This is a genomic window from Gordonia sp. NPDC003425, assembly GCF_053588635.1.
The window spans coordinates 1-57,671 of the sequence record NZ_JBSFQI010000001.1; the positions used below are offsets into that span (position 1 = coordinate 1).

General features: G+C 67.1%; 53 protein-coding genes, 1 tRNA gene and 1 pseudogene (1 of these 55 running past the window's edge). 20 read left to right on the plus strand and 35 right to left on the minus strand.

Going from position 1 to position 57,671, the window contains the following annotated elements; genetic code table 11:
* Positions 1-92: 92 nt before the first annotated feature.
* From ACWDTD_RS00005 to ACWDTD_RS00020, 4 genes are all read right to left on the minus strand, one after another.
* Positions 93-1,493, minus strand: coding sequence for a regulator (locus ACWDTD_RS00005; protein WP_449745009.1), 1,401 nt, complete (start codon positions 1,491-1,493; stop codon positions 93-95).
* A 44-nt stretch (positions 1,494-1,537) separates the two neighbouring features.
* Positions 1,538-2,248, minus strand: a complete 711-nt coding sequence (locus ACWDTD_RS00010; protein ID WP_449745010.1) for a cysteine hydrolase family protein — start codon at positions 2,246-2,248, stop codon at positions 1,538-1,540.
* A 35-nt stretch (positions 2,249-2,283) separates the two neighbouring features.
* On the minus strand, positions 2,284-3,705 hold the full coding sequence (locus tag ACWDTD_RS00015) for an allophanate hydrolase (protein WP_449745011.1): 1,422 nt from the start codon (positions 3,703-3,705) through the stop codon (positions 2,284-2,286).
* A 124-nt stretch (positions 3,706-3,829) separates the two neighbouring features.
* The gene (locus ACWDTD_RS00020) at positions 3,830-4,543 is read right to left on the minus strand and encodes a GntR family transcriptional regulator (RefSeq protein WP_449745012.1); all 714 of its coding nucleotides are present in this window, start codon (positions 4,541-4,543) and stop codon (positions 3,830-3,832) included.
* A gap of 183 nt (positions 4,544-4,726) precedes the next feature.
* Here ACWDTD_RS00020 and ACWDTD_RS00025 point away from each other — a divergent pair.
* Both ACWDTD_RS00025 and ACWDTD_RS00030 read left to right on the plus strand, forming a co-directional pair.
* Positions 4,727-4,803 (plus strand) — tRNA-Ile (locus ACWDTD_RS00025).
* A 352-nt stretch (positions 4,804-5,155) separates the two neighbouring features.
* Entirely contained in the window at positions 5,156-6,964 is a 1,809-nt protein-coding gene (locus ACWDTD_RS00030) for a PGRS repeat-containing protein (protein WP_449745013.1), read from the plus strand.
* A gap of 196 nt (positions 6,965-7,160) precedes the next feature.
* Here ACWDTD_RS00030 and ACWDTD_RS00035 read toward each other — a convergent pair.
* A pseudogene (locus ACWDTD_RS00035) lies at positions 7,161-7,226 on the minus strand (hypothetical protein); the annotation flags it as partial.
* A gap of 252 nt (positions 7,227-7,478) precedes the next feature.
* Here ACWDTD_RS00035 and ACWDTD_RS00040 point away from each other — a divergent pair.
* The 4 genes from ACWDTD_RS00040 to ppsA all read left to right on the plus strand — a co-directional run bounded on the left by ACWDTD_RS00040 (position 7,479) and on the right by ppsA (position 11,193).
* On the plus strand, positions 7,479-7,862 hold the full coding sequence (locus tag ACWDTD_RS00040; RefSeq protein WP_449745014.1) for a TA system antitoxin ParD family protein: 384 nt from the start codon (positions 7,479-7,481) through the stop codon (positions 7,860-7,862).
* Positions 7,859-8,440 (plus strand): zeta toxin family protein, encoded by a 582-nt coding sequence (locus tag ACWDTD_RS00045; RefSeq protein WP_449745015.1) that lies wholly within the window; start codon positions 7,859-7,861, stop codon positions 8,438-8,440. Before ACWDTD_RS00040 ends, ACWDTD_RS00045 begins: the two co-directional genes overlap by 4 nt.
* A gap of 155 nt (positions 8,441-8,595) precedes the next feature.
* A complete protein-coding gene (locus ACWDTD_RS00050) occupies positions 8,596-8,763 on the plus strand; it encodes a hypothetical protein (protein ID WP_449745016.1) in 168 nt (55 codons plus the stop codon).
* A gap of 123 nt (positions 8,764-8,886) precedes the next feature.
* Positions 8,887-11,193 (plus strand): phosphoenolpyruvate synthase, encoded by a 2,307-nt coding sequence (ppsA, locus tag ACWDTD_RS00055; RefSeq protein ID WP_449745017.1) that lies wholly within the window; start codon positions 8,887-8,889, stop codon positions 11,191-11,193.
* Positions 11,194-11,197: 4 nt separating this feature from the next.
* Here the strand turns inward: ppsA and dnaG are convergent, their stop codons facing one another.
* Positions 11,198-13,120 (minus strand): DNA primase, encoded by a 1,923-nt coding sequence (gene dnaG / locus ACWDTD_RS00060; RefSeq protein WP_449745018.1) that lies wholly within the window; start codon positions 13,118-13,120, stop codon positions 11,198-11,200.
* 140 nt (positions 13,121-13,260) lie between these two features.
* Here dnaG and ACWDTD_RS00065 point away from each other — a divergent pair, with 140 nt between their 5' ends.
* On the plus strand, positions 13,261-15,480 hold the full coding sequence (locus ACWDTD_RS00065) for a glycoside hydrolase family 3 C-terminal domain-containing protein (protein WP_449745019.1): 2,220 nt from the start codon (positions 13,261-13,263) through the stop codon (positions 15,478-15,480).
* A gap of 15 nt (positions 15,481-15,495) precedes the next feature.
* Here ACWDTD_RS00065 and ACWDTD_RS00070 read toward each other — a convergent pair whose 3' ends face one another.
* From ACWDTD_RS00070 to ACWDTD_RS00080, 3 genes are all read right to left on the minus strand, one after another.
* Positions 15,496-16,803, minus strand: coding sequence for a deoxyguanosinetriphosphate triphosphohydrolase (locus ACWDTD_RS00070; RefSeq protein WP_449745020.1), 1,308 nt, complete (start codon positions 16,801-16,803; stop codon positions 15,496-15,498).
* Positions 16,796-17,254 (minus strand): cold-shock protein, encoded by a 459-nt coding sequence (locus ACWDTD_RS00075; RefSeq protein WP_449745021.1) that lies wholly within the window; start codon positions 17,252-17,254, stop codon positions 16,796-16,798. The genes ACWDTD_RS00070 and ACWDTD_RS00075 overlap by 8 nt, the downstream gene beginning before the upstream one ends.
* 123 nt (positions 17,255-17,377) lie before the next feature.
* Positions 17,378-18,766: a glycine--tRNA ligase gene (locus tag ACWDTD_RS00080; RefSeq protein ID WP_449745022.1), complete on the minus strand. Its 1,389-nt coding sequence runs from the start codon at positions 18,764-18,766 to the stop codon at positions 17,378-17,380.
* 142 nt (positions 18,767-18,908) lie between these two features.
* On the opposite strand from ACWDTD_RS00080, the gene ACWDTD_RS00085 reads away from it, so the two are divergent.
* On the plus strand, positions 18,909-19,292 hold the full coding sequence (locus tag ACWDTD_RS00085; RefSeq protein WP_449745023.1) for an ArsR/SmtB family transcription factor: 384 nt from the start codon (positions 18,909-18,911) through the stop codon (positions 19,290-19,292).
* Positions 19,289-19,735: a Fur family transcriptional regulator gene (locus tag ACWDTD_RS00090; protein WP_449745024.1), complete on the plus strand. Its 447-nt coding sequence runs from the start codon at positions 19,289-19,291 to the stop codon at positions 19,733-19,735. The genes ACWDTD_RS00085 and ACWDTD_RS00090 overlap by 4 nt, the downstream gene beginning before the upstream one ends.
* Before the next feature lie 14 nt (positions 19,736-19,749).
* Here the strand turns inward: ACWDTD_RS00090 and ACWDTD_RS00095 are convergent, their stop codons facing one another.
* The 13 genes from ACWDTD_RS00095 to hrcA form a co-directional block, all read right to left on the minus strand.
* On the minus strand, positions 19,750-20,169 hold the full coding sequence (locus tag ACWDTD_RS00095) for a hypothetical protein (protein WP_449745025.1): 420 nt from the start codon (positions 20,167-20,169) through the stop codon (positions 19,750-19,752).
* 7 nt (positions 20,170-20,176) lie between these two features.
* Positions 20,177-21,016 (minus strand): isoprenyl transferase, encoded by an 840-nt coding sequence (locus ACWDTD_RS00100; RefSeq protein WP_449745026.1) that lies wholly within the window; start codon positions 21,014-21,016, stop codon positions 20,177-20,179.
* A 13-nt stretch (positions 21,017-21,029) separates the two neighbouring features.
* The gene (recO, locus tag ACWDTD_RS00105) at positions 21,030-21,788 is read right to left on the minus strand and encodes a DNA repair protein RecO (RefSeq protein ID WP_449745027.1); all 759 of its coding nucleotides are present in this window, start codon (positions 21,786-21,788) and stop codon (positions 21,030-21,032) included.
* A gap of 67 nt (positions 21,789-21,855) precedes the next feature.
* Positions 21,856-23,361: a YhgE/Pip domain-containing protein gene (locus ACWDTD_RS00110; protein ID WP_449745028.1), complete on the minus strand. Its 1,506-nt coding sequence runs from the start codon at positions 23,359-23,361 to the stop codon at positions 21,856-21,858.
* A 17-nt stretch (positions 23,362-23,378) separates the two neighbouring features.
* Complete coding sequence (era, locus tag ACWDTD_RS00115) at positions 23,379-24,293, minus strand: GTPase Era (protein WP_449745029.1); 915 nt, start codon at positions 24,291-24,293, stop codon at positions 23,379-23,381.
* Positions 24,293-24,628, minus strand: coding sequence for a cytidine deaminase (locus ACWDTD_RS00120; protein ID WP_449745030.1), 336 nt, complete (start codon positions 24,626-24,628; stop codon positions 24,293-24,295). Before ACWDTD_RS00120 ends, era begins: the two co-directional genes overlap by 1 nt.
* Positions 24,629-24,661: 33 nt before the next feature.
* A complete protein-coding gene (locus ACWDTD_RS00125) occupies positions 24,662-26,083 on the minus strand; it encodes a hemolysin family protein (RefSeq protein ID WP_449745461.1) in 1,422 nt (473 codons plus the stop codon).
* The gene (ybeY, locus tag ACWDTD_RS00130) at positions 26,080-26,658 is read right to left on the minus strand and encodes an rRNA maturation RNase YbeY (RefSeq protein ID WP_449745031.1); all 579 of its coding nucleotides are present in this window, start codon (positions 26,656-26,658) and stop codon (positions 26,080-26,082) included. Before ybeY ends, ACWDTD_RS00125 begins: the two co-directional genes overlap by 4 nt.
* Entirely contained in the window at positions 26,655-27,749 is a 1,095-nt protein-coding gene (locus ACWDTD_RS00135) for a PhoH family protein (RefSeq protein ID WP_449745032.1), read from the minus strand. The genes ybeY and ACWDTD_RS00135 overlap by 4 nt, the downstream gene beginning before the upstream one ends.
* A gap of 139 nt (positions 27,750-27,888) precedes the next feature.
* Positions 27,889-28,677 (minus strand): alpha/beta hydrolase family protein, encoded by a 789-nt coding sequence (locus ACWDTD_RS00140; protein ID WP_449745033.1) that lies wholly within the window; start codon positions 28,675-28,677, stop codon positions 27,889-27,891.
* Positions 28,678-28,684: 7 nt separating this feature from the next.
* Complete coding sequence (locus ACWDTD_RS00145; protein ID WP_449745034.1) at positions 28,685-29,434, minus strand: 16S rRNA (uracil(1498)-N(3))-methyltransferase; 750 nt, start codon at positions 29,432-29,434, stop codon at positions 28,685-28,687.
* A 30-nt stretch (positions 29,435-29,464) separates the two neighbouring features.
* Positions 29,465-30,622, minus strand: a complete 1,158-nt coding sequence (dnaJ, locus tag ACWDTD_RS00150; protein WP_449745035.1) for a molecular chaperone DnaJ — start codon at positions 30,620-30,622, stop codon at positions 29,465-29,467.
* Positions 30,623-30,688: 66 nt separating this feature from the next.
* A complete protein-coding gene (gene hrcA / locus ACWDTD_RS00155; protein ID WP_449745036.1) occupies positions 30,689-31,723 on the minus strand; it encodes a heat-inducible transcriptional repressor HrcA in 1,035 nt (344 codons plus the stop codon).
* Between the two features lie 153 nt (positions 31,724-31,876).
* Here hrcA and ACWDTD_RS00160 point away from each other — a divergent pair, with 153 nt between their 5' ends.
* Positions 31,877-32,323 (plus strand): type II toxin-antitoxin system VapB family antitoxin, encoded by a 447-nt coding sequence (locus tag ACWDTD_RS00160; RefSeq protein WP_449745037.1) that lies wholly within the window; start codon positions 31,877-31,879, stop codon positions 32,321-32,323.
* A gap of 19 nt (positions 32,324-32,342) precedes the next feature.
* Here the strand turns inward: ACWDTD_RS00160 and ACWDTD_RS00165 are convergent, their stop codons facing one another.
* Positions 32,343-33,380, minus strand: a complete 1,038-nt coding sequence (locus ACWDTD_RS00165) for an aliphatic amidase (RefSeq protein ID WP_449745038.1) — start codon at positions 33,378-33,380, stop codon at positions 32,343-32,345.
* A gap of 251 nt (positions 33,381-33,631) precedes the next feature.
* Here ACWDTD_RS00165 and ACWDTD_RS00170 point away from each other — a divergent pair, with 251 nt between their 5' ends.
* Entirely contained in the window at positions 33,632-34,720 is a 1,089-nt protein-coding gene (locus tag ACWDTD_RS00170) for an AAA family ATPase (protein WP_449745039.1), read from the plus strand.
* Here the strand turns inward: ACWDTD_RS00170 and ACWDTD_RS00175 are convergent.
* Positions 34,708-35,775, minus strand: a complete 1,068-nt coding sequence (locus ACWDTD_RS00175; RefSeq protein ID WP_449745040.1) for a substrate-binding domain-containing protein — start codon at positions 35,773-35,775, stop codon at positions 34,708-34,710. The genes ACWDTD_RS00170 and ACWDTD_RS00175 overlap by 13 nt on opposite strands.
* Before the next feature lie 80 nt (positions 35,776-35,855).
* Between ACWDTD_RS00175 and ACWDTD_RS00180 the strand changes: the two genes are divergently transcribed.
* Positions 35,856-36,326: a MarR family winged helix-turn-helix transcriptional regulator gene (locus ACWDTD_RS00180; RefSeq protein WP_449745041.1), complete on the plus strand. Its 471-nt coding sequence runs from the start codon at positions 35,856-35,858 to the stop codon at positions 36,324-36,326.
* A 7-nt stretch (positions 36,327-36,333) separates the two neighbouring features.
* Here ACWDTD_RS00180 and hemW read toward each other — a convergent pair whose 3' ends face one another.
* Entirely contained in the window at positions 36,334-37,557 is a 1,224-nt protein-coding gene (hemW, locus tag ACWDTD_RS00185; protein ID WP_449745042.1) for a radical SAM family heme chaperone HemW, read from the minus strand.
* Positions 37,558-37,888: 331 nt separating this feature from the next.
* On the opposite strand from hemW, the gene ACWDTD_RS00190 reads away from it, so the two are divergent.
* Genes ACWDTD_RS00190 through ACWDTD_RS00210 form a run of 5 tightly spaced genes read left to right on the plus strand, consistent with a single transcriptional unit; the run spans position 37,889 to position 43,404 of the window.
* Entirely contained in the window at positions 37,889-39,646 is a 1,758-nt protein-coding gene (locus ACWDTD_RS00190) for a nitrite/sulfite reductase (RefSeq protein ID WP_449745043.1), read from the plus strand.
* Complete coding sequence (locus ACWDTD_RS00195) at positions 39,643-40,419, plus strand: phosphoadenylyl-sulfate reductase (protein ID WP_449745044.1); 777 nt, start codon at positions 39,643-39,645, stop codon at positions 40,417-40,419. The genes ACWDTD_RS00190 and ACWDTD_RS00195 overlap by 4 nt, the downstream gene beginning before the upstream one ends.
* Positions 40,416-41,369: a sulfate adenylyltransferase subunit CysD gene (gene cysD / locus ACWDTD_RS00200; protein WP_449745045.1), complete on the plus strand. Its 954-nt coding sequence runs from the start codon at positions 40,416-40,418 to the stop codon at positions 41,367-41,369. The genes ACWDTD_RS00195 and cysD overlap by 4 nt, the downstream gene beginning before the upstream one ends.
* Positions 41,369-42,679: a sulfate adenylyltransferase subunit 1 gene (locus ACWDTD_RS00205; RefSeq protein ID WP_449745046.1), complete on the plus strand. Its 1,311-nt coding sequence runs from the start codon at positions 41,369-41,371 to the stop codon at positions 42,677-42,679. The genes cysD and ACWDTD_RS00205 overlap by 1 nt, the downstream gene beginning before the upstream one ends.
* On the plus strand, positions 42,676-43,404 hold the full coding sequence (locus ACWDTD_RS00210) for a sirohydrochlorin chelatase (protein WP_449745047.1): 729 nt from the start codon (positions 42,676-42,678) through the stop codon (positions 43,402-43,404). The genes ACWDTD_RS00205 and ACWDTD_RS00210 overlap by 4 nt, the downstream gene beginning before the upstream one ends.
* Here ACWDTD_RS00210 and ACWDTD_RS00215 read toward each other — a convergent pair.
* The 6 genes from ACWDTD_RS00215 to ACWDTD_RS00240 all read right to left on the minus strand — a co-directional run bounded on the left by ACWDTD_RS00215 (position 43,367) and on the right by ACWDTD_RS00240 (position 49,266).
* A complete protein-coding gene (locus ACWDTD_RS00215) occupies positions 43,367-44,827 on the minus strand; it encodes an alanine/glycine:cation symporter family protein (protein WP_449745048.1) in 1,461 nt (486 codons plus the stop codon). The genes ACWDTD_RS00210 and ACWDTD_RS00215 overlap by 38 nt on opposite strands.
* A gap of 119 nt (positions 44,828-44,946) precedes the next feature.
* A complete protein-coding gene (locus ACWDTD_RS00220) occupies positions 44,947-45,942 on the minus strand; it encodes a sulfate/molybdate ABC transporter ATP-binding protein (protein ID WP_449745049.1) in 996 nt (331 codons plus the stop codon).
* A gap of 2 nt (positions 45,943-45,944) precedes the next feature.
* Entirely contained in the window at positions 45,945-46,874 is a 930-nt protein-coding gene (cysW, locus tag ACWDTD_RS00225) for a sulfate ABC transporter permease subunit CysW (protein ID WP_449745050.1), read from the minus strand.
* Positions 46,871-47,761 (minus strand): sulfate ABC transporter permease subunit CysT, encoded by an 891-nt coding sequence (cysT, locus tag ACWDTD_RS00230; protein ID WP_449745051.1) that lies wholly within the window; start codon positions 47,759-47,761, stop codon positions 46,871-46,873. The genes cysW and cysT overlap by 4 nt, the downstream gene beginning before the upstream one ends.
* Positions 47,758-48,810, minus strand: coding sequence for a sulfate ABC transporter substrate-binding protein (locus ACWDTD_RS00235; protein ID WP_449745462.1), 1,053 nt, complete (start codon positions 48,808-48,810; stop codon positions 47,758-47,760). Before ACWDTD_RS00235 ends, cysT begins: the two co-directional genes overlap by 4 nt.
* A 255-nt stretch (positions 48,811-49,065) precedes the next feature.
* Positions 49,066-49,266, minus strand: coding sequence for a hypothetical protein (locus ACWDTD_RS00240; protein WP_449745052.1), 201 nt, complete (start codon positions 49,264-49,266; stop codon positions 49,066-49,068).
* A 138-nt stretch (positions 49,267-49,404) separates the two neighbouring features.
* On the opposite strand from ACWDTD_RS00240, the gene ACWDTD_RS00245 reads away from it, so the two are divergent.
* Both ACWDTD_RS00245 and ACWDTD_RS00250 read left to right on the plus strand, forming a co-directional pair.
* A complete protein-coding gene (locus tag ACWDTD_RS00245) occupies positions 49,405-51,384 on the plus strand; it encodes a glycoside hydrolase family 15 protein (protein ID WP_449745053.1) in 1,980 nt (659 codons plus the stop codon).
* Positions 51,385-51,409: 25 nt separating this feature from the next.
* Entirely contained in the window at positions 51,410-52,300 is an 891-nt protein-coding gene (locus tag ACWDTD_RS00250) for a polyphosphate kinase 2 family protein (RefSeq protein WP_449745054.1), read from the plus strand.
* 24 nt (positions 52,301-52,324) lie between these two features.
* On the opposite strand, the gene ACWDTD_RS00255 is transcribed toward ACWDTD_RS00250, so the two are convergent.
* The 3 genes from ACWDTD_RS00255 to ACWDTD_RS00265 all read right to left on the minus strand — a co-directional run bounded on the left by ACWDTD_RS00255 (position 52,325) and on the right by ACWDTD_RS00265 (position 56,069).
* Positions 52,325-53,233 (minus strand): cation diffusion facilitator family transporter, encoded by a 909-nt coding sequence (locus ACWDTD_RS00255; RefSeq protein ID WP_449745055.1) that lies wholly within the window; start codon positions 53,231-53,233, stop codon positions 52,325-52,327.
* Positions 53,234-53,333: 100 nt separating this feature from the next.
* Positions 53,334-55,385 (minus strand): M3 family metallopeptidase, encoded by a 2,052-nt coding sequence (locus ACWDTD_RS00260; protein ID WP_449745056.1) that lies wholly within the window; start codon positions 55,383-55,385, stop codon positions 53,334-53,336.
* A gap of 63 nt (positions 55,386-55,448) precedes the next feature.
* Complete coding sequence (locus tag ACWDTD_RS00265) at positions 55,449-56,069, minus strand: TetR/AcrR family transcriptional regulator (protein WP_449745057.1); 621 nt, start codon at positions 56,067-56,069, stop codon at positions 55,449-55,451.
* Positions 56,070-56,254: 185 nt separating this feature from the next.
* Between ACWDTD_RS00265 and ACWDTD_RS00270 the strand changes: the two genes are divergently transcribed.
* Positions 56,255-56,998, plus strand: coding sequence for an alpha/beta fold hydrolase (locus ACWDTD_RS00270; RefSeq protein ID WP_449745058.1), 744 nt, complete (start codon positions 56,255-56,257; stop codon positions 56,996-56,998).
* Here ACWDTD_RS00270 and lepA read toward each other — a convergent pair whose 3' ends face one another.
* Positions 56,999-57,671: the end of a translation elongation factor 4 gene (gene lepA / locus ACWDTD_RS00275; protein ID WP_449745463.1), read on the minus strand. Its footprint extends 1,187 nt past the window's final position; only the last 673 of its 1,860 coding nucleotides appear in the window; its start codon lies off the right edge, out of view; its stop codon occupies positions 56,999-57,001.

Below are 57,671 nucleotides of genomic sequence, written 5' to 3' on the forward strand. Positions count from 1 at the left end.
GCGACCACACCGACCCGACGAACGCTAGAGTAGAAGCCGCCTCCGGGTAGGGAATTTCAGTGAGCACACCTGGGGAAGATCGATGAGCCTCGTCAGAAGTGGAACTTCTTCTCCAGGATGAACGTCACGATGGCACCCAGCACCAGTCCCACCAGCACCGCACCTTCACCGAACGTCCGCAGACCGCTGTAGACCAGGCCCGCCGACGTCAGCGCATCGCCCCCCACCTTGTCCGCTGTGGTCCCCGCCGCGGCCAACGCGTTGTCGATCAAGCCCGAGCCCCACTGCGCCAGGTTCGGCAGGATCGCGGCGACAACGGCCACCGCGTGCAACCGTGGCACCGCCTGGAAGGCCTGCGCGCCGATCAGCAGGCCGATGTAGAGCAGGATCGGCACGATCGCGGGCACCGGCAGCAGCGCCTCGAGCACGCCGAAGAGCCCGGCGAAGCACAGGATGCCCACGGCCACGCCGCTGGCGAGCGAGTAGCTGGTGCGTCCGCCGGCGTCCTTCCAACCCGGGTGACCGATGTACACCGCGGGCGGGAACGGCGAACCGAAGGCCGCACCGATGCAGGCGCCGGCACCGTCGGCAAGCAACACACTCCGCAGGTTGTAACTGTCGCCGGCGGCCGCCGCGCTCTCCACGTTGCTCATCGCCTCGGTGAAGTTGTACACGCCCAGCGGGATGGCGGTGCCCAGCAGCGGCGCCAGATGGCCGAGCCCGGAGAACAGCATGTCGAAACGCTGGTCCGGGATACCCACGGCGATGTCGGAGACGGCGTGACTCAGATCCGGCACCGACATGTAGCCGCCGATCCAGCCGATCGCGGTGCCGACGAGCAGGGCGGCGAGGCCGACCGGTATGCCTCCGGGCAACCGCACATCGGTGAAGAACCCGATCAGGATGATCGCCAGCACGGGCAGGCCGATCCAGGCGGCATCCCAGATCTGTCCGGCCGGACGCATCGAGATGAAGGTGATCGAGATGCCTGCCAGCGTGCCGAGCATCGCCGCGCGCGGCGTCAGCTTGCGCACATACGGACCCACGAAGGCTCCGATCATCACGATCACACCGATCATGAACGCCCAGGCCAGACCCGCCTCCCAGGCCTGCATCGCATCCTTGGTGTTCAGGTACACCGGCAGCATCACGACGAACACGACGATGAACATGTGCGGCACGCTGGGCCCATATGGCAGCGCCGTCACATCGGTGCGGCCTTCCTTCCGTGCAAGACGCCGCGCAAGGATCGTGTAGTACACGTTGCCCAATACCAGCGCGACGCCGAGCGCGGGCAACACCGTGCCGAGGACATCGGCGGCGGGAATGTTGACCACCGCGATCATCAACCCGGTGAGCGTCAAGACATTGACCAGAATGTTGAAGCCGAGACCGAAGAAGGCGTTGGTGTCGCCGCGCGTCCACCACGGGATGCGCAACGGCGACGACTCGGGTGAGGGCGCGGAGGACTGGGTTTCGGTGGTAGCGCTCATCGTCGGAAATCCTTTACAGGAGAATGCTTGCGAGGGTGGACGGGTCAGGACGCGGCAGCAGTGGCGGTCGAGGCGGACGGGGAATGCGTGCGCAGCGCGGCGATCACATCCGCGCTCTGGGCCGTCCAGCCGAAGATGCCGCCCTGCGCGGCGATCATCTCCAACCCGACGCGTTGGAACTCAGGGAAGTAGGAGCCGACGCAGTCGGCGATCACCACGCATTCGTAGCCGCGGTCGTTGGCCTCGCGTGTGGTGGTGTGGACGCACACCTCGGTGGTGACGCCGGTTACCAGCAGCTGAGTGATTCCGTTGTCGGAGAGCACCTTTGCAAAGTCGGTGGCGTAGAACGCACCCTTACCCGGCTTGTCGATCACGATCTCACCGTCTCGAGGAGCGAGTTCGTCGATGATGTCGTGGCCGTACTCACCACGGATCAGGATGCGGCCGAACGCGCCGGGATCTCCGATCCGCTTGCTTGGTGCGCCGCGGTTCAGTTTTGCCGGCGGACAGTCGGAGAGGTCGGGGAGATGACCCTCCCGGGTGTGGACCACGAGCATTCCGGCGGCGCGTGCGGCCTCGAGTAGCGTCGCCAACGGTGGCACCACCCGCTGCAATCGGCTCACGTCGTTGCCCAGGGTCTCGCCGAAGCCACCCGGCAGCAGAAAATCGCGTTGCATGTCGATGATGACGAGTGCGGTGTGGTCGATGTCGAGGTGGAAGGGTGCGGGTTCTGCCGCAATGATGCTGTCAGACATGGATTCCTCTCGATGGTGGGGAGTGAACAGCGCGATCAGGACGAGATCGGTTGTGTTGCGGTGTTATCGGCCGGGTGTCCGCGAACACTGCGGGGTTCGTCGAGCAGATGGGCCGCCAACTGCAGCACCGTGTCGTCGGACAGTGCGTTGCCCAGCAGCATCGCGCTGTGGGGACGGCCATCGGAGGTGATGCCCTGCGGCACCGCGACACCGAGCAGGTCCAGCAGATTGCCGAAATGGGTGTAGTGCCCGAGCATCGTGTTCGCGCCGACGGGGTTCGACAGCACTTCCTCCACGGTGAATGTGCGTCCGATCGTCGGAACGACGAGCACATCCATGCGCTGCCACAGGCGCGACACCTCGGCCTTGAGTTCCTGTAGTCGCTGCATCGCCGCGAAAGCGTCAACCGCCGAGTACTTTTCACCGCTGCGGAGGATGTCGCGGACCACGGGGTGGATCGAGTCGGGGTGCTCGGCGAGGAAGTCGGCGAACACGACGAGACGTTCGGCCACCCACGGCCCGGAGTAGAGGAGTTCACCGGCCGCGAGGAACGACTCGAGTGAGACGTCCACGATGTCGACAGTGACCGGGAATCGCGCCTGCGTCAGGCTCTTTCGGAAAGCCAGGTGCGACTCCCGCATGGCCTCGTCGCCGAAGAACTCCAACTCCTCGACCGGGGGCAGCCCCACCCTGATCGATCCGGCGGCGAACGCCGGGCCGGCATCCCGCGACCACGGGTCGGCGTCGTCGCGCCCGGCCATCACCGCCATCACCCGGTCCACGTCGTCGATACCGCCGGCCATCATCGTGATGCAGTCCAGGGACTTGCAGGCGGGCACCAACCCGACGGTGCTGATCAGTCCGCGGGACGGCTTGTAGCCGACGATCCCGTTGAGCGCCGCGGGTACCCGCCCCGATCCGGCGGTGTCGGTGGCCACCGCGAACGGAACCTGTCCGAGGGCGACGGCGAGCGCTGATCCGGAACTCGATCCGCCGGAAATCATCTCGTTGCCGTACACACTGCGTGGAACCGTGTAGGGGGTCCGGGTGCCGTTGAGTCCTGTCGCGAACTGATCGAGGTTGGTCTTGCCGACGTACAGCGCCCCGGCATCGAGTAGTCGCCGCACCGCGGGGGCCGTCGTGTCGGCGACGTAGGCATAGTCCGGACACGAGAGGGTGGTCGGCACTCCGGCGACGTCGATGCTGTCCTTGACCCCGAAGGGCACACCGTAGAGCGGCAGCGCCCGTGCCCCCGGACGGTTTTCGAGTTCGGCAGCGGCGAGCATCAGTTCCTCACGCGGCACCGTCGACAACCACGTGCCGTCATCGCCACGCGCGGCGATCGCGTCGGCCACCCGGCCGGCCGTCCGGCTCGGTGAGCCGCCCCCGCTGAGGTGGTCTTCGAGAATCTCGGCGACCGTCGGACCGGTGGTGGGACCCGTTGGTGAATGACTCATACCGTCGATTGTCGACAGAATCGTGGCATCTGCGGTACGCGTGTGTGTCATTTGTGTTAGCGGATGTCACACCGCTCACAGTGTGGACAGCACGCGACCGTGATCTCGACCGCGAGCCGCGCCACTACGCGGTGGTGATGTCCCCGGCTGTCGCCTCCGCGTCGTCGGTGGCGGCGATGAGATCAAGGTAGCGGAGATGACCGTGGTCGTGGAGTGCGGCAAGCGCCGCGTCGACGTCGTTGTTCTCCAGCGCATCGAGGATGGCCAGATGCCGTCGATAGCCGTCGTCGGGTCCGTGATGGTCGGCAGTCTCGGTCCGCAGATTCACCGCCATCGGCAACTGCAGTTTCAGCAGAATCGGCGCCAGCGCGATGTCGAGCTGCCGATTGCCGGCCAGACCCACCACCGCGGCATGGAATCGGCGATGCGCGTCGTCCTTGGCGAGGTCGTCGCCCGCACGTCGCATGGCATCGATCGCCGCGCGCAGCGGCTCGAGCTGAGTCTTCGGGTCTGAGAGCGGCAACGCGGACTCGACGGCGTACCGCTCGAAGAGCTGACGGAGCTCGAAGAGCTGGAGAATGTCGCGGGGTGACCATTCGGCCACACGCGTGCCGCGGCGGGGTTGATGCTCGACGAGACCCTGCTGGGCGAGCAGTCGCAGTGCCTCGCGCACCGGTGCGCGGCTGATACCGAGGTCGGCGCAGAGGTTTTCCTCCACGATCTTCTCCCCCGGCCGCAACGCCCCGGCCAGGATGGCATCGCGGATTCGACGACCGGCCACATCCACGAGGCTCTCCGGGAGATCGCGGGTCACGCCCATCCCATCGACCTCGGTCATCGTGCGTTCACTCCCGTCCGCGGCTCATATTCGACACGCCTCTCGTTCGGCACGATGCGGCGTCGGTTGTTGGCGAGTCTAGTCATCCGCGCCCATTGCGCCCCGATCGGCGACACCGCACCGCGACAGGTCAGCACGCATTTCGGTGCGGTAATGTGCGAGCGCGGGTCACACGGCCCGAACGGGGCGGTAGCTCAGTCGGTTAGAGCCGCGGACTCATAATCCGTAGGTCGCGGGTTCGAGCCCCGCCCGCCCCACCAGGTCAGGGCCGGTTTCCGGTTGTGAGGTACCTCAGAACCTCACAGGTCGGTCGGAACCGACTGGCCGGTCATCGCGTAACCGGCCGCCCGGAGCGCGTCGGGCTGCGCGTGCGCGTAGGTGGCCATCGTGAAGCTGACGCTGGCGTGCCCTCGTACTCGACGGGCGGGACGTGCCCGATCTCTCCGTGCGACCGCCAGTGGTTGCACATTCAATGCACTCGGCGACGTCTTCACTTTCGATAACCCGGTGTGGCGTGATCGGCCAGACAGTACGTGTCGGCAAATGCTGAAATGTGCGGTAGTAAACTTTGGTTAAGAACTAAACACAACTACTGAGCGGGAGGTGGGGTCGATGACGACCACACACGGCACACGCATTCTCACTGGTACCGGAGTCGCGGCCGCGGCTGCGGCCATGGTCGGGATCGGGGCGGTGGTGCTGCCCGCCGCGTTGGGTGGGCTCCCCGCGATCAACGCCTCCCGCAGTAGTCAGGCCATCCTGTCCGGACCGGCCACCCTGGTACGGCTGGCACGCACCACCCAGCCGGAGGGCCTGCCCACACAAACCAGCACCGGACAGGTCGCGGTGGTCAGCTCCCGGGCATTCATCGGTCAACTGGTCTCCGACGCCGCCGAGCCCGGCGCCGATCCGGCGCTGGGTGCCCTGGTGGAGCAACTGAGCGCAACGGTGTACCAGGTGACCGGACGCAGCCTGTCCGAGGCGATGCCCCCGGCCACCACGCACTCCACCGACCCGGCGAGTGCCACGGCCGACCCGGCGACCTACACCATCACCACCCTCGACGCCGACGACACCACCGGCAGCAACGCCAGCAAGGTGTCACTGTCCACCACCGCGACCCCGGTGGCGCTGCTGAGCACCACGTCCAGCGACGGCACCACCATGCACTTCCTGCCGACAATCACCACCGACCCCAAAACGGGACTGGCGGTGATCGGACCCGACGGCGTGTTGTGGATCGGCACCGGCGCCGACGGCACCGCCGATCATCCCGACGGCGGTAACGGTGGCCGGCTCATCGGTGACGGCGGCAACGGCTACACCACCACCGTCGCCGGACAGAACGGCGGCAACGGCGGCAACGGCGGCTGGCTGATCGGTGACGGCGGCAACGGCGGCAACGGCGCCAACGGCTCGGCCACCACCAGCGCCGACGGCACCATCATCACCATCGAGGCCGGCAACGGCGGCAACGGCGGCAACGCCGGCGGGTTCGGCAACGGCGGCGGCGGCGGCACCGGCGGCACCGGATACAACGGCGCCACCGTACTCGCCGTCATCCCCAACCCCAGCAACAACGGCACCACCGGCACCAAGGGCGATGACAGCAACCCCGACAACAACTGGAACAACCAGAAGGGCCCGACCAACGGCGGTCCCGGCGGAGACGGTGGCTACGGAGGCAACGGCGGTACCGGCGGCGTCGGCGGCAGCGATGCCTGGGACAATGCGATCGCTGGCACCGGCGGGGCCGGCGGGGCCGGCGGGATCGGCGGCATCGGCGGCGTCGGCGGTGCGGGCGGTATTAGCTGGGCGACCACGGGTTCACCCAGCGATCCGAACACCCCGGAGTGGCGCGGCAGTAGCGGCACCGGCGGGGCCGGCGGGATCGGGGGGGCCGGGGTCAACGGCAACAACGGCGGAAACGGCGGAAACGGCGGCGCCGGCGGCAGCGGGGGCGTGCTGATCGGCGTCGGCGGAACCGGCGGAACCGCAGGTGCCGGTGGAAACGGCAGCACCGGCGGCAGCGGCGCGGCCGGCGGTGCCGGCGGTGCCGGCGGCGCCTCGGACGATGCCGCGTGGATCGGCGGTGGTGGCGCCGGTGGCACCGGTGGCCAGGGCGGAACCGGTGGTGACGGCGGCACTGCCGGCACACCCGGCAGCGGCGGAAGCGCCGGACTCATCGGAGCCGCCGGCTCCACCGGCCAGTCAGCCGGCGATGGTGCCGGCGGTGCCGGCGGCCAGGGCGGCACCGGTGGCCAGGGCGGCACCAGTGGCACGAAGGGCAGCGCCGGCGGTGTCGCCGGCGGTGCGGGTGCGGCCGGGAATGACGGTGCACCCGCCACCGGCAGCACCGGAGGCGAAGGCGGGAGTGGCGGCGCCGGAGGAGCCGGAGGACCAGCCAGCAACAACTACTGAGAGCAGAATCGGGCAACCCACCATCGGCGGCGGAACCCCCTTCAGGGGTTCCGCCGCTCCGCGTGAGGACCTTGGTGCCTCACTGTTTCCGCGTCACAGGTCGTCGGACAGAAAGTGTCCCCGGCAGCGTCCCGGGCGCGGACCGCGAAACCAGCGTTCATCGCACCCGCCGGGGGCGTCAACCCCAGGTGATGCCACGCCGCAGCAGCCGGTTGGCGATGCGCGGGGTGCCCCGAGACCGGCGCGCGATCGCGGTGGCGGCCGGTCGCGCGCGGTCTCGGGTGGTCTCGGTTGTGTGTAATGCCTGGTCGGGCTGTCTGAGACTGTCGCGGTTGTATGTGGCCGGTGGTGCGGACTCATAATCCGTAGGTCGCGGGTTCGAGCCCCGCCCGCCCCACTCCCCGCGTTCGGCGATGCCGCTCGTGTTCTTCTGCGGAACGCATCTCGTGCATTGCGTTGCAGACTGCTACAGTTGATCGTGTAGCAGAATGTAACAGCTGATCAGGAGGCGATCATGTCGGAACCCGCCGCCGACAAGGTGACCCGTTTCTCCGCCGCACTCGTGGACGAGGCCGGCGCCGAGGGCGCGCGTGAGCACCGTTCCGCCCGTCAGCAACTCGAGCACTGGGCCCGGGTGGGTCGTGGTGTCTCCATCCGCACCAGCGCCGCGCGCCGCCGGGTGGAGGCCGCACTCGCCGGAAGTCTGCCGATCGGCGACCTCACAGCCGAGGAGAGCGTGGTCTTCGACGCCGAGGTCGACGCACTCATCGAGTCCCGCCTCGACGGCACCGACCATGTGGATCGTCGTGCCGCACAGGGCTTTTCGTCGGTGGCCGTCGACGACGAAGGACGAGTGGTCGAGTACCGTCCGGACGGGACCAGCGTCGTCCTGACGTGAGCGCCCGCCTCGACCTGGTGGTCGGATGCAATGGCGCCGGCAAGACCACCCTCGTGGACACCACACTGAGTCCGCTCCTCGGCACGCCGTTCGTCAACGCCGACGAGATAGCCCGGCGGCGTTGGCCGCAGAACCCCGAGCATCATTCCTACGACGCCGCGCGGGTGGCGGCACGCACCCGCACCACCCTGCTCGGCTTGCAGCGATCGTTCATCGCCGAGACCGTGTTCTCCCACGAATCCAAACTCGACCTGATCGACGACGCCCACGACCACGGATTCCGCGTGATCCTGCACGTCGTGATGATCCCCGAAGAACTCGCCGTCGAACGGGTCCGGTTACGTGTGGACAGCGGCGGTCACGCGGTTCCGGTCGAGAAGATCCGGCAACGCTACGCCCGCCTCTGGCCGCTGGTGGCGCAGGCCGTCTCCCGCTGCGAGCAGGCGACCGTGTATGACAACAGCGGGCGACGAACCGCGATCGTGGCCCGCTTCGTCGATGGCCTATCGATCGCCGCACCGCTCTGGCCGGAATGGACCCCGCGCGCCCTGGCCGGCGCGTGGCCCGCCGTCGAGTGACTCATGACACAAGCCTCTGTCTGAGCGAAACGCGCGTCCCAACTAGCCGATCGGACAGGTATCCCCCCATACTTCTGTGCATACTCCGGCAGCTTCACCGACGCAGCGCGCCACCGGCCGATCGCGGGAATCGTTCTGACCACGGGGAGGCGTCAATGAGCAGCAGCGCGGGACATATCTGGGGTCGCCCCCAACCGACGCCCGATCGATGCGCCGGCCCGCACACCTACGCCGGCGGCTGTCGCTACAACGCCGACGACCCCCACCGTCCCCTCTTCCCGCCGGAACTGCGGCCCGGAAACAAGTACACCGCCGCCGCGTAGCCGGGTCGTACAGCCGGCCCGTCGGCCCCCTTGGCCACGTTGCGAGATCAGGTCCTCCAACCCTGGTGCACCGCCTGCCCCTCGGGTGCACGATAGAAGGGGGTCTCGACGAGGAGGCGTGTCATGACGACAACCGAGTCGGCGCGGAGTGGATCTGTGCCCGCCGCCGACGAACTCATCCGCGATTTCGAGCATCTCGGGCTGTCCGACGCCGACGACGCCGGCGGCAAGGGCGCCAACCTGGGCGAGATGGTGAGCGCCGGACTACCGGTGCCGCCCGGATTCGTGCTCCTTCGCGGCTGCTACCAGTTGTCGATGGAGGCGGGCGGTGTCGCCGATCGTCTGGCCGACGTCCACAGCACGGCACTGCGCGCCGAGGGCCATGAACTCACCGACCTGTGCCGCACCATGCAGGAGGAGGTGGCCCGCGCGGGAATCGATCCCGCCGTCCGCACCGGCCTGCTCGACGCATATCACCGTCTCGGTTCCGACGTTCCCGTTGCGGTGCGCTCGTCGGCGGCCGGCGAGGATGGTCGCGACGCCTCCTTCGCCGGAATGAACCGCACCCTCACCGACATCGTCGGCGACGACGCCCTCGTCGACGCGGTCATGCAGTGCTGGATGTCGTTGTTCGGGCCACGTGTGGTGGCCTACCGCGCGTCGCGCGGCTTCACCGACACCCCGGCCATGGCGGTCGTCGTGCAGCAGATGGTGCGATCCGAGCGAGCCGGCGTCGCGTTCACCGCCGACCCGAGCACTGGAGACCGTGATCGCATCGTCGTCGAAGGCGCGCTCGGGCTCGGTGAGGTGGTGGTCTCCGGCCTCGTCGAACCAGACACGTATGTGCTCGACAAGGCGACCCTCGAACCCCTCGAGGTTCGTATCGGCCACCAGGACTTCCGCATCGTGCGCGCCGCCGACGGCACCGATCGCCGCGAACAACTCTCCGACGACCGCGCCGACGTCCGGGTTCTCGACGACACCGAACTGCGGCGGGTGGCCGAACTCGCCGTGCAGGTCGAGGCCCACTACGGCATTCCGCAGGATCTGGAATGGGCGGTCGATCCCGCCGGTCGGGTGTGGCTGGTGCAGGCGCGACCGGTCACCACCCTCGGTGCCGCACCGGGATCCGAAGCACGTCCGGCCGGTGCGACGCTGCTGCGTGGGCTGTCGGCGGCGCCGGGAATGGCCAGCGGTGCGGTGCGCGTGCTGCACAGCCCCGACGAGGGCCGCCGGCTGATCGACGGCGAAGTACTCGTCGCCCCGATGACCAACCCCGACTGGCTCCCCACGCTGCGTCGCGCAGCGGCGATCGTCACCGAAGCGGGCGGCATGACCTGCCACGCCGCGATCGTGGCCCGCGAACTCGGGGTTCCCTGCATCGTCGGCGCCCACCACGCCACCACCGCGTTGGTCGACGGCACCACCGTCACCGTCGACGGCACGCACGGTCAGGTGCTGGCCGGTGCGACGGCTCCGTCCCCGGTAACGACGCGGGAGCCGGAGGGACCCGCGCCCGTCGCCGCGGAGGTCACCGCCACCCGCATCTACGTCAACCTCGCAATGCCCGACAGCGCCGAGGCGGTGGCGGCGCGCGATGTGGACGGCGTCGGATTGCTGCGCGCCGAATTCATCCTGACCGAGGCACTCGGTGGCCGGCACCCGCACGACCTCATCGCCCGCGGCGAGAGCGACCAACTCGTCGATTCGCTGGTGAACTCGGTGGGCCGCATCGCAGCCGCCTTCGACCCGCGCCCGGTGATCTACCGCGCCACCGACTTCCGCAGCAACGAGTTCCGTACCCTGCGCGGCGGCGAGTCCTACGAACCCACCGAACACAATCCGATGATCGGCTATCGCGGGTGCTTCCGGTACATCAAGGAGCCCGAGCTGTTCCGGCTGGAGTTGCAGGCGCTGGCCCGAATCCGCGAGGCGCATCCCAATCTCGGTCTGATGATCCCGTTTGTCCGGACGAAATGGGAACTGGAGGAATGCCTTTCCCTGGTGGACGCGAGTCCACTGGGACGGCAGCGCGGTCTGCACCGGTGGGTGATGGCCGAGGTGCCGTCGGTGGTGCACTGGTTGCCCGAGTATGTCGGGCTGGGTATCGACGGGGTCTCCATCGGCAGCAACGACCTCACCCAGCTGATGCTGGGAGTGGACCGCGATTCCGACATCTGCGCGGAGTTGTTCGACGAATCGGATCCGGCGGTGCTGGATGCGATCTCGCAGATCATCACCACCGGGCGGCGACTGGGAATCACCACCTCGCTGTGCGGTCAGGCACCGTCGACGCGGCCGGCGTTCGCCGAGCACCTCGTGGCGCTGGGCATCACATCGATCTCGGTCAATCCCGACGCCGCCGACGCTGCCCGTCGCGTGGTGGCACGCGCCGAGCGTCGCATCCTGCTCGACGCCGCGCGCGGATGACGGGTCAGCCGACGTCGACGCTCGGGTCGACGGCCTGCTCGAGGAGGCTGCGCCGATACGCTTCGAGCGCCACCAGATCGCCGAACACGGCGTTGTAGGCATCGGGATCGTCACCCGGCGCCATCCGGCGTAACCGCGACTTGATGTCGGCGATCTGCGCACCCACCCACACCTCCTGCAGACGCGCCTGCACACTGCCGATGTAGCGGGCGATGTTGTTCTCGCTCACCGGCATCGGTTCCACGGCCAGTTCGGTGACCAGGGGGCCCATCACCGGGTTGTCCACCTCGTGGTGCACCGCGTCGACCCACTGCGCGCCACCCATTCCCGACGACGTGCCACCCAGCGCCGACATCGCGTTTCGGACCGCGGCGTAGGCCGGGTCGGTGAAGCACTCCTCGGGCAGTGAGTCGAAGACGGTGCCCGCGATCGCCGGATACTGCAGCGCCGCCTTGAGCGCCTCGCGCTGCGGCCACAACCGCGGGTCGTCGGGCTGTGGTCGGCCCGGGCCCGGCGCCTTCGCCGCTTCGGGTCGATCGCGGCGCATGGGCCGCCCACGCTGTGCGGAGGCCGGTGCAGTTCCGTTGATGCGGGCGACGCGCGCCCCCTCTTCGCGCACACGGGCCAAGACCTGACCCACTTCTTCCCAGCCCACCCAGCCGGCGAGTTGTCGTGCGTATTCGTCGCGCAGAGCCACATCCTTGATGCGCGCGACCACCGGAACCGCCTGTCGCAGTGCGTGTACTCGCCCCTCGGCGGTGTCGAGGTCGTAATCGGTGAGCAGCGCCTTGATCGCAAACTCGAACATCGGCACCCGCCGGGCGATGAGGTCACGGACCGCCGCGTCGCCGCGGTGCTGGCGGAGTTCGCACGGGTCCATGCCGTCGGGCGCGATGGCCACGAAGGTCTGGCCGGCGATCGACTGCTCGCCCTCGAATGCCTTGAGCGCGGCCGCCTTTCCCGCATCGTCGCCGTCGAAGGTGTAGATCACCTCGCCGCGGAAGTAGGCGTCGTCCATCATCAGGCGGCGAAGCAGCGCGAGGTGATCCTCACCGAAGGCGGTGCCGCACGAGGCCACCGCGGTGGTGACACCGGCCAGGTGCATCGCCATCACGTCGGTGTAGCCCTCCACCACCACCACCTGATGTCCCCTGGCGATGTTCTTCTTCGCGTGGTCGAGACCGAAAAGCACCTGAGACTTCTTGTACAGCATGGTTTCCGGCGTGTTCATGTACTTGCCGAGGTTGTCGTCATCGAAGAGTTTGCGCGCACCGAAACCGATGATGTCGCCGCCGAGGTTGCGGATCGGCCACAGCAACCGTCGATGAAAGCGGTCGATCGGCCCTTTGCGGCCTTGCTTGGACAATCCCGCCGCTTCGAGTTCGGCGAACTCGAAACCCTGTGCCAGCAGCGTCTTGGTCATCGTGTCCCAGCCGGCCGGTGCGTAACCGCAGCCGAAGGTCGCCGCGGCGGCCGCATCGAAGTCGCGTTCGGTCAGATAGTCGCGCGCCTTCTGCGCTTCGGGGGTCTGCAGTTGCGCCGCGTAGTACTTCTGTGCGGCCGCATTGGCCGCGACCAGCCGCGCCCTCGTCCCCCGGTCGCGATTGACCGCGGTGCCGCCACCCTCGTAGTGGATCTGATAACCGATCCGGTCGGCGAGTTGCTCGACGGCCTCGACAAAGCTGACATGTTCCTGCTTCTGCAGAAAGCTGTAGACGTCGCCGCCCTCGCCACACCCGAAACAGTGGAAATGGCCGTGATTGGGGCGGACGTGAAACGACGGGGTCTTCTCGTCGTGGAACGGACACAGACCCTTCAACCTGTCCGGGCCCGCCTGACGCAGCGCGACGTAGTCGCCGATGATCTCCTCGATCCGTGTCTGCTCACGGATCGCCGTGATGTCACGATCGGGAATTCGGCCTGCCACGCGACCAGTGTAGTGATCTGCTGGTCGCACACGGACCATCCATCCCCGTCGGCCCCTCCCTTCGACCCATCCTCGTCCAGGCGGAGCGCGGCACGGATAGGTTCGTGGTGTAGGTCCCACCGCCGGCACAGGGAGCACCGATGGACGTTGCAGCGCTGACCACCGCCGAACAAGCACGCCTGACCAGTGGCCGCGACTTCTGGACCACCAAACCCGAGGGTGGTCTGGCGTCGATCATGATGACCGATGGACCGCACGGGCTACGCAAACAGGAGGGCGCCGCCGATGCACTCGGCATCGGGGCCAGTGTGCCGGCCACCTGCTTCCCACCCGCCGTCGGCCTGGCACAGACGTGGGACCCCGACCTCGCCCGCCGCATCGGCGCCGCGATCGCAGCGGAGGCGATCGCCGCGGAGGTGTCGGTGGTCCTCGGCCCGGGGATCAATCTGAAACGCTCACCCCTCGGTGGCCGCAACTTCGAGTACTTCTCCGAGGACCCGATCCTCACCGCGCAGCTGGCCGCCGCATGGATCGACGGACTCCAGAAACTCGGCGTGGGTTCCTCGCTCAAGCACTTCGCCGCCAACAATCAGGAAACCGACCGGATGCGGGTGAGCGCCGACATCGACGAACGCACCCTGCACGAGCTCTACCTGCGAGCTTTCCGGCGCGTCGTCAAAGACAGTCAACCGTGGACGGTGATGTGCTCCTACAACCGCATCAACGGCGTACACACCTCCGAGGACCGGGAACTGCTCACCTCGATCCTGCGCGACGATTGGGGATTCGACGGCGTGGTGATCAGCGACTGGGGCGCGGTGGTGGATCGGACGCGGTCGGTGGCCGCGGGCCTCGACCTGATGATGCCGTTCGGCGGTGACGGCGTCGACGCCGCGGTGGCCGACGCCGTGGAATCCGGCGATCTCGACCCCGACGCCCTGCGCATCAGCGCCGAGCGCGTGGCACTGCTGGTGGCGCGGGCCACCGAGCCGGGACCGTCGCCCATCACCGTGGACGCGCAGGCCCATCACGACCTGGCCCGGGAGGCCGCGTCGGCGGCGATCGTGCTGCTACGCAACGACGCCGACCTGCTCCCGCTCGACACGACGAGTCGGCTCGCGGTCATCGGGCAACTCGCGGCCACACCGCGCTACCAGGGCGGCGGATCGTCCCACGTCAATGCCACCCGGGTGGACATCCCGCTCAACGAGATCAGCTCCCGCGCCGACTCGGTGACCTTCAGTGCCGGATACACGATTCCCGGATCCGACGCCGCGCCTGCCGGGGACCTGCACGCGCAGGCCGTGGCGGCTGCCGCCGACGCCGACACCGCGGTCCTGTTCCTGGGGCTGGCCGACGGGCAGGAGTCCGAGGGTTTCGATCGCGCCGACATGGAGCTTCCCGCCGACCAACTCGCACTCGCCGAGGCCGTGGTGGCGGCCAACCCGCGAACGGTGATCGTGCTGTCCCACGGCGGTGCGGTACGGGTGGCGCCGCTGACCGCACCCGCCCTGCTCGACGCGGCACTGCTCGGACAGGCCGGCGGATCGGCCCTGGCCGATGTCCTGTTCGGAGTGGTCAACCCGTCCGGCAGGCTCGCCGAGACGCTGCCACTACGAATCGAGGACACACCGGCGTACCTGTCGTTTCCCGGCGAGCAGCGGCACGTGCGCTACGGCGAGGGTCTGTTCATCGGCTACCGCTGGTTTGATGCCCGCGACATGGAGGTGTCCTACCCCTTCGGACATGGGCTCTCGTACACCACGTTCGACTACCGCGACTTGTCGGTGCGGGTGACCGACGAGGGACTCGCGGTGGAGGTGACCGTGGCCAATACCGGTGACCGCGACGGGCGCGAGGTGGTGCAGGTCTATGTGGGACACGACGATTCGTCGATGGTGCGCGTGCCGCGCGAACTCAAAGGGTTTTCCGCTGTGACGGTGGCCGCCGGCGCACAGCAGCGAGTGCGCATCGACATCCGCCGGGATGACCTGTGCTACTGGGATATTCGCGCGCATCGCTTCGTGGTGGAGGGCGGCTCCTACCTGATCGGGGTCGGCGCATCGAGCCGCGACATCCGTCTGACGGCGACCGTTGCGGTGCCCGGTGACGAGGTACGGGCGCCACTGACCCTGGAGTCGACGGTTGCCGAGGTGATGGCCGATCCCGCGGGTAGTGCGGCGTTGTCGTCGATCGTGGAGGGCATGTTCGGCGGCCCCGACAGCGGTGATGCGCTCGGCATGGACATGGCCAAGGTCGTCGGGTCGGTTCCGTTGAGCCGCATCGTGACCTTCTCCGGCGGGCAACTCACCGCCGACATGCTCAAAGCTGCTCTGGACAGCGCGAACTCGACGGAATGATCGCATCGGAAGCGCTCAACCCAGGTGCGCCTGGGCTCCCGAGTTCTGCTTGTCCATCCGTTCCAGCCGCCCCTCGGTCATCGACGCGATCTGGTCGACCACCACCCGCAACCGCGCGGCGTCGTCTTGCGCGGCAAGCCAACTCGGCACGAACACCGGGTCCAGACCGCCGGGGGCAGCCGCCATCAGCCAGTCCGCGACCCGTTGGATGCGTTCACGCTGCCGGGCCTGATGCGCCTTGTGCCGGGCATTGGAGAAGATGAATCTCAATGCCAGCGTCTTGAGGATCGCCACCTCGGCGGCGACCAGCGGCGACACCGTCAGGTCGGCGTCGTAGCGCGAGATGGATCGTCCGCCCACCACCTCGCGGGTGCCCGTGATCGCCGCCGACGCGAAGCGTCCGATGAGTTCGCTGGTGAGGCGTTTGAGTTTCACCGACGCGTCGAGGCTGCCGTCGAACACGCCGACGGCACGCACGATGTCCATCTGCGACAGTCGCTGGGCGGCGTCGATCAACGGTTCGGGTTCGAGTTCGGGGAATTCGGTCACCCCGATCTGCGCGAGCGTGCGCTGGTCGTCGGGGTCGGCGAGCGAGCGCAGATCGATGCGGTTGGCGATCACCCCGTCCTCGAGATCGTGCACGGAGTACGCGACGTCGTCGGACCAGTCCATCACCTGCGCCTCGATACACTGACGGTCGCCCGGCGCGTCACGCCGAACCCAGCGCAGCGCAGCGGCGTCGTCGTCGTAGGCGCCGAACTTCTTCGCCGGTGGCCGTGCCAGCCACGGATACTTCAGGGTCGCGTCCAGCGACGCCCTGGTCAGGTTCAATCCGGCCGACCGGCCCTGCTCGTCGAGGAGCTTGGGTTCCAGCCGGGTGAGGATGCGCAGGTTCTGCGCGTTGCCCTCGAAGCCGCCGATATCGGCGGCCACCTCGTCGAGGGCCCGTTCGCCGTTGTGTCCGTAGGGCGGATGGCCGATGTCATGGGCGAGGCCCGCGAGCTCCACCAGATCGGGTTCGCAGCCCAGACCGATGGCGATACCCCGCCCGATCTGACCCACTTCCAGCGAATGGGTGAGCCGGGTCCGTGGGGTGTCACCCTCACGCGGACCGACCACCTGGGTTTTGTCGGCGAGCCGACGCAACGCAGCCGAATGCAGCACGCGCGCACGGTCGCGGGCGTACTCGCTGCGGTGGTCGGTGCGGGTGCCGGGCAGGCTGGCGATCTTGGGGCCCTCGGCCACGATCCGCTCGACGGCCTCGGACCCGTAATCCGCGGTCGGCGGAATCCCGGAACGCCCAGTGAGCGGGGTACTAGTCAAGCACCCATCCCCGGGACACCGCGAGGTCGATGATGCGCTGCCGGATGGCGAGAATCTGCGCGGCGGTGAGATCGTCGGACGAGTCGAGGAGAAGTTCGGTGATCTCCTCGGCGAACGCCGACGATTCCTGCGATCCGCCATGCCCCCGCGACCGGCGACCACGGTCGGGGCTGTGCGAACGGCCGTGATGATCGTGGCTGTCGCGCCGATGCGGCCGCGCCGGCGCAGCCTCGTCGGCCGGGGCCTCCTCGGTGACCGCCACGTTGACCGCCTTGGCGCCGCGATCGGTCTCCTCGATGTCAAAGGACACCTTCGCGCCGGGCTTCAGCGACTGCTCGTCGATGTCGATGTCGTTGATGTGCAAGAAGACATCGGCACCCCCGGATTCGGGTGCCAGAAATCCGAATCCCCTATTCGCGTCGTAATGCACGACTTTCCCGCTGACAGCCACGACTCCAACTCGCTCTCCTCGCCGCGGACGCTGCAACCCCGTGTCACAAGCGCGCGGCAAACTCACCCAATTGTGACAGACCTTCGCAGGTCAGGCCCAATCGAGACGACGGGGCACCCGGCGTCAGGCACCGAGCAGCCGCGCTCCCAGATACTCGGCGACCTTGTCGAGCGCCACCCGCTCCTGACCCATCGTGTCGCGCTCACGCACGGTGACCGCCTGGTCGTCGAGGGTGTCGAAGTCGACGGTGACACAGAATGGCGTACCCACCTCGTCCTGGCGGCGATACCGCTTGCCGATTCCCTGCGCGTCGTCGAAATCGACGTTCCAGTACTTGCGCAACTCGGCGGCCAGATCCCGCGCCTTGGGCGAGAGCTTCTCGTTGCGTGACAGCGGCAACACCGCGACCTTCACCGGCGCCAGCCGGCGATCGAGACGGAGCACCGTACGAGTGTCGATGCCGCCCTTGGCGTTCGGTACCTCCTCGTCGGTGAGCGCGTCACATAGGAACGCCATCACCGACCGGGTGAGGCCTGCTGCGGGCTCGATCACGTACGGGGTGTACCGCTCGCCGGAGGCCTGGTCGAAGAACGACAGATCCTCACCGGAGGCCTTCGAATGCGTCGACAGGTCGAAGTCGGTGCGATTGGCCACGCCCTCGAGTTCACCCCACGGGTTGCCGGCGAAACCAAACTTGTACTCCACGTCGACGGTTCGCTTGGAGTAATGCGACAGCTTCTCTTTGGGATGCTCGTAGAGGCGCAGGTTCTCCGGGTCGATGCCGAGGTCGACATACCAGTTGAAGCGCTGATCGATCCAGTACTGATGCCACTGTTCGTCGTCGCCGGGCTTGACGAAGAACTCCATCTCCATCTGCTCGAACTCGCGGGTGCGGAAGATGAAGTTGCCCGGGGTGATCTCGTTGCGGAAGCTCTTACCGATCTGGGCGATGCCGAACGGCGGCTTCTTGCGTGACGTCGTCATCACGTTCTTGAAGTTCACGAAGATGCCCTGGGCGGTCTCCGGGCGCAGGTAGTGCATGCCCTCCTCGTCGTCGACCGGACCGAGGAAGGTCTTCATCAGACCGCTGAACGCCTTGGGTTCGGTCCATTTTCCGGGCTGACCGGTCTCGGGATCGTTGATGTCGGCCATCCCGTTCTCCGGTGGATGGCCGTGCTTGATCTCGTAGGCCTCGAGGAGGTGATCGGCCCGGTAGCGCTTGTGGGTGTAGAGCGATTCCACGAGCGGGTCGGTGAACACCTCCACGTGACCGGAGGCCTCCCAGACCTGGCGCGGCAGGATCACCGACGAGTCGAGACCCACCACGTCGTCGCGCGAGGTGACCATGGTCCGCCACCACTGGCGTTTGATGTTCTCCTTGAGTTCCACGCCCAGCGGACCGTAATCCCACGCCGAGCGCGTCCCGCCGTAGATCTCGCCACTGGGGTAGACCAGACCCCGCCGCTTGGCGAGGTTGACGACGGCTTCGACTTTGGACGGGGCGGCTGCCACGATGAATCGCTCTCCACAACGTTGGGACTTCGGTCAGGTACGTCGGCTGAGGTGCGAACCGACAACCCTTACAGGGTAGCCGCCGCGGCGGGAGCCCCCGCAGTCCACTCCAAATGACAACGAATTCCCATAAGATGGGTTCGTGGAACCCGACCGACCGTGCACCTACCAAGGCGGGCGCGACGACGCCGCGGCCCGTGCCGCAGCCGGTGATCTGCTGCGCGCGCTGGCCTCCCCCACCCGCATCGCCATCGTGCTGCACCTACAGGACGGCGCGAAGTGCGTGCATGAGCTCGTCGGCCTGCTTGAGCTCAGCCAACCGCTGGTCAGCCAGCACCTGCGGGTCCTCAAGGACGCCGGTGTGGTTCGTGGTCACCGCAGCGGACGCGAGATCGTGTACGAACTCGCAGACGATCACCTCGCACACATCGTGACCGACGCACTCACGCACGCCACGGAAGCTCACACCGAGACGCGGGCTCCTGCGGACACGGGGGCCGACTCGAGGACGGCGAGACACGCATGAAAACCGGGACCGGCCCAACGGCCACCGGCGAGCGGGCCGGGCCGACGACAGGGGTGCGCTCCACCCGCCAGCGCGCCGCCATCGCCGACGCGCTCGCCGCCAGCGACGATTTCCTGTCGGCGCAGGAACTCCACGACCGGCTCAAGGCGCGCGGCGAGTCGATCGGGCTGACCACCGTCTACCGGAATCTGCAGGCGCTGAGCCGGTCCGGGCAGATCGACGTGCTCTGGGACGGCTCCGGGGAGATGCGCTACCGAAACTGTTCGTCGGGACACCATCACCATCTGGTGTGCCGGGTGTGCGGCACCACCGTCGAGGTGCAGGCCCAACCGGTGGAGCGCTGGGCGGCGCGGATTGCCGCCGACCACGGATTCACCGAGATCAACCACACCGTCGAGGTCTTCGGCGTCTGTGCCGACTGCCGAACGGCTGCCGGCGACTGATCGGCGCTCGCCGTTCAGCGCCCCACCAATCGGTGGGCGATGTCGGCCCCGGCCATCAGCACGATGTGCAGCACCGTGAGCAGCGCAACATCGTCGAGGACGCCGAGCGGAAACGTGTAGTACTGCAGCACATCGGTGGTCACACCCACCGGGTCGGACCGGCGCAGGCTGCCGAAACTCAACCCGGCGTCGAGTTGCTCGACATCGTCGCGCAGTGCGTCGGTGTTCGGCAGGTCGAGTGCGACGAGCTGGGTGACCGACACGACGACGAGCCCCTCACCGAGCTCGACGAGCCGCACCGATGCCCGGGTGGCATCGACCTGGACCACCACCGAGTCCGTATCGGGTTCGGACACCTCGCCGACCTCGGTGAGCAAGGACGCCACCCGACGCAGATCGTCCTGCGCCCCATCCGAATTCGTCCCTGGAATCATCGGCACGTCACTTCGGGTCGATGACGCCGCCGAAACGTCGGTCGCGGGAAGCGTATTCGACGCACGCGTCCCACAGGTCGCGGCGGTCGAAATCGGGAAAGAGTTTCGACTGATACACCATCTCGGCGTAGGCCGATTGCCACAGCAGAAAATTCGAGATCCGCTGCTCACCCGAGGGACGCAGGAACAGATCGACGTCGGGCATGTCGGGTTCGTCGAGGTACCTGGCGAAGGTGGATTCGGTAACCCGCTCGGGGTCGATCTCCCCGGCCGCGGCGCGACGCGCGATCTCTCGTGCGGCGTCGGCGATTTCGGCGCGGCCACCGTAGTTCACGCACATGGTGAGCGTCATCACCGTGTTGTCCTTGGTCATCTCCTCGGCGATCTCGAGTTCCTTGATGACGCTGCGCCACAGTCGGGGCCTGCGCCCCGCCCAGCGCACCCGAACGCCCATCTCGTTCATCTCGTCGCGGCGGCGCCGGATGACGTCCCTGTTGAATCCCATCAGGAAGCGGACCTCGTCGGGGCTTCGCGACCAGTTCTCGGTGGAGAACGCATACGCCGACAACCAGCCCACGCCGAGTTCGATGCAGCCGCACACGGTGTCCATGAGCACCGCCTCGCCGCGCTTGTGTCCCTCCGTGCGCGGAAGTCCACGGTCGGTGGCCCATCGACCGTTGCCGTCCATCACCAGGGCGACGTGCCGGGGAACGAGTTCGGGCGGCAACTGCGGCGGGGTTGCTCCGCTGGGATGCGGATCGGGTGACCGAACCGCGCGGGGACGTCCCTGCTGTGCGGCATCCGCGCCTCGGGCGCCCCGTGCCGCGGCACGCGACCGTAGCGCCATCACCGCACTCCTCTCACGCCGTCTCGACCAGCCTATGGGGGCTGGTGCGTTCGATGAGCGGCAGGGTCCGTAACTGTCGTTCGAGATGCCACTGCAGGTGGGCGGCGACGAGTCCGGTGGCCTGACGACGCTGCGACTGCGTCGAGGCCGCCGTGTGATCCCACTGACCGCGGAACAGCGCGTCCATCAGATCGAGCACGCCCGGCGAGGGGGTGGCCGCTCCCGGCGGGCGGCAGTGCAGGCACACCGCTCCACCTGCGGCGACGTGGAAGGCGCGGTGCGGACCCGGCTGAGCACACCGGGCGCATTCCTCCAGTGCAGGCATCCAGCCCGCACAGTGCATCGCCCGCAGCAGGAACGCGTCGAGGATCAGTTCACCGGGCCGTCGGTCGTCGGCCAGTGCCTCCAGCGCCCCCACGGTGAGGCGGTGCAATTGCCGTGCGGGTGCGCGTTCTTCACCGGCGAGACGTTCGGCCGTCTCCAGCACCGCGCATGCGGTGGTGTAACGGCCGTAGTCGGCGACGATGGCGTCGGCGAAGGCGTGCAAGGTGTGCACCTGGGTGACCACGTCGAGATTGCGCCCCGGATAGAGGTGCACGTCGATGTGGGCAAACGGCTCAAGCCGCGCACCGAACTTCGACCTGGTGCGGCGCACCCCTTTGGCGACCGCACGCACCAACCCGTGATCGGCGGTGAGCAGCGTGATGATGCGGTCGGCCTCACCCAGCTTGTGCTGCCGCAGCACCACCGCCTCGTCCCGGTAAAACCTCACCGCAACATTCTTCCACCGCACCCCGACAGCACCCGGCTACGACATGCGTCCCCGTCGGGCATGCGGTCTACTCGGGCCGGTCCGCGAAGCGATCGGCGCGTGCGGCCTCGACCCCTGCCACATGCTCGGGCGCCGGAGTGGTGATCGTCGGCAGCGAGCCCTCCCCGCCCTCGACGAGTTTCGACAGCCGGGGTGGCAGCGTCATACCGCCGGGAAAACGATGCCATCCCTTGTGGTCGTAGATCTTGGTGCCACCCCAACCGAGCAGGAGGCCCACCACCAGCCCGATGACGGTCTGGATCACCGACTGCCCCAGCCCCGAATACCAGTCGGCATCGAAGTACAGGATGGCCCGAGACCCCAGATAGACGAGGTGCATCGGTTCGAAGGCGGCGATCCACGCGAACAGGCGCGGGCTGGCCTCCAACGGGACGGTGCCGCCCGAGGACGGCAGTCCGAGGATCACGAAGAACACCAGATTCAGGATCAGGCCCGGGTTGCCGAACACCGCCATCATCGACGCCGCCGACACACCGACCGCGAAGATGACCAGCGTCGAGAACATCCACAGCGTGAATGCGTTGGGCAACGATGTGCCCACGGCCGTGCACACCGCGATGTAAAGCGCCGACTGCACGAACGCGACCAGCGCCATGATCACCCACTTCGCGGCCAGGGTGCCCCACCGTGAGATGGCCAACCGCATCCGCAACTGGTAGAACGGGCCGAACTCGATGGGGGTCTGCCCGAGCGCGGCGTCGACCACGATGCTCACCATCATGGCTCCGGTGAAGCCGGCCAGCACCAACAGCAGCGTGTAGTAGAACGCCGACAACCCGTTGGCCGACCCCTTCGGCAGCGGGGTGGGTTCGATGGTCCGCACACTGACCGGCTCCGACAACGCCAGTTGCGCGGCCCCGGAGAACGGGACGTTCGCGGCAGCCAACTGGTCTCGTACCGAGTCGGTGAGCTGCTTGCCGACCTGCTCGTTGACCTGCGTGGTCACTTCACTGGCGAAGGTGGTGGTGACCGCGGACGCGAAGGTGCCCGAGCCGCGGTTGATGTAGACATCGATGGGCATGCGACCGGGTTTTGCCTGCAAGACCGTCGACTTGCCCAGGGCGATGGCACGATTGGTGAAGCTTGGGTCGATGAGCACCACTCCGTAGACCTTGCCCGAGTTGAGGTCGTCCAAGGCGGTGGTGCGGTCGGTGGGCCGGACCGAGATACCACTCTTGGCGGCGGTGGCCACGATGCCGTCGGCCACCTGCTGTCCGTAGTTCTGCTTGGTGGTGGTGCCGTCTGCGTTGGGCACCTCACCGCCGACGTCCTGATTGACGATGGCGACGGGAAAGTCGTGCAGATTTCCCTCCGGATCGGCGATCGCCCCCATGTACAGCGCCGCCATGAACGACATGATGGCGGTGACGAGAAGCAGCGGCAGCAACCAGAACTTCGGTGTGCCGAGCACCTCGGAGATCGTCGCGACCGCCTGTTGTTCTGGTTCGTCCCGCTCCGTTTCGGCCGACGGTGCGACGTCGGGGACGGGCGCGCCGCTCTCGTGTTTTCCCACCCGATTCGATCCTCTCGTCAGAATCCCATGCGGCCCAACTGTTTCGGATCACGCTGCCAGTCTTTGGCCACCTTCACGTGCAGATCCAGGTAGACCTTGACCCCCAGCAGCCGTTCGATCTGGGCGCGTGCGACGGTGCCCACCTCTTTGAGGCGGGCACCCTTGTGCCCGATGATGATGCCCTTCTGGCTGTCGCGCTCGACGTAGAGGATCGCGTGCACGTCGACCATCGGTGGCGAGTCGGGGGGACGGTCCTCGCGGGGGATCACCTCCTCGATCACCACGGCCAGTGAGTGCGGCAGTTCGTCGTGCACTCCCTCGAGAGCGGCCTCGCGGATGTATTCGGCCATGAGGACCTGTTCGGGTTCGTCGGTGAGTTCCCCGTCGGGATAGAACGCGGGGCCCGGTTCCATCAGCGACACCAGCACGTCGGTGAGCACGTCGAGTTGTTTGCCGGACTTCGCCGACACGGGTACCACCTCACACCCGTCGCCGAGCAGCGCGCTCAGCGCCAGCAGCTGTGCGGCCACCCGATCGGGGGTCACCCGGTCGATCTTGGTGACCACTCCGAGAACCGTTGTGCGCGGGGCCATCTCCTTGACCTGGGAAACGATCCAGCGGTCACCGGGGCCGATGGTCTCGTCGGCGGGCACGCAGATCCCCACCACGTCCACCTCGGAGTACGTGTCCCGCACCAGGTCGTTGAGGCGCTGCCCCAGCAGGGTGCGCGGCCGGTGCAGGCCGGGAGTGTCGACGATCACCAACTGCGCGTCGGGACGATTGACGATGCCGCGGATCGTGTGCCGGGTGGTCTGCGGCCGATTCGACGTGATCGCGATCTTCTCGCCTACCAGCGCGTTGGTCAGCGTCGACTTGCCGGTGTTGGGGCGCCCGACGAAACAGACGAATCCTGAACGGAACTCCGCCGTCATCACGAGCTCACACGGTTCACGACGGCGCCTGCCACATCGGTGATCACCAGGTAGGCATCCGAGCTGATCTCGGTGAGCGTGGCCACACCGGGATCGGTGGCGTCGCCGCCGACGATCACCGCGGCCTCGAAGCCCGACGCCCCGCTCGAGAGCGCAGCGGCCACCGCGACCTGCAGCGCCGAGAGCACCAGGGTTGCCGTGTCCACGTCGGCGCCGGCGTAGGTGCGGCCGTCCGAGTCGCGCACCGCCGCGCCCGAACGTGATTCGGCGCGCGCCCGCGCACCCTTGGCGAGGACGACCAGCTTGCGATCCTCGTCGTCGAGCGTCTGTGTCATCCCTGTTTCCTGGTCATCCCTGATTCGCGACCGTCATCGCCGATCCTTGCCACCGCTGCGGGCCGGGACCGACCTGTGGTGTCCCGAACCATCAGGCCCCGAGTATTCCGCATCCGAGTCGCGATCCGCGCCCGCCCCTCGCTCGCGGCGGGTCGGCCGGTCGTCGTCATCGTGCGAATCGTCGGAGTCGAGCCTGCTGACCAGCACCGTGCTGATCCGCTGGCGGCCCTGCCGGTTCGGTCCGCCCTCGGCGATCAGTTGCAGACCGTGCGAGGTGACCGACGCGCCGGGCAACGGCACACGGCCCAGTTCCAGGCCCACGAGTCCGCCGACGGTCTCCACTTCGTCGTCGTCGATGTCGATGTCGAAGAGTTCACCGAGATCCTCCACCGGCAGCCGCGCCGACACCCGATAGCGGCCGTCGCCGAGTTCCTCGACCGGCGCCACCTCGTCGGTGTCGTATTCGTCGGTGATCTCGCCGACGATCTCCTCCAGCACATCCTCGATGGTGACCAGACCGGCGATACCGCCGTATTCGTCGACGAGCAGCGCCATGTGGTTGCGGGTGCGCTGCATGTCCGCGAGTACGCGGTCGAGGGGTTTGGAGTCCGGGATGAACTCGGCGGGACGAATCAGCTCACTCAGCCGGATCGAGGCGAGACCGTCGGCCGTGGCCGCCCGTTCCGCGAGATCCTTCAGATAGACCACGCCCAAGATGTCGTCGGGGTTCTCCCCGATCACCGGGATACGTGAATGCCCGGACCGCAATGCCAGATTCATCGCCTGCGAGGCGTTCTTGTCCGATTCGATCCACACCATCTCGGTGCGCGGCACCATCACCTCCCGCGCGTTGGTGTCGCCGAGATCGAAGACCGACTGGATCATTCGGCGTTCGTCGGCGGCGACCACACCGCTGGCCTCGGCCAGGTCGACCACCTCGCGTAGCTCGACCTCCGTGGCGAAGGGCCCGTTGCGATACCCCTTGCCCGGGGTGAGCGCGTTACCGATGAGGATCAGCAGGCGCGTGACCGGTGTGAGCAACACACCCACCGCCTGAAGTACCGCCGCCGCGGCGAGCGCGATGCTGTAGGCGTGCTGGCGGCCGAGGGTGCGTGGCCCGACGCCCGCAGCAACATAGGAGAGCCCGGTCATCCCGAGGATGGCGGCAGCCAGCCCCCAGCCGACTCCCCACTCGTCGACGGCGACGACCGACACCAACGCAACCGCCGCGGTCTCACAACCGACACGCAGGAACACTGCGAGACCCACATAGGTGGCCCGGGAGTCGAGAACCGACATCAGGCGCCGGGCCCCGGCACGCTGTTCCTTCGCCATCTCCTCGACCCTGGCGATCGATACCGTCGACACGGCGGTGTCGACGGCGGCGAACACGCCTGCGGCGGCGAGCAGCAGTGCGGCCAGGATGAGGAACCACACGTCGGTGGGCACGGTCAGGTGCCTCCGGAGGTGCCGGGGTCCCCGCCACCGGGCGGGGTGTTCAACTCGGTGAATCCGATGTTGCTCAGCAGGCGCGAGTCACGCTGGGACTGTCGACGATCCTGCGCATCGCGATGACGTTGCGCGTAGAAATCCTCCAGGATGCGATTCTGCAGGCCGAACATCTCCTTCTCCTCGTCGGGTTCGGCGTGGTCGTAACCGAGCAGATGCAGCACCCCGTGGATGGTGAGCATCGCGAGTTCGTGGTCGAAGGACCGCCGCGCGTCCTTCGCCTGGCGGGCCGCGAACTCCGGGCACAGCACGATGTCGCCGAGAATGGCCGGACCGGGATCGGCGGCGTCGGGACGGCCCCCGGGCACCAGTTCGTCCATCGGGAAGCTCATCACGTCGGTGGGGCCGGGCAGATCCATCCACTGCATGTGCATGTCGGCCATGGTCTGTTCGTCGACGAGTAGCAACGACAGTTCGGCGGCCGGGTTGACGTCCATGGCGATCACCGCGAACCGCGCCGCGTCGATGATCAGCTCCGCAGGTGCGTCGACGCCGGATTCATTGGCCAGTTCGATGCTCATGAGCGCCTGGCCTGAGTCGCGGCGCGGCGTGCCGCGCGATTCCCCGAGATCTGGTCGGCGTCACGCAACCGGCCCGGCCCGCGATTGGCCTCCTCGGCGCGGCCGTAGGCGTCGACGATGTCGGCGACCAGCCGGTGCCGTACCACGTCGGCGCTGGTGAGATGGGCGAAGTGGATGTCGTCGACACCCTCGAGAATCTTTGTGGCCGAACGCAAACCACTCTGCGCACCGCCGGGCAGATCCACCTGGGTGACGTCGCCGGTGACCACGATCTGCGAGCCGAAACCCAGGCGCGTGAGGAACATCTTCATCTGCTCACCCGTCGTGTTCTGGGCTTCGTCGAGGATGATGAAAGCGTCATTCAACGTACGTCCGCGCATGTATGCCAGCGGTGCCACCTCGATGACGCCCGCGGCCATCAGCTTGGGGATCGACTCCGGATCGATCATGTCGTGCAGCGCGTCGTACAGCGGCCGCAGGTAGGGGTCGATCTTCTCGCTCAGCGTGCCGGGCAGGAATCCGAGCCGCTCGCCCGCCTCCACCGCCGGGCGGGTCAGGATGATGCGGTTGACCGCTTTGGCCTGCAACGCCTGCACGGCCTTGGCCATCGCCAGGTAGGTCTTTCCGGTGCCGGCCGGACCGAGCCCGAACACGATGGTGTGGTTGTCGATCGCCTCGACGTATCGTTTCTGGTTCAGCGTTTTGGGCCGGATGGTCTTGCCGCGTCGCGAGATGATGTCCAGCGACAACACCTCTGCCGGGGATTCGCCGGAATCCTGCGACAGCATCGACACGCTGTGGCGCACCAGGTCGGGGGTGAGCGGGGTGCCCCGTCCCACCAGGTCGACGAGCTCGGCGATCACCCGCTCCGAGGCCGCGACGTCGGCCGACGCGCCGGTGAGGGTGACCTGATTGCCGCGGACGTGAATCGACGCGGGCAGAAGCTGCTCGAGCGTGCGCAGGTTGACGTCGCTGGCGCCGAGCAGACCGAATACCACCTCGGGAGAGATTTCCACGTTGGCGGTGACCACAGGTCTGCCCCCGGAGGTTCCGCTGGTCTGCGCGTTCACGTCGGGGGTGGGATCACTCACGTATGCAATCACTCCTGCAGGTCTGGGGTCTCGGACGGTGCCCGCTGAAAACGGGTGCCCGCTGAAGACGAGTGTATCGCTCCCCAACGGCCGATCAGCAGGCAATATTCCGTCGCGAATGGTCGCGGACCCGCGGATGTCACAGACCGAGCACGCGTAGGGTCTGCCTGTTGCAGACGCTGCGGGGGTCGACGAAGGCGTCGTGCCCCTCGTCGGGGACGACGATCAGTTCCGCGGACTGACCGCGGGCCGCCACCGTCTGCACGTAGCGCCGGCTCACGTCCACCGGGATCGCGGTGTCGAGACCACCGTGGATCGCCACGACATGGGCGTCGAACCGCGGCTGCTCGATCGGCGAGGCATCCCGGTAGCGCTGGGGCATATCGGGGTATGCGCCGCCCATCAGCGCGTACACCGACTCCCTGCCGGTGCGCCCCGCGGCGACGAGGTCGAGAGCGGCGGACTGGGCTACCACCGTGGAGATCCGGGTGGTGGCAGTGCGCGCCCCGAGCCGAGCGGTGGCCCACACCGCGAGCTGCCCACCCGCGGAATGCCCGACCACGGCCACCGACGACCAGTCGACCGCGGCGGCGGCATGTGGGTCGAGCGCCTCGCGCACCGGGCCGTCGAGTGCCTCGATGGCGGCGACGACGTCGCGCCCCGTGGCGGGCCATCCCCCACCGGGTTCGCCCACGCGGCGGTACTCGACGTTCCAGACCAATGCACCTCGTTCGGCGTACTGGCGGGCGATCGCCGACTCGATGGTGAGGCCGAATTCGGTGGTCCAGTACCCGCCGTGGACGAGCACCACCGGACGGATGCGTTCGGGCCGGTCGGCGACGTCGGCGGCGAGGTAGAGATGGCCGAACTGAGATGGCTCGGAGCCGTAGACGAGCTTGCTGCGGTGAACGGCGCAGCGCTTCACCACGAGATTCTCACCGCGCCCACCGCTGCGTCAGCACCCCGATCGCGCCGAGCGCGACCGCGCCGGCCGCCGACGTCCGCAACACCTCGGGCCCCAGCACCACCGAGTGCGCGCCCAGCGCGGTGAGGTCGGCGATCTCGCTGTCGTCGAGTCCACCCTCCGGTCCGACGACGAGGACGATGGCGGTGGCGTCGGCCAGCGGCAGGGTCCGCAGCGACACCGCACCGTGCTCGTGCAGGACGGCAACGACACCACCGGTCGCCGACACCTCGGCGCACCGCGTCCTCACCTCGGTGGTGCCTGCCAGATCGGCGATCTCGGGTATCCAGGGCCGACGGCTCTGTTTGGCTGCGGCCGACGCGGCGGCACGCCACTTGGCCACACCCTTGTCGGCTTTGCCGGTCCACCGCGCGACGCAGCGCGCAGCCTGCCACGGCACGATGGCATCGACCCCCGCCTCGGTGGCCAGATCCACCGCGAGTTCGGACCGCTCCGCCTTGGGCAGCGCCTGCACCAGCGTCACCGTCGGACGCGGCCGATCGACGAAGCGATATTCATGGGCTCGCGCGACGAGGGTGTCCTTGGCGGTGATCGATACCACCTCACACACCGCGATCGATCCCCTGCCGTCTCCGACGGCGAGGTTTTCCCCCACCGACAGTCGGGTCACGGTGACCGCGTGGCGGCCTTCCGCCCCGCGCAAGACGATGTCGGCACCGACAGCCGGTACCTCGTCGACCCAGAACAGCGGCGGGCTCACAAACGGTCGATTCTCTCGTCGGCGCCCGGTTCAGCGCCCGGCGAAAGCGTTGCGTAGACGCGAGAACAGCCCTCCGGGTGCGGCGGCCGCGCTGGCGGTCACCAGATCGATCTGCTCACCGGAACCGGCACGATAGTTGCGCAGCGCCTCGGACTGCGCGGCGTCGAGTTTCGTCGGCACGTGCACGTCGAGGTGGACGTGCAGTGTGCCGCGGACCCCGCTGTTGACGTGGGGCATGCCCTGACCGCGCACCTTGACCACCTGACCCGGCTGCGTCCCGGGAGCGATCGCCACCGTGGTGGAGTCACCCAGGATGGTCGGCACGTCGAACTCGGCTCCCAGAGCGGCGTCGGCCATCGGGACCCGCAACGTGCAGTGCAGATCGTCCTTGTCGCGGATGAAGACATCGTGGGGACGCTCGGTGACCTCGACATACAGGTCACCGGCCGGGCCGCCACCCATGCCCACCTCGCCCTGACCGGCCAGGCGGACACGCATTCCGCTCTCGATTCCGGCCGGAATGCGCACGGTCATGGTGCGGCGTGACCGAACCCGGCCGTCGCCGCCACACTTGCGGCACGGATCGGGGATCACCTCGCCGGTGCCGTGACAGGTGGGGCACTCGCGCACCGTCATCACCTGTCCGAGAATCGATCGCTGCACCGCCTGGATCTCGCCCGCACCCTTGCAGATGTCGCAGGTCACCGGCTTGGAGTCACCATTGGTGCCCGATCCGTGGCAGACGTCGCAGAGGATCGCCGTGTCGACGGTGATCTCCTTGTTGACACCGGCGGCGCATTCCTCGAGGTCGAGTTCGACCGCGACCAGAGCGGGCTCACCGGGCTGGACCCGACCCCGGGGACCGCGGCCGCCGCCGAAGCCACCGCCGCCGAACCCGCTGCCCGAGCCGAAGAACGCCTCGAACACGTCGCCGAGCCCGCCGCCGGCGAAGCCGCCGAAACCGCCGGCACCGGGACCGGCGAGCGGGTCGCCGCCCGCATCGACGATGCGCCGCTTCTCCGGGTCGCTGAGCACCTCGTAGGCGGTGGTGACCTCTTTGAAGCGGTCCTCTTCGCTCGGATTCACATCGGGATGCAGTTCACGCGCCTTCTTGCGGTACGCACGCTTGATCTCCTGGTCGCTGGCACCTTTTGCCACACCGAGGATTCCGTAGTAGTCAGTTGCCACGCTTGTCTTGGTCCTCTTGTCTCACACGTCTTGTTCGCGCCCATTCAGCGCGTTGTTCGCGCCCGCTCAGCGCTCCGAGAGCACCTCGCCCACGTATTTCGCAACGGCCGCCACGGAGGCGATTGTTCCCGGATAGTCCATCCGCGTGGGGCCGACCACCCCGAGGCTGCCGAACACGGTTCCCGAAGCACCGTACCCGGTGGATACGACGGAGGTGCCGCGCAGGTTCTCGGTCATGGTCTCCTCCCCGATCTGCACGGTCACCCGACCCATCCGCTGGGTGGTGGCCAACAATTTGAGGACCACGACCTGCTCCTCGAGTGCCTCGAGCACCGAGTCCATGCCACCGCTGGCCGGCGCGAAATCAGCAGCCGCCCGGGCCAGGTTGGAGGTACCACCGAGGACCAGCCGGTCATCGCCGCGCTCGACCAGCGTCTCCACCAGTACCGTCGCGATGCGGATGACCGCGTCACGGATGTCCTCGGGCGCTTGATTGGCCACCTCGGCGACCGCCGCCGAGGCGGCCTCGAGCCGCTTGCCGTGCAGCGCTGCGGAGAAGATGTCACGCAACCGAGCGATACCCGCCTCGTCGTGGTCCTCGGCAAGGGCCACCATCCGCTGCTCGACACGGCCGCTGTCGGTGATCACCACAAGCAGCAGCCGCGACGGCGACAGGGTGATCACCTCGAGGTGACGCACCGTCGCAGTGGACAGCACCGGGTATTGGATGACCGCGACCTGCCGGGTGAGTTGTGCGAGCAATCGCACCGACCGGCGCAGCACGTCGTCGAGGTCGACGCCGGAATCGAGGACCGACAGGATCGCGCGGCGCTCGGCCGACGACAGTGGCTTGACCTCGCTGATCCGGTCCACGAACATCCGGTAACCCTTGTCGGTGGGCACGCGTCCCGAACTGGTGTGCGGCTGGGTGATGTAACCCTCGGCCTCCAGAACGGCCATGTCGTTTCGGACGGTGGCGCTCGAAACCCCGAGGTGGTGGCGTTCGACCAGCGCCTTGGAGCCGATCGGCTCCTGCGTGTCCACATAGTCGGTGACGATTGCCCGAAGGATCTCGAACCGCCGATCGTCGGTCGCCGTCACTCTCTGACACCTCCTCGACACGAACTCTGCAATACAGTTGGTGGGTTCCATCTTACGAAAGGCCGACGAAAACCTGGCCTCCACGCGGCATCGAGTCGCGGGTCACCGGCGGTCGGCCTCGACGGACGCCGCCGGGCGGAAAAGGAAACCGGGATGATCTTCAAGGGTGTGCGGGAGGGAAAGCCCTATCCCGAGCACGGACTCTCCCATCGCGGCTGGGCCAAGATCCCGCCCCGGCAGCTGCGCCTCGACGAACTGACCACGGTCACCACCGTGTTGGCCCTGGACAAGTTGCTGAGCGAGGACTCGACGTTCTACGGCGACCTGTTCTCGCACGTGGTGCGCTGGCACGGGGAGATGTATCTCGAGGACGGACTGCATCGGGCGGTGCGATCGGCGCTACGCAACCGGCACATCATCCACGCCCGGCTGCTCGATCTCGATGCCTATGATCTGCGCCCGACGGCCGCGCCACTGGAGGATCAACTCGACGACACCGGCCCGATTCCGGCGGCACGGGCCGACGCACCCGGCAGAGGTGGCGCGCACCGTCGCGGCGCCCGATCCACCGGTTGGTCGGCACCGCCGCCCGCCTGGTGAGCCGCCGGGCGGCGGTTTCTCACACCTCCAGGGTCTTCTCCGACGGCAGGTCGTACACCGGGCACTCCGCCACCCCGATCGTGTCCCTGGTGATCTCCTCGACAGCGGCCTGTGTTGCCTGCGCGTCGTTCACCCAGTTGCGATAGAAGTCGAACGGGCATTCGGCAACTCCCTTGTCACCGTCACCGCCGGCCAGCACGCCGGTGTAGCCGCGGTGCAGGAGCTTGAACAGATGATTCTGGGACTGGTCGAAGTGGCGCGCGTCGCGGATCGTCGACAACGACAGTTGCGCGTACTGGATTCCGTAGTCCTCCTCGCCGCACTCGCCGAGGGTCCTTCCGTCGAATCCGATGATGGCGCTGTGACCGAAGTATGTGTAGACGCCGTCCCAACCGGTCGCGTTGGCCACGGCGACGTAGCAGTTGTTGGCCCACGCCATCGCCTTGGCCATCAGCACCTGCTGCTCCTTGGCCGGGTACATGTAGCCCTGCGGCCGCACGATGAGTTCGGCACCCTTCATCGCGCAATCGCGCCAGATCTCGGGATAGTTGCCGTCGTCGCAGATGATCAGCGAGATCTTGAGCCCCTTCGGGCCGTCGGTGACGTAGGTCTGCCCACCGGGATACCACCCCTCGATCGGAGTCCACGGCAGGATCTTGCGGTACTTCTGCACGATCTCGCCTTCGTCGTTGATCAGGACCAGCGTGTTGTACGGGGGCTTCGCGGGATGATCCTCGTGGCGTTCGCCGGTGATCGAGAACACCCCCCACGTCTTCGCGTCACGACACGCCTTGGCGAAGATGTCGGTCTCGTCGCCGGGAATGGTCGCGGCGGTCGCATACATCTCCTCGGTGTCGTACATGATGCCCATCGTCGAATACTCCGGGAAGACAACGAGATCCATCCCCGGCAGACCCGTCTTCATGCCGACCACCATGTCGGCGATCTTGCGGGCGTTGTCGAGGACGTCGGCTTTCGTGTGCAGCCGCGGCATCTTGTAGTTCACCACTGCCACGCCGACGGTGTCCGGGCTCGACGAGATGTCTCCGTGTCGCATGCGTACTCCTCTCGACCGGTGTGCACCGGACCAGTCAATTACTTCCGTTCGGAAGCATCTGAGATGCCAGGTTAATCCCCGCACCGTTACGCGCGGATTGCCATGACGTGTGAACCCGGTGACATGACACGGTTTTGAGGCGCGCTTCGATCTCCGAGCACGCGCGACGGCGTGCGCATGTCGCGTTCTTCTGCTTTCATTCGGAAACAGTTCGTCGGAAGAATGCACGGTCGGTGCGGAGGTGATGGGACGTGTCGGGGTATCTGTCTTCCAAGGTCAACGACCTGAACTCCGGCCCCACCGCGGGTTCGGGATCGTTCCGGATGGGGCGGGCGACATCGCCGCAGCGCCTGAAGACAAACCTCGAGTCGGCCATCATCGGACAGGATCACGCGATCGAGGCGGTGGTTCGCGGTTTGACGATCGCCGCCGCGGGCATCCGTGACCCCCACCGGCCGATCGCCTCGCTGCTGTTCGTCGGGCCCACCGGAGTCGGCAAGACCGAACTGGCGCGGCGGCTGGCGGCCGAGATCACCGGAGACCCCGACAAGCTGTGTCGCATCGACATGAACTCACTCGCCCAGGAGCACTACGCGGCCTCCCTCTCGGGCGCACCGCCGGGCTATTCGGGTGCCAAGGAACAGTACACGCTGTTCGACCGGGAGCTGGTGGAGGGCAACATCTCTCGCCCCGGAATCGTGTTGTTCGACGAGGTGGAGAAGGCCCATACGACGGTGCTGCGTTCGCTGCTGCAGATCCTCGACACCGGCACCCTGCGCCTCACCGCGGGCACCTCGACCATCGATTTCCGCAACGCGATCGTCTTGCTCACATCGAACCTCGGGTCGGCCGAGATCGCATCACGTCATCGCGGCGAGTTCGGCAGGCGATGGTGGACACGTCGCCGCGGCGCGTCGCCGGCCGACGATCCGGTGCTCCGCGCGGTGGAGGACTTCTTCGACCCGGAGCTCTACAACCGGTTCGACGAGATCGTCCGTTTCGATGCCCTCGACGAGATCACCGCCGCGGCGATAGTCGATCTCGAACTCGGCCGCCTCACCGACCGCCTGCGTACCCGTGGCATCACCTGGGACGCCGACCCGCAGCTCCGAGCGCACCTCGCGGAGTCGGGGTTCGACCCGGTGTACGGTGCACGAAATCTGCACCGCACCATACGCCTGGGCCTGCATGCGCCGATCGCCGAGGCGATCGTCGGCAGCACCCCCGGTGACGGCCCACTACACCTGCATGCGTCGGTGCGTGCGGGAGCGATCGTGGTCTCGGCCGGCCCCGCCGATGGCGGGACCGGACCGACCGCGCCCGACGGTCAGGCCACATGAATACGCGCGAGCACGTCGAGATCGAGTTGGTCGGCAACGGCGAGGTACACGTCCTGATCGGTTGTCCCCCCGTCGAGATGGAGCGCCCCACGAGGACCCTCCACCACGACGCGGGCCGCGGCACGCTCCATGCCCGACACCGTCAACGAGCCTGCCCGGTCGGCCAATTCGGCGAGTACGGTGATCGCGTCGAAACAGGACTGCCCGATGCTGTTGAGCACGGGCGCATCCGGCCCGTGCAGTCGGTGGTAACGACCGGCGAAGTCTACCGTTTCGCTCGTGACGAGGGAATCGAAGAACCCTGCGGCGGCATACATGTTGGAGGTCGCGGTGGCACCCATGCCGAGCACTTGATTCTCCTCGAGGATGGGGCTGAATCGCAGCATCACCTGATCGAGTCCGCGGCGGGCGAACCCTCGACCGAACCGGACCGCGTCGTCGCCGACGAGCAGCACCAGAACCGCGTCGGCGCCGCACATCTCGAGCCATGTGTATGTGCCGGAAAAGTCGCCGATACCGAGCGGCAGGAACATCGACCCGAGGTGGGTCAGGCCGGCGCCGGCGAGATGCACTGCCGCCCGGCCCGCGAGTTGCCGGGGCCACACGTAGTCGTTGCCGACCACACACCACCGGCGGGCACCGCGTTCGCGCGCGAGCCAGTCGAGGCCCGGCAGCACTTGGCTTTCCGGCGCCTCGCCGGTCATGAACAGCCCGGGTGTGCGAAACTCGCCTTCGTGCAACGCCGCGTACACATAGGGCACCTGGCCGCCCAGCCGTCGCAGGATCGCCTTGCGGACCGCGGATATGTGCCACCCCGCGATCGCGTCGACAAGGCCGGCATGCCACAGGGCGGCGACCTCGGCGGCCACCAACTGTGGGGCACGGCCTCCATCGACCATGATCAACTCGACGGCGTGACCCAGAATGCCACTGCGCGAATGCAATTCGGCAACGGCCAACTCGCCCGAAGCCTCGCACGACGGGCCGAAGATGCCCGCCGAACCCGTCAGCGGCACCACGAAGGCGATCCGGACAGGTCGTTCGCGATTCGCCATCGGACCCCCCTGACGTGCGCGAACCCCATCTCCACCGTCCGTCGACCCGGGTGGGCACCGATGCGCAGGGCGGATCGACGATGAGCGGCCAGACTACACCCGACGTGCGCGACCGGCGAGCCGACGACGGGGCGGAAACCACTCTGCTGCTGCAGTTGCTACGTGCGGCCCGTCAGATCGAATCGGGGGTGTCGGCCGAGCTCGCCGCCCTGCGCATCACGCCGGAACAGTGGCGGATCATCTGCGTACTCACCGCCGGCGGCGGCCACACCATGACCGAACTGGCCACCCTGGCGGTGCTTCCGGCCGCCACCTGTACCCGCACGGTCGATCGGCTGGTGTCCTCGGGCACGGTCTACCGGCGAGCCGATCCCACCGACCGGCGTCGGGTGGTGGTGTTCCTCAGCGCCCGCGGCCGACGGTCGGTCGCACCGATCACCGACGCGGAGCGGACGGCCCAACACGAGATCGCGCGCTCGCTCGGCCCGCGAGGATACGTCGGCCTGCAGGATGCCTTGAGGCGCATCGCCTCCGAGCCCACGGTCGGGTGACCCGCACTCACTCCCCGGCCAGCAGGATGTCTCGGATCACGCCGTCGGCAAGGAGACGACCCCGATCGGTCAGGACGTAACGATCGGCGATCGCCACGAGCAGACCGTCCGCGCACAGCCGGCGAGCACCGCCGATCTCGTCCGCGTCGAGCACCGACGTCGGCAAACCGTCGCGGCATCGCATCCGCAGCATCACCTCTTCGGTGTGACGGTCGGCGGCCGTCAACGTCTCCGAGGACGCCACCGGTAGCCGCCCCGCGGCGAGTTCGGCCGCATACCGCGCCGGATGTTTGACGTTGTGCCACCGCACCCCGTTCACATGCGAATGCGCACCAGGGCCGATCCCCCACCAATCGGCACCGTGCCAGTACCCCAGATTGTGCCGGCACTCCGCCTGCGGGGACCGCGCCCAGTTCGACACCTCGTACCAATCGAACCCGTTGTCGCGCAGCCGTTCATCGAGTCGCACGTACCGGTCGGCGAGAACGTCGTCGTCGGGGGCGGGCATCTCACCGCGCCGGATACGGCGGGCCAGCGCGGTGCCGTCCTCCACGATCAGCGCATACGCCGACACGTGGTCGACCGGGGTCGAGAGCACCGCATCGATGCTGACGTCCAGGTCGGCGTCGGTCTCACCCGGGGTGCCGTAGATGAGGTCGAGGTTGACGTGCGCGAAGCCCGCGGCGGCGGCCTCGCGCGCCGCCGCGACGGCCCGGCCTGGGCTGTGGGTGCGGTCGAGCGCGGCGAGCACATGCGGCGCCGCCGATTGCATACCCAGCGAGATGCGGGTGAAGCCGGCCTCGAGGAGCCCGTCGAAGAACGCCGGCGAGGTGGATTCCGGATTGGATTCGGTGGTGACCTCGGCGTCACGGGTCAGATCGAACCGTGAACGCACCCCATCGAGCAGCCGCGCCAGGCCGTCGGCACCGAGGAGCGACGGGGTGCCGCCACCGACGAACACCGTGGAGACCGGGCGGTCGGCACCGAGCATCCCGGCGGCCAGATCCAGTTCGCGTTCCACCGCGTCGTGCCAGGTCGACGGCGACGACGCACTACCCAATTCGCCGGCGGTATAGGTGTTGAAGTCGCAGTAGCCGCAGCGGGTCGCGCAGAACGGGACGTGGACGTACAGCCCGAAAGCGGTCGCCGGATCGGCGTCTGCGCACGCCCCGCCCACGGCGGCGAGATCGTCGGCAAGGATCGAGGTCACCACACCCGTTCTCCTCGCCATGACATGCCCTCCATGATGCGCGCGACGTGCCCGGACACCGCGCTCGGGCGCTTTCCCTCAGCGTGACGCAAAGTATCCGCAAGTAGACGCGGGCGTCGTCAGCATGGCACCATGGGTGACATGACTTCTCCCGGGGTGTGGCTCGCCGCGCGGCGCCACATCGACCTCAAGCGCGTGTGCAGCGCTTTCTGTCGCATCTGACGACGCTGCCGGCCTCGAAGGTCCCCTCCATGCATGACGCTCGCCTGCGTCGTCGCGCCCGGGATGCCCGCACGCACAGCCCCTCGCCCGTGCCACGATCGCCGGTGCCTGCCGCCGGCCAGGAGTATTCATGACGTCCACCACCGACGCGCCCTCCACCTCCGACGCCGAGCCCACACCCGAGCGTCCGGCCCGCGCATCCGCCACGGGGGAACGCCCCGCCCGCAAGCCCCGGCCAGCCAAGCGCCGCGCCGAAGGCCAGTGGAAGCTCGGCTATCGCGAACCGCTCAATCCCAATGAGCAGATCAAGAAGGACGACAATCCGCTCAACGTGCGGGCGCGCATCGAGAACATCTACGCCCACCGCGGCTTCGACTCCATCGACAAGCAGGACCTGCGCGGCCGCATGCGCTGGTGGGGTTTGTACACGCAGCGTGCGCAGGGCTACGACGGCACCTGGACCGGCGACGAGAACATCGACATCCTCGAGGACAACCACTTCATGATGCGGGTGCGCTGCGACGCGGGTGCCCTCACCGCCGAACAGTTGCGCACCCTCGGGGAGATCTCCACCGAGTTCGCCCGCGACACCGCCGACCTCTCCGATCGCGAGAACGTCCAGTATCACTGGATCCGCATCGAAGACGTCCCCACCATCTGGGAGCGTCTGGAGGGCGTGGGACTCCAGACCACCGAAGCGTGCGGCGATTGCCCCCGCATCATCCTGGGCTCCCCGCTCGCCGGCGAGGCCGTCGACGAGGTGCTCGACCCGACTCCGGCGATCGACGAGATCGTGCGGCGCTACATCGGCGATCCGCAGTACTCGAACCTGCCGCGCAAGTTCAAAACCGCGATCTCCGGCCTGCAGGATGTGCCGCACGAGGTCAACGACATCGCATTCATCGGCGTGGAGCACCCCGAGCACGGCCCGGGACTCGACGTGTGGGTCGGTGGCGGACTGTCGACCAATCCGATGCTCGCGCAACGACTCGGCGTGTGGGTGCCGCTCGACGAGGTGCCCGACGTGTGGGAGGCCGTGGTCAGCATCTTCCGCGACTACGGCTACCGTCGGCTGCGCACCAAGGCGCGGCTGAAGTTCCTGCTCAAGGACTGGGGCGTGGAGAAGTTCCGCGAGGTGCTCGAGCAGGAGTACCTCGGCCGCACGCTGATCGACGGGCCCGCACCGGAACCGCTGACCGCACCTCGCGACCACGTCGGAGTGCAGAAACTCAAGAACGGCACCAACTCCGTCGGTTTCGCCGCGATCGCCGGCCGGGTGTCGGGAACCATCCTGACCGCGGTCGCCGACGCCGCCGCCCGCGCCGGTTCGGACCGCATCCGTTTCACGCCGTACCAGAAGCTGGTGATCCTCGACGTCGCCGACGACAAGGTGGAAGCGCTGATCGCCGAACTCGGCGAGCTCGGACTGAACGCGCGGCCATCGATGTGGCGACGAAACCTGATGGCGTGCAGTGGAATCGAGTTCTGCAAACTCTCCTTCACCGAGACCCGTAAACGCTCGCAGGTGCTCGTGCCCGAACTCGAGAAGCGGCTGGCCGACATCAACGCCGGACTCGACGTGCCGATCACGATCAACATCAACGGCTGCCCGAATTCCTGTGCCCGCGCCCAGATCGCCGACATCGGATTCAAGGGACAACTCGTCGACAACGCCGACGGCACCACCACCGAGGGCTTCCAGGTCCACCTCGGCGGCAGCCTCGGCCAGGACGCCGGATTCGGCCGCAAACTGCGCCAGCACAAGGTGGTGTCCACCGAGCTCGGCGACTACATCGAACGCGTCGTCCGCAACTTCGTGGCACAACGCGAAGACGGGGAACGGTTCGCACAATGGGCCGTTCGCGCCGACGAGGAGGCACTGCGATGAGCACGACGACCACCGCCCGCACCGGTCGACGCTTCACCGAGGACGAACTGCGCGAGATCGCCACACGCGGCGCCCACGAACTCGGCGCCGAGGCATCGCCCGAAGACCTGCTGCGCTGGACCGCGGAGACCTTCGGCGACAACTTCGTGGTGGCCTCCAACATGCAGGACGCGGCCCTGGTGGACCTGGCCGTCAACCACGTGGATCGCGACCTGGTGGGCGGTGCGGTGAAGATCCTCTTCCTCGACACCGGTTACCACTTCGCCGAGACCATCGGTACCCGTGACGCCGTCGAACAGGTCTACAACCACGGCGCCGAACGCCTCGCCCGTCCCGGCGTGGAGATGGTCAACCTGACTCCGGAACACAGCGTGGCCCAGCAAGATGAACTGTTGGGCCGCAACCTGTTCGCCCGCGACCCGGGAGAGTGCTGCCGACTGCGCAAGGTGATGCCGTTGCGGGCCGGACTCTCCGGATACGACGCCTGGGTCACCGGTATTCGCCGGGTGGAGGCGCCGACCCGGGCCAACGCGCCGTTGATCTCCTTCGACGAGGGCTTCGGCCTGGTGAAGATCAACCCGATCGCGCCGTGGTCGGACGAGACAATGCAGGACTACATCGACTCCCACGGTGTACTGGTCAACCCTTTGGTCGACGAGGGGTACCCGTCGATCGGCTGCGCACCGTGCACCGCCAAACCCGAACCCGGATCCGATCCGCGCAGCGGCCGCTGGGCCGGTCGCGCCAAGACAGAATGTGGATTGCACGCATGACTCTCACCGACTCCACCACCGGCACGTCGCCCGAGACCTCGTCCCGCGAGACCGCAGACGAGTTCACCACGCTCGACGCGCTGGAATCCGAGGCCATCCACATCTTCCGCGAGGTGGCAGGCGAATTCGAGCGACCGGTGATCCTGTTCTCCGGCGGCAAGGACTCCACCGTGCTGCTGCACGTGGCGCTCAAGGCGTTCTGGCCGGCACCCCTGCCCTTCTCGCTGCTGCACGTGGACACCGGACACAACCTGCCGGAGGTGCTGCAGTTCCGCGACGAGGTGGTCGAGCGCCACAACCTGCGCCTGCACGTGGCCAAGGTCGAGGATTACCTCGCCGATGGTCGCCTCACCGAACGTCCCGACGGTGTGCGCAACCCGCTGCAGACCATTCCGCTGCTCGACGCGATCACCGAGAACCGGTTCGACGCGGTGTTCGGTGGCGGCCGCCGCGACGAGGAGCGTTCACGCGCCAAGGAGCGGATCTTCTCGCTGCGCAACGCCTTCGGACAGTGGGACCCCAAGCGGCAGCGTCCCGAGCTGTGGAATCTGTACAACGGGCGTCACGCCCCGGGTGAGCACGTGCGGGTGTTCCCGCTGTCGAACTGGACCGAACTCGACGTGTGGCGCTACATCAGCCGCGAGCAGGTGTTGCTGCCACCGATCTACTACGCGCACCAGCGTGAGGTGTTCCTGCGGGACGGCATGTGGATGACGGCCGGCTCGTGGGGCGGACCCCGCGAAGGCGAAGAGGTGCAACGACTCTCCGTGCGCTACCGCACCGTCGGCGACGGTTCGTCGACGGGTGCGGTGCTGTCGGAGGCCACAACCAACGAGGCCGTGCTCGCCGAGGTCGCCGCATCACGGCTGACCGAGCGCGGCGCCACCCGCGGCGACGACCGGGTGTCGGAGGCGGCGATGGAAGACCGTAAACGCGAAGGATATTTCTGATGGCATCGACCTTCGGGCACGTTCCCGATCTGCTCCGCATCGCCACCGCAGGCAGCGTCGACGACGGCAAGTCGACGCTGGTGGGTCGGCTGCTCTACGACACGAAATCGGTTCTGGCCGACCAGATCGACGCGGTCACCAAGGCCTCTGTCGACCGCGGCCTCGAAGGGCCCGACCTCTCGCTGCTCGTCGACGGCCTGCGCGCCGAACGCGAACAGGGCATCACCATCGATGTCGCCTACCGCTACTTCGCCACGCCCGCACGGTCATTCGTGCTCGCCGACACGCCGGGTCACGTGCAGTACACCCGCAACACGGTGTCGGGCGCATCGACCGCCCAGTTGGTGATCCTGCTGGTGGACGCCCGCAACGGCGTGGTGTCCCAGACGCGCCGCCACGCCGCAGTGATGGCGCTGCTCGGTGTTCCGCAGTTGGTGTTGGCGGTCAACAAGATCGACCTGGTGGACAGTGCCGCCGACGTGTTCGCCGAGATCTCGGCCGAGTTCGCCGAGCTCACCGGGTCGCTGGGCTGGACACCCGAGCAGGTGCAGGCGATCCCGGTGTCGGCGCTACACGGCGACAACGTCGCGACCCGCTCGGCCAACACCCCGTTCTACGACGGCCCCACACTCATCGAGCACCTCGAGACCGTGCCCAATGCCACCGAACGCCACGACGAGGTCGGTCTGCGATTCCCGGTGCAGTACGTGATCCGTCCGCGGACGCCCGAGTTCCCCGACTATCGCGGCTACGCCGGTCAGATCGCCGCCGGCCGGGTATCGGTGGGCGACGAGATCGTGGTGCTGCCGTCGGGTAGCCGCACCACCGTCACCCAGATCGACACCGCCGACGGCCCGATGGCCACCGCGCACACCGGCCGCAGCGTGACACTGCTGCTCGCCGACGACGTCGACATCTCGCGCGGCGACGTGATCGCCGGGGTCTCCGACGCACCGGAACCCGTGCAGCAGTTCACCGCGACGGTTTGCTGGCTCGCCGAAAAGCCGTTGCGTCCCGGCGCGCGGCTGCTGCTCAAGCACGGCACCAAGACCACCCAAGCGATCGTCGGTGGTCTCGATGCGCTGTTCGACGAACAGAATCTGACACTGGTGGAGGTCCCGGAAACGGTGGAGCTCAACCAGATCGGACGGATCTCTGTGCAGACCGCCGAGCCGATTCCGGCCGACGATTACCAGGTCAGTCGCGAGTCGGGCAGCTTTCTGCTGATCGACCCGCAGGGCGGCAACACCCTGGCGGCCGGGCTGGTGGGTGACGCGTTGTCGACGCTGCACCTCAAAGAGCTGGTGTGACACCGGCACTGCTGCTGGTGGCCCACGGCTCCCGCGATCCGCGTTTCGCCGACACCGCCCGGCGGGTTCGGGCGGCGGTGGCCGAGCGGTTACCCGCGGTCGACGTGCAGTTGTCGTACCTGGACCTCGACCGGCCGCTGACCTCCGAGGCACTGGCGCGGATGTCGGGAGCAGCCGTCGTCGTGCCGCTGCTGTTGGCACCCGGCCACCACAGTGAGGTCGATGTTCCCTCGATCGTGCGAGAACACGCCACTCATCCGGTGGTGTGCACCGACGTCGTCGGTGCACACGGGCTCACCACAGCCCTGGCCGACCGATTGCGCGAAGCGGGTCTGCGCCGCGGCGACGGTATCGTGCTGACCGCGGTCGGGTCCACGAACCCGTCGGCGGCCTCGATGGTCCGACGTCGCGCCATCGAGCTGTCCACCATGCTTCACCATCCGGTGGACGTCGTGTTCGGGACCCGGCTGGGCACCGGAGACCTCGCGCTGCGCACCGCGATTCGTCGCCTGCACACGGCCGGGTGCACCCGCATCGTTCTCAGTCCCTACTTCCTGTCCGCAGGGCTGCTCACCGAACGCGTCGAGAACGCCCTGGACCGTTGGGCCCCAGGCGCATTGGTGGCCGGACCGATCGGCGCACACCCGCAACTGGTATCCGCTGTCGCCGAGGCGTACGCCCGAGGCCTCAGCCGGCGGGAGACACCGCGTTCATCGGTCCGGTGACCGTATCCTCGTCCTCCCAGCATTCGACGCCACCCACCTCGGGAAGCCGATCGCGGGTGAAGATGGGATCGCGCCCTGCCCGCCGCTGACGCGTGAAGTCGGCGAGCAGCTTGAATGCGATGCCGGACAGCAACGCGATGGCGATGAGATTGATGAGCGCCATCACGCCCATGATGCCGTCGGCCAGGTTCCACACCAGATCCGACGAGGCCACCGAACCCGCGAATACCGCAAGGACCGCCAGAACGCGATAGACGGTGAGCATCGCGCGGTGTGCCCCCAGGAACTCGATATTGGACTCGCCGTAGTAGTAATTCCCGAGTATCGAGGAGAACGCCAACAGGAAAACGATGATGCTCAGCGCGACGTGGGTCCACGATCCCAGCGCCGATTCCAGCCCACCCTGGGTCAGGCCGATACCCTTGGAGGCCGTGCCGAGATCGGGCACGGAGACCAAGATGATGAACGCGGTGATCGAGCAGATCAGAAACGTGTCGAAATAGACACCGAGCGACTGCACCAAACCCTGCTTCACCGGATGGGTGACAGCAGCCGAGGCACCGGCGTTGGGTGCCGACCCCAATCCGGCCTCGTTGGAGAACATTCCCCGCTTGACACCCGTCATGATGACGTAGCCGAAGGTCGCGCCGACCACCTCGTTCGGGCCGAACGCGTCGGAGAAGATCTCCGCGACCACCTCGGGTAGCCGGCCGATGTTCACCACGACCACCGCGATGCCCAGCAGCAGATACAGGACCGCCATCAACGGCACCAGCCGCTCGGTCACCACGCCGATGCGCCGGACGCCGCCGAACACGACCAGCGCCGCCAACGACGCCACCACCACGCCCATCACCCAGTTGATCCACGTGGCGTCGGAACCGATCGTGCCCCTCACCGAGGCCGCAATGGTGTTGGCCTGCAGTGAGCTGAAGGCGAACGGAAAGCACACGACGAGGATGATCGCGAACAGGATCCCCATCCAGCGCGCTCGTAGACCGCGTTCCATGTAATAGGCGGGTCCGCCCCGGAATCCGTCGGGATCGCGAATCTTGTACAGCTGGGCGAGGGTCGATTCGATGAAAGCCGACGCCGCACCGCCGAGAGCCATCAGCCACATCCAGAACACGGCACCGGGGCCGCCCACCGCGATAGCCGTGCCCACCCCCGCGATATTGCCCACCCCGACGCGCGAGGCAGCAGAGATGCAGAACGCCTGGAACGACGAAACCGATTGCGGCTCACCGTCTGCGCCGACCGGCGTCTTGTCGCCGAGGACACGGAACATCTCGGGCAGGAGGCGAATCTGTACCGCGCGCGTACGCACGGTGAAGTAAACGGCGAGGCACACGACAACGGGAACCACTATCCAGGTCCACAGGTGATCACCCGCGGTGAGAATCACATCGTTCAACGTGTCCATTGGCGAATTCTACGAGCGCGGTGCACGACCCGCAGGGTTACCGTGAACCAGCAATCCGCGAACCGCAATTTCGGTGTTCGCGGACTTTCCTCGCCCCGACGACGGCGAATGGGTGACGCTCAGATCCGGTCGAGCGCGGGAACCTTGGTGGCGCGGGCGTAGATGGTCTCCCCCGGCTGCAGGTGCAGCGCGTTGGCGTCACCGCGGGTGATCTGCGCCTGGAACTCGTCGCCGGTGGCCGCGGCCACCAGTTCCACACGGGTCTCGAAGCCGAGGTTCACCACCCGGATGACCGTCGCCTTGATCACCCCGGTGTCGAGCGCCACGTCGGCAGCGGGCAGCGCGAGTTGCGGATTGCGGCCGATGCGAATGTCGTGCGGTCGCACCAGTTCTCCGTTGAGCCGGACGGTGGACCCCAGGAACGACGCGACGAACGGATTGACCGGCCGATCATAGAGATCGTCGGGTGTCCCGATCTGTTCGATCCGCCCCTTGTTGAGCACCGCGATCCGGTCGCTCACGTCGAGGGCTTCCTGCTGGTCGTGCGTCACCAGCACCGTGGTCACGTGCATCTCGTCGTGCAGGCGCCGCAACCACTTGCGCAGATCCTCGCGCACCTTCGCGTCGAGCGCGCCGAACGGTTCGTCGAGCAACAACACCTTCGGGTCCACCGCCAGCGCGCGCGCAAGAGCCATGCGCTGTCGTTGGCCACCGGAAAGCTGTGCGGGATAACGCTTCTGGAACACCTGGAGTCCCACCACCTCGAGCAATTCATCGACCTTGGCGTCGATCTCCTTGCGCGACCGTTTGCGGATCTTGAGTCCGAACGCGATGTTGTCGCGCACATTGAGGTGTTTGAATGCGGCGTAGTGCTGGAAGACGAAACCGATGTCGCGCTTCTGGGGCGACGCACCGGACACATCGTCGCCGTTGATGACGATTGTTCCGGAGTCGAGTTCGTCGAGACCCGCGATCGCCCGCAGCAGCGTCGACTTCCCCGAACCCGACGGCCCCAGCAGCGACGTCAGAGAGCCGCCCGGGATCTCGATCGAGACGTCGTCGAGGGCGGCGAAATCACCGTAGCGCTTGTTGGCGCCGGTCACCGAGATGGACATGTTCAGACGCCTTCCTTCTGCGTGACGACCTGTCGCGCATCGAGTTCTTCGGGGCCGTGCGGAGGGGTGAGCCGAGCTTCTGCCACTGTCGCGTCGCCGGAGACGGTGCTCGTACTCGCTTCGGCGAGCCTGCTCTTGGCTCGTCGCTCGATCAACGACATCGCCACCAACACCAGGATCGCCACCAGCATCAGCAGTGTCGCGGCGGCATACGCGCCGTACTCGTTGTAGTCGTCGGTGTAGCGGGAGTTCACCAGCAGCGTGAGTGTCTGCGAGATGCCGGGATAGTTCGACGACACCATGGTGACCGCACCGAACTCGCCGAGCGAGCGGGCGACGGTCAGCACGATGCCATAGGTCAGCCCCCACTGGATCGCGGGCAGGGTGACCCGCCAGAAGATCTGCCAGCGGTTGGCGCCGAGGGTGGCGGCAGCCTGCTCCTGTTCGGTACCGATCTCGCGGAGCACCGGTTCCACCTCACGCGCCACAAAGGGCAGTGTCACGAACAGTGTGGCGAGCACGAGACCGGGGAAGCCGAAGATCACCCGGAAGCCCAGACTCTCCACACCGCCGAACCACCCCCCGTACCCCCAGAGCAGGATCAGCGCCACGCCGGCCACCACCGGCGACACCGCGAACGGGAGGTCGACGACGGCCTGCAGGACCCCCTTGCCCGGGAATCGTCCACGGGCCAGGGCGAGCGCGATGATCACCCCGAAGATGACGTTGAGCGGCACCACGATCACCACGATCAGCAGGCTCAGTTGCAGGGCCGAGATCGCCGCGGGCGTGGTGATCCAGTGCCAGAACTGAAGAAATCCGTGGGAGAACGCGCGCCAGAAGATCAGCCCGACGGGCACCAGCAGCAGCACGAAGAGGTAGACCAGCGCGATGGTGCGCAGTCCGTACCGGGTCAGCGGCGACAGTTTCATCGGTCCTGCTCCTCACGGGTGGACTGTCTGCGTCCGACGAGGCGGAGGATGAGCAGAGCGACGAAGGCGATCAGCAGCAACACCACCGAGATCGCGGCCGCGTTCACCGGTTCGTCGATCTCGATCTGCTGCTGGATGTACTGCGAGGCCACCTGGGTCTTGCCCGGGATGTTGCCACCGATGAGCACCACCGAACCGAACTCGCCGATCGCGCGGGTGAAGGCGAGGCCGGCTCCGGTCAGGATCGCGGGCAGCAGGGCGGGCAGGACGATCTTGGTGAAGATCGTCGCGTTCTTTGCACCGAGGACGGCCGCCGCCTCCTCGACGTCGGTGTCGAGTTCGATCAGCACCGGCTGTACCTGCCGCACCACGAACGGCAGCGTGACGAAGGTCAGCGCGATGACAAGTGCGGGTTTGGTGGCCGACAGGTGCACGTCGATGGGGCTGTTGGGTCCGTAGAGCGAGAGCAGCACCAGACTCGCGACGATGGTCGGAAGTGCGAAGGGGAGGTCGATGATCGCATTGACGAAGCCCTTGCCGGGGAACTCGTCACGGACCAGCACCCAGGCGATCAGCGTGCCGAACACCACGTTGATCGCGGCGGCCACCACCGACACCACAACGGTGATCCAGATCGCGTCGACGGCGTTGGGGTCGCTGATCGCATCCCAGAAACCGCTCCACCCGTTGTCGAAGGACTGCACGGTGATCGCGGCGAGTGGCAGCAGCACGATGACGCTGAGCCACAGCCACGCGGTGCCGACGGCGAGCGGGCTGACACCGGCGAACGTGCGCGAACGTCCCAGGAAGCCCTTCGGCGGCTGTGCGCCCGTGTTCGCTGCGGCGCCGCCGGTGACCGGCGCGGCCACACCTCGGCTCGCGGTCATTGCTTTCCTCCGGCGTTGTAGATCTCGGTGATGGCCCCCTTGGACCCGAACAGGGCATTGTCCACGGCCTTCCACCCGGTCAGGTCTTTGCCCTTGTTCTTCGCGGCCGTGCCTTTCCCGAGTTGCGCACCGAGTTGCTTGATGGTCCAGAGCTTTTCGATCTTTCCGGGGAACAGGTCGGCGGTGTCCGCCACCACCGACGGCACCACAGGACGGAATCCCTGTCGCGCCCAGATCAGTTGGGCCTCGTCGGTAAAGAGGAAGTCGACGAACGAGCGCGCGGCGGGCAGATCCTTCGAGGTGTTGACCACGGCCACCGGATTCTCGATCTTGAAGGTCTGCGGCGGAATGACATAGTCGATCTGCTGATTGGACGGCGCCGTCGAGTTCTTGCGGTCGAGCATGATGGCCTCGTTCTCGTAGCTGATGAGGACGTCGCCCTGTCCCTGCTGGAAGGTGGTGGTGGCCTCGCGGCCCGATTTGGGGCGGACCTTCACATGGTCGCGAACGAGTGTCGAGACGTAGTCGAGCCCGGCCTGCGGGTGTACACCGCCGGCGCTCTTGGCGGCGAACGGGGCCAGCAGATTCCACTTCGCCGACCCGGAACTGCCCGGGTCGGGGGTCACCACCTGAACACCCGGCTTCAGCAGGTCGTCCCAGTCATGGATGTTCTTGGGGTTGCCCTTGCGCACCACCAGTGCCACCACCGACCCGAACGGAACGCTGTTGTTGGGTTCCTGCTTCTTCCAGTCCTCGTCGACGAGTCCCGCCTTGACCAGACGAGTGACGTCGGGTTCGACGGAGAAGTTGACGACGTCGGCGGGAACGTGACGGGCCACCTTGCGTGATTGGTCCCCCGACGCCCCATACGACACCGAGAAGCCGATCCCGGCTCCGGCAGGGGTGTCACGGAAGGCGGGAATGATCTTGTCGAACCCGGGCTTCGGAGTGGCGTAGGCAACCAGATCGAGATGGCGGTTGCCGCTGGAGATGTCAGCGCCGCCGGGGGTGTCGGTGGAACCGCCCCCGCACCCGGCCACGACCGCCATACCGACGATCACGGCGCACACCACGAGCGGAGTGCGCCAGGTGCGGGCGCGACTGGTTCTCACGAGACCTCCACGACGGATTCACCGGCAACACGGGAATCGCGCCGGACGCAGATCACGCTAACAACGGCGTGCCGCGTCCCCAAGACGCCGGAACGCGCACGTCGGTCTGTTCAGCGCGTCAGCAACCACGCCAACACCACCAGCACGACCAGGGCGAGGAGCGCCCAAGTGACTCGCGATCGGATCACAGACTCACAGCCCCTTTCCGTCGTCGTCGGCGAAGCGGCGGCGATCAAGCAACCTCATGACGGCGTCGACCAGCAGGTTCAGCACTGCGGCGACGCCGATGGCGAACGGGACGACGAACACAAGCGTCACGAGCAACTGCGGCACAAAGGACAAACCGGTCAGCCACTCCTCGACGCCGTCCCACCAGGCGAAGAATCCGGTCACCGCGCTCACCTCGTTTCACCGACTCGCCGCCGGGTTTTTTTCAGCGTGATTCGAACTCGGCCGGTCGCCGGAGATTCGGCGCTCGCACCGGCCCCGCATCAAGTGGCGCCGTCCCGAGTCCATCGCAATGATATAGAAATGACAGCGACGCAAGACCCGCCCATGCCCTCCGGCGCACCGGGCGCCGACCCGGAGGCAGCTGCCTTCTCGCCCGCTACCGCGTCGAGCAACGCGTTTCCACCGATCGGTGACTACGCCTTCTTGTCCGATACCGAGACGAACTGTCTGATCGCCCGCAACGGCGCCGTCGAATGGATGTGCGTGCCCCGTCCCGACTCGCCGAGCGTGTTCGGCGCGGTCCTCGATCGCAGCGCCGGGCACTTCAGACTCGCGCCCTACGGGGTCAGTGTTCCGGTGGATCGTCGCTATCTGCCGGGCAGCCTCATGGTCGAGACCACCTGGCAAACCGAGACCGGCTGGATCGTCGTTCGCGACGCGCTCGTGATGGGGCCCTGGCATGACAACGTGCGACGCTCACGCACCCATCGCCGCACCCCTACCGACTGGGATGCCGAGCACATCCTGCTGCGCACCGTGCGATGCGTGTCGGGCACCGTCGAGTTGGCGCTCAGCTGTGAACCCGCCTTCGACTATCACCGCACCCGCACGCGTTGGGAATACTCGGGTCCGGCCTACGGGGAGGCGATCGCGACAGCGGTCGACGGTGCGACCGACAATCCGGCGCTGAAGCTCACCACCGACCTGCGGCTGGGTCTCGAGGGCCGCGAGGCCCGGGCGCGCACCCGCCTGGTGGAGGGCGATGACCGCTTCGTGGCGTTGAGCTGGTCGAGTCAGCCCGCGCCGCAGAACTTCGAGGAGGCGGCCCAGAAGATGTGGTCGACGTCGGAGTGCTGGCGGCAGTGGATCAACGTCGGTACGTTTCCCGACCATCCGTGGCGCACGCATCTGCAACGGTCCGCGCTCACGCTCAAGGGCTTGACGTACTCGCCCACCGGCGCACTGCTCGCGGCGGCCACCACGTCGCTGCCGGAGACACCACACGGTGAACGGAACTGGGATTACCGCTACGCCTGGGTGCGCGATTCCACCTTCGCGTTGTGGGGCTTGTACACGCTCGGACTCGATCGTGAGGCCAACGATTTCTTCTCCTTCATCGCCGACGTCTCGGGGGTGACCAATGGCGAACACCATCCGCTGCAGGTGATGTACGGCGTCGGCGGCGAGCGCGAACTCGTGGAGGAAGAACTCGATCACCTCTCCGGCTATGACGGAGCGCGGCCGGTTCGGATCGGCAACGGCGCGTACAACCAAGCGCAGCACGACATCTGGGGCACCATGCTCGATTCGGTCTACCTCAACACCAAGTCGGGTGAATCGGTGCCCGAAACACTGTGGCCGGTCCTCAAGGCGCAGGTCGAGGAGGCCATCAAGAACTGGCGCAAACCCGACCGTGGCATCTGGGAGGTGCGCGGCGAACCGCAGCACTTCACGTCGTCGAAGGTGATGTGCTGGATCGCCCTCGACCGCGGGTCGCGGCTGGCGGCGCTGCACGACGAGAAATCGTATGCGCGCGAATGGGCTGCGATCGCCGATGAGATCAAGGAGGACATCCTCACCCACGGGGTGGACGCGCGCGGAGTGTTCACCCAGCGCTACGGCGACGACGCACTGGATGCCTCGCTGCTACTGGTCCCCTTGCTGCGCTTCCTGCCGTCCGACGACCATCGGGTTCGCAACACCGTGCTGGCCATCGCCGACGAGCTGACCGAGGAGGGACTCGTGCTGCGCTACAAGGTCGACGAGACCGACGACGGCCTCAGCGGCGAGGAGGGCACCTTCACGATCTGCTCGTTCTGGCTGGTGTCGGCACTGGTCGAGATCGGCGAACTCCCCCGCGCGAAGGCGCTGTGCGAGCGACTGCTCTCGTTCTCGAGTCCGCTCAAGCTCTACGCCGAGGAGATCGACGCCAAGACCGGTCAGCATCTCGGGAACTTTCCGCAGGCCTTCACCCACCTCGCGCTGATCAACGCGGTCATGCATGTGATCCGTGCCGAGGAGGCGGCGAGTCACGGGCAGTTCCAGCCTGCCAATCATTGATGCACCGGCCTGTAACTTTGCGTTGATGAAGTGGAAATCGCTTGCCGCACAGACACTCGTGACACCGGGAGCATCGGTCAACCTGGGCCGTGACTTCGATCCCGGCCGAAAAGACTCGACGATGACGAAGGACGAGGGCCTCGCCGCCCTCGCGGACGCCAAGTCAGCGCTGTTCGATCTGCAGGACCGCTTCTACGCGCAGTCCGATCGCGCGCTGCTCGTGGTACTCCAGGCCATCGACGCGGCGGGCAAGGACAGCACCATCAAACATGTGATGTCCGGCCTCAATCCCGAAGGCGTGGACGTCTACAGTTTCAAAGCGCCCTCGGCCACGGAGCGGGCCCACGATTATCTGTGGCGCCACCAGATCGTCGCACCCGAACTCGGTCGCATCGCGGTGTTCAACCGATCGCACTACGAGAACGTGACCGTCACCCGGGTCCACCCGGAGTTGTTGTGGCCCAAGTCCGCTCAGCTCGAGGACAGCAGCGGCATCTGGCGCCGGCGGTATCGCGACATCAACGGGTGGGAGCGGCATCTCACCGAAAGCGGCACCACGATCGTCAAGATCTTCCTGAACGTCTCCAAGCGCGAGCAGGGTCGACGGTTCCTCGAGCGAATCGACCGGCCGGAGAAGAACTGGAAATTCTCCCCCGCCGATCTCACCGAGCGCGGGTTCTGGGACGACTATCAGCAGGCATTCGGTGACATGTTGAGCCACACCAGTACCGAGTGGGCGCCGTGGCATGTTGTTCCCGCCGACCACAAGTGGTTCTCACATCTGAGCACCCTGGCGATTCTGCTGACCGTCATGCAGAAACTCGATCCGCAGTACCCGGATGTCTCGCCGGACACCAAAGCCCAGCTCGGCGACGCCCGCGAGAAGCTCACCGCCGAACTCGGCGACGCCGGATGAAGACGCGGAATGAAAACGTCCCTGTCAGCGCAGCCGCCACGGCTCGTAGGCGCGCGGATCACCGATCGGTTCGAGATGAGTGGTGATCCGCAGATGGTCGAGGGCTTCGTGTAAGCGTTCCTCGACCTCCTCGGTCTTGTCGTGCGCCTGCTGCATCGACCACTCACCCGGAACCAGCATGTGCATCTGCAGGTAGCGTTCGTGTCCGGCCTCGCGGGTGCGGACATCGTGGAAGTCGACCCGGTCGGACCGGAAGTCGTCGAGCACCGCGTCGATCGTCGCGACGTCGGCGGCGGGCATCGCCGCGTCCAGCAGACCGCCGCCGGACCGCCACACCAGTCCGATACCGACGTAGAGGATGTTGACGGCCACGGCGATCGCGATGATCGAGTCGAGCGGCAGCCATCCGGTCCACGCGACCAGGAACACGCCGATCACCACACCGGCCGTGGTCCACACATCGGTCATCAGGTGCTTACCGTCGGCCTCCAGCGTCATCGACCGGTTACGGCGCCCGGCACGGATCAGGACCACCGCGACGACGCCGTTGATGGCCGTGGCCACCACCGAGATGGTCAGGCCGAGGCCGACCGCCTCGAGTTCTTGTGGATGCAGCAGGCGGTCGACCGCGGCGACGATGATCGCGGCGGCGGCGATGACGATCATCACTCCCTCGAACACCGCGGAGAAGTACTCGGCTTTCGAGTGCCCGAAATTGTGTCCGGTGTCGGGAGGCCGCGCGGCCACTCGCAGGGCGATCAGCGCACCCACCGACGCCACCAGATCGACAATGGACTCCAGGGCATCCGACAGCAGACCCACCGAACCGCTGACGCGCCAGGCGATCAGCTTGAGCACGATCACCACCACGGACGTGGCAACGCTCAGCAATGCGTACTTGATGAGGTTCTCGCGCGCGACCTGTGCTGCCACGGTCCTATTGCATCACGTCGAGCCCTATTGCATCACGTCGAGCACAGTCGGGTCGCGGAGCCGACGTGCAGCCACGTGGTCCGGCCGCAGGGATCGACCGTCAGGCAGAAGCCAGGCCCCGTCGCGCCAGCAACGGGCCGATCTCGGCCTTGCGGCCGATCAGTTTCTCGTGCGCGACAAGGGGGTCGACGCTGTCGCCGCGCGAGAGTGTCGACGCAGCGAAACGCCTGCCGTTCTCGCGCTGCAGTCCGCCTTCGGCCAGGAACCACTGTTCGGTCTCGGCGTCGAGCACCTCCGACCAGATGTAGGAGTAGTAGCCGGCCGAATAGCCGCCGCCGAAGATGTGGTTGAAGTAGGTGCTGCGATACCTCGGCGGGATGAGGTCGGTGCCGAGACCGGCGCCGGCCAGGGCCTGCGACTCGAACGCCTGCACGTCGGTGATCGCGTCGGCTTCCGCCGAACTCAGTTCGTGCCACGCGAGGTCGAGGACTGCGGCGGCGAGGTATTCGATGGTGCCGTGAGCCGTCTCGGTGCTCGCCGACGCGCGGGCCGCCTCTGCCAGCGCTGCCGGGATCGGCTCACCGGTGCGGTGGTGGCGGGCGTAGTTCTCGAGCACCGCGGGATGTAGCGCCCACATCTCGTTGACCTGTGAGGGGAATTCGACGAAATCGCGGGGCACCGACGTGCCCGACTGCGACGGGTAGTCGACCGCCGACAGCAGACCGTGCAACGCATGCCCGAACTCGTGGAACAACGTGGTGAGCTGATCCATGGTGAGCAAGCACTTCGCACCGTCGTCGGGCTTGGTGAGGTTGAGTACGTTGACGACGACCGGTTGGGTCTGCAGCATCGTCGACTGATCGACGATGCTGTTCATCCACGCACCGCCACGCTTGGACGGCCGCGCGAAGTAGTCACCGAGGAACAGGCCGATACTCTGGGCGCGCTCGTCGAGCACCTCCCAGACCCGGACATCGGGATGGTAGGTCGGCAGATCCGGACGTTCGACGAATCGCAGGCCATAGAGAACGTTGGCGGCGTAGAACACGCCACGGGTGAGCACCGCGTCGAGTTCGCAGTAGTCGGCGAAATCGTCGAGCGGAACCGACGACTGCGTCCGTTTGAGCCGAGCGAGCCAGTACGTGAGATCCGCCGCGCCGATCTCCTCGTCCCCGGCGAGGTCGGTGAGTTCGGTCAGCTCGCGTCCGCCCGCGCGCATCGCCGACGCGCTCAACTCGCGGAGCAGGTCGTCGACCGCCGCGGCCGAGGGGGCCGTCTCCTCGGCGATCACGAAGTCGGCATGGTGCCGGTAACCGAGCAGTTCCGCGCGACGCGCCCGCAGCCGTACGATCTCGAGCACGAGATCCCTTGTGTCGTTGTCGTTTCCACGGGCACAGCGACTGATCGAAGCCTCGAACACCCGGCGCCGGAGGTCGCCGTCGGCGAGTTCGGTGAGCACGCTCTGACTGGTCGGGAGTTCGAGTGCGATGAGGTACTTACCGTCGTGGCCGGCGTCGGTCGCGGCACGACGGGCCGCCGCGATCTCACCCTCGGACATCCCGGCGAGCGCCACCGCGTCGTCGACGAGCACCGCGGAATCGTTGGTGTCGTCGAGGATCTTCTGGGAGAACGTCGTGGTCAGCAGTGCGAGTCGCGCGGAGATCTCACGCATCTCGCGTTGACCGTCCTCCTCGAGCCCTGCACCCGCACGCACCGCGTCGCGGTAGCGCTTGTCGAGCAGGCGCCGCTGCGACTCGCTCAATTCGTGCGCACCCCCGTCACGGATCTGCGAAATCCGTTCGAACAGTGCCGGATTCATGGCGATGGTGTTCGCATGGTCGGTCAGCAGGGTGGAGAGCTGTTGGGAGATCTCGTTGCGTTGCGGGTTCGTGTCGGGTCCGACGAGGTTGAAGAACACCCCCGCTGCACGCGCCAGGTCGCGCCCGGACAGTTCGAGGGCCTCAATGGTGTTGCCGAACGTCGGCGGATTGCCGTTCGCGGCGATCTGCTCCACCTCGGCCAAATGCGTTGCCATGGCCGCGGTGAATGCGGGCAGAAAGTCGTCGTCGGAGATCGCCGGGTAATCCGGCAGTCCGTGTGGCAGATCGCTGTGGGCGAGAACGGGATTCGTGCGCTCGATGCCTACCATCATTGACCTCTCGTCCTGCGATTGTGCGCTGTGACCGCCGCCCGGGTCGCCGGTGACGCAGCGAACTCAGCTTACTGCCGACATCACAAGCGTCGCGTGCACATGGCCGATGAACCACCGCCGCCACTGCTCCGGTGTCCATCCTCGACCGCTAACCAGCACCAACCAGTTCCGGCGGGAGGCCAGGAGCCACACGTCATCGACGACGGCCTCCGCGACCGCCTCGCGCGCCACCAGGCCGGTGGCCCAGGCCACCTCGTCGCGGCGGCGCTGCTCGCGGATCACCAGCAGGTGCGACGCTTCGGGGTCGGTGACCGCCGCTTGGTCCAGCACGTTCTGAATCTCGGCGGACCGCTCATGGGCATCGGACAGCCAGCGCGCCGCCGCAGTGAGTCGCTCCTCGAGGTCGTCGCCGACACCCATCAGCCGGTAGGCGTCGGTGTCACGCACCGGTACGTCCTGGCCGTCGCCCAGAGCGGTGCCGATGCAGGTGTCGAGCAACGCGAGTTTGTTGGGGAATTGCTGATAGATCGTCTGCCGCGTCACCCCGCTCGCGCCGGCCACGGCGGACAACGTTGTCGCCGACCACCCCAGATCACAGAACATCTCGGTCGCCACCGCGACCACGCGCTCGCGATTGCGTCTGGCCTGCTGTGCCCTGCCCTGCGAGTCGTACGAACGAACCACGGCACGAGTCTAGACATATTTCATATTACATTGTGTAATGTCAATAATTCCCGACGCCAGGAGCCGAGCATGAGTTCTTCCTCCATACCCACCGCGCTCGGCCGCGTGCACGTCGACACATTTGGTTCCGGACCACCCGCAGTGCTGTGGCACAGCGGTTCGTCGATTCGAGATCGTGGTCGCGCGTGGTTCCGACACTGTCGTCAGCCCGCACACTCGTCGTTCTCGACGCGCCGTCGTGCGGACGCAGCGATCCCTTGACGCGGGCCACCGACATCGCAGCATGTGCCGATGCCGCAGCCGAAATCGTCACCCGAGTGGTCGCCGATCACGACGTGAACCAGGTGGATTGGCTCGGTAATGCGTGGGGTGGCCACGTCGGGATGCATCTGGCGGCAACTCGACCGGATCTCGTCGGGAGTCTGATCAGCATCAGCGCACCAACCTTCCCGATCACGTCGGCCATGCGCCGCCAGATCAGGGCGTTAATGCCTCTCTATCGGATCGCAGGTCCTCGCGGACCGGTACTGCGGGCAATCAGCGCCGGACTGTTCACCGACGAAACGCTGGCTCACGACCCCGAAACATCGACGATGTTGCGCAGTGCGCTGCACACGTCGGGCAGACACATGATCACCGCGACCCGGACGGCGATTCTCAACCGCACCGATCTGGGCTGGGCTACGCGTCAGATCGTTTGTCCCACTTTGTTCGTCGCGACCGAGGACCGCGGCGAGTGGACCCCGGCCGAGGCGGGCGTGGTTGCGGACGAGATGGTGGATGCGCACGTGGGATCGGTCGCTCGGGCCCGGGTCATCCCCGCCTGGGAACAGCCCGGCGTCACCGCCGACCTGATCCTCGAATTCTGGAGAACCCATCCCCCAGCGGCCACGACCGCGAGGCCGGGTCGACCGGGAGAGAGCGCCTGACTACTTGCCCTTCGGTTTGTCACCGAGGGAGTCCGTCGACAGTGCGGCGACGAACGCCTCCTGCGGAACGTCCACCCGGCCGATGGTCTTCATTCGTTTCTTGCCCTCCTTCTGCTTCTCGAGCAGTTTGCGCTTGCGGCTGATGTCACCGCCATAACACTTGGCCAGCACGTCTTTCCGGATGGCGCGGATGTTTTCGCGCGCGATGATCTTGGAACCGATGGCCGCCTGCACGGGCACCTCGAACTGCTGTCGCGGGATGAGTTCCTTGAGCTTGGTGGCCATCTTGTTGCCGTAGGTGAAGGCGGCGTCACGGTGCACGATGGCACTGAACGCGTCGACGGCCTCGCCCTGGAGCAGGATGTCCACCTTCACCAGGTCGGCTTCCTGTTCGCCTGCCTCCTCGTAGTCGAGGCTCGCGTAGCCGCGGGTCCGCGACTTGAGCGAGTCGAAGAAGTCGAAGATGATCTCAGCCATCGGCATCGTGTACCGCATCTCCACCCGCGTCTCCGACAGGTAGTCCATCCCGCCGAGTTCGCCGCGGCGCGACTGACACAACTCCATGATGGCGCCGATGAACTCGCTGGGCGCGATGATGGTGGTCTTCACGATCGGTTCGTAGATGTGCCGGGCCTTGCCGTCGGGCCAGTCGGACGGGTTGGTCACGACGTGC

What these genes read in the sequence shown, in the direction of transcription:
- ACWDTD_RS00065 (WP_449745019.1), top strand. Translation starts at nt 13,261, where the DNA reads ATGGACGTTGCAGCGCTGACCACCGCCGAACAAGCACGCCTGACCAGT.
- ACWDTD_RS00180 (WP_449745041.1), top strand. Translation starts at nt 35,856, where the DNA reads ATGAGCGGCCAGACTACACCCGACGTGCGCGACCGGCGAGCCGACGAC.
- ppsA (WP_449745017.1), top strand. Translation starts at nt 8,887, where the DNA reads ATGACGACAACCGAGTCGGCGCGGAGTGGATCTGTGCCCGCCGCCGAC.
- ACWDTD_RS00090 (WP_449745024.1), top strand. Translation starts at nt 19,289, where the DNA reads ATGAAAACCGGGACCGGCCCAACGGCCACCGGCGAGCGGGCCGGGCCG.
- ACWDTD_RS00040 (WP_449745014.1), top strand. Translation starts at nt 7,479, where the DNA reads ATGTCGGAACCCGCCGCCGACAAGGTGACCCGTTTCTCCGCCGCACTC.
- cysW (WP_449745050.1), bottom strand. Translation starts at nt 46,874, where the DNA reads ATGAAACTGTCGCCGCTGACCCGGTACGGACTGCGCACCATCGCGCTG.
- ACWDTD_RS00100 (WP_449745026.1), bottom strand. Translation starts at nt 21,016, where the DNA reads ATGGCGCTACGGTCGCGTGCCGCGGCACGGGGCGCCCGAGGCGCGGAT.
- ACWDTD_RS00175 (WP_449745040.1), bottom strand. Translation starts at nt 35,775, where the DNA reads ATGGCGAATCGCGAACGACCTGTCCGGATCGCCTTCGTGGTGCCGCTG.
- ACWDTD_RS00165 (WP_449745038.1), bottom strand. Translation starts at nt 33,380, where the DNA reads ATGCGACACGGAGACATCTCGTCGAGCCCGGACACCGTCGGCGTGGCA.
- ACWDTD_RS00160 (WP_449745037.1), top strand. Translation starts at nt 31,877, where the DNA reads ATGATCTTCAAGGGTGTGCGGGAGGGAAAGCCCTATCCCGAGCACGGA.
- ACWDTD_RS00050 (WP_449745016.1), top strand. Translation starts at nt 8,596, where the DNA reads ATGAGCAGCAGCGCGGGACATATCTGGGGTCGCCCCCAACCGACGCCC.
- ACWDTD_RS00205 (WP_449745046.1), top strand. Translation starts at nt 41,369, where the DNA reads ATGGCATCGACCTTCGGGCACGTTCCCGATCTGCTCCGCATCGCCACC.
- cysT (WP_449745051.1), bottom strand. Translation starts at nt 47,761, where the DNA reads ATGACCGCGAGCCGAGGTGTGGCCGCGCCGGTCACCGGCGGCGCCGCA.
- ACWDTD_RS00235 (WP_449745462.1), bottom strand. Translation starts at nt 48,810, where the DNA reads ATGGCGGTCGTGGCCGGGTGCGGGGGCGGTTCCACCGACACCCCCGGC.
- ybeY (WP_449745031.1), bottom strand. Translation starts at nt 26,658, where the DNA reads ATGAGCATCGAACTGGCCAATGAATCCGGCGTCGACGCACCTGCGGAG.
- cysD (WP_449745045.1), top strand. Translation starts at nt 40,416, where the DNA reads ATGACTCTCACCGACTCCACCACCGGCACGTCGCCCGAGACCTCGTCC.
- ACWDTD_RS00250 (WP_449745054.1), top strand. Translation starts at nt 51,410, where the DNA reads ATGAAGTGGAAATCGCTTGCCGCACAGACACTCGTGACACCGGGAGCA.
- ACWDTD_RS00215 (WP_449745048.1), bottom strand. Translation starts at nt 44,827, where the DNA reads ATGGACACGTTGAACGATGTGATTCTCACCGCGGGTGATCACCTGTGG.
- ACWDTD_RS00010 (WP_449745010.1), bottom strand. Translation starts at nt 2,248, where the DNA reads ATGTCTGACAGCATCATTGCGGCAGAACCCGCACCCTTCCACCTCGAC.
- ACWDTD_RS00190 (WP_449745043.1), top strand. Translation starts at nt 37,889, where the DNA reads ATGACGTCCACCACCGACGCGCCCTCCACCTCCGACGCCGAGCCCACA.
- hemW (WP_449745042.1), bottom strand. Translation starts at nt 37,557, where the DNA reads ATGGCGAGGAGAACGGGTGTGGTGACCTCGATCCTTGCCGACGATCTC.
- ACWDTD_RS00015 (WP_449745011.1), bottom strand. Translation starts at nt 3,705, where the DNA reads ATGAGTCATTCACCAACGGGTCCCACCACCGGTCCGACGGTCGCCGAG.
- ACWDTD_RS00030 (WP_449745013.1), top strand. Translation starts at nt 5,156, where the DNA reads ATGACGACCACACACGGCACACGCATTCTCACTGGTACCGGAGTCGCG.
- ACWDTD_RS00120 (WP_449745030.1), bottom strand. Translation starts at nt 24,628, where the DNA reads ATGACACAGACGCTCGACGACGAGGATCGCAAGCTGGTCGTCCTCGCC.
- era (WP_449745029.1), bottom strand. Translation starts at nt 24,293, where the DNA reads ATGACGGCGGAGTTCCGTTCAGGATTCGTCTGTTTCGTCGGGCGCCCC.
- ACWDTD_RS00005 (WP_449745009.1), bottom strand. Translation starts at nt 1,493, where the DNA reads ATGAGCGCTACCACCGAAACCCAGTCCTCCGCGCCCTCACCCGAGTCG.
- ACWDTD_RS00095 (WP_449745025.1), bottom strand. Translation starts at nt 20,169, where the DNA reads ATGATTCCAGGGACGAATTCGGATGGGGCGCAGGACGATCTGCGTCGG.
- ACWDTD_RS00195 (WP_449745044.1), top strand. Translation starts at nt 39,643, where the DNA reads ATGAGCACGACGACCACCGCCCGCACCGGTCGACGCTTCACCGAGGAC.
- ACWDTD_RS00220 (WP_449745049.1), bottom strand. Translation starts at nt 45,942, where the DNA reads ATGTCCATCTCGGTGACCGGCGCCAACAAGCGCTACGGTGATTTCGCC.
- ACWDTD_RS00020 (WP_449745012.1), bottom strand. Translation starts at nt 4,543, where the DNA reads ATGACCGAGGTCGATGGGATGGGCGTGACCCGCGATCTCCCGGAGAGC.
- ACWDTD_RS00245 (WP_449745053.1), top strand. Translation starts at nt 49,405, where the DNA reads ATGACAGCGACGCAAGACCCGCCCATGCCCTCCGGCGCACCGGGCGCC.
- ACWDTD_RS00260 (WP_449745056.1), bottom strand. Translation starts at nt 55,385, where the DNA reads ATGATGGTAGGCATCGAGCGCACGAATCCCGTTCTCGCCCACAGCGAT.